At 41.0% G+C, this 57,671-nt stretch carries 58 protein-coding genes (1 of these 58 running past the window's edge); 27 read left to right on the top strand and 31 right to left on the bottom strand.

Annotated elements, in window-relative coordinates; all coding sequences use genetic code 11:
* The 5 genes from rho to H0U71_09315 form a co-directional block, all read right to left on the bottom strand.
* Window positions 1-503, bottom strand: partial view of a transcription termination factor Rho gene (gene rho, locus H0U71_09335; GenBank protein MBA2655249.1) — the beginning only. The gene continues 760 nt to the left of window position 1, outside the view; the window shows 503 of its 1,263 coding nt (coding positions 1-503); its start codon is at window positions 501-503; the stop codon falls past the left edge of the window.
* A 169-nt stretch (window positions 504-672) separates the two neighbouring features.
* On the bottom strand, window positions 673-999 hold the full coding sequence (gene trxA, locus H0U71_09330; GenBank protein MBA2655248.1) for a thioredoxin TrxA: 327 nt from the start codon (window positions 997-999) through the stop codon (window positions 673-675).
* Window positions 1,000-1,096: 97 nt separating this feature from the next.
* Complete coding sequence (locus tag H0U71_09325) at window positions 1,097-1,654, bottom strand: YggT family protein (protein ID MBA2655247.1); 558 nt, start codon at window positions 1,652-1,654, stop codon at window positions 1,097-1,099.
* A gap of 41 nt (window positions 1,655-1,695) precedes the next feature.
* On the bottom strand, window positions 1,696-2,520 hold the full coding sequence (locus tag H0U71_09320) for a pyrroline-5-carboxylate reductase (GenBank protein MBA2655246.1): 825 nt from the start codon (window positions 2,518-2,520) through the stop codon (window positions 1,696-1,698).
* Window positions 2,520-4,076: a phosphoenolpyruvate carboxykinase gene (locus H0U71_09315; protein MBA2655245.1), complete on the bottom strand. Its 1,557-nt coding sequence runs from the start codon at window positions 4,074-4,076 to the stop codon at window positions 2,520-2,522. The genes H0U71_09320 and H0U71_09315 overlap by 1 nt, the downstream gene beginning before the upstream one ends.
* A 158-nt stretch (window positions 4,077-4,234) precedes the next feature.
* Between H0U71_09315 and H0U71_09310 the strand changes: the two genes are divergently transcribed.
* From H0U71_09310 to H0U71_09295, 4 genes are read left to right on the top strand one after another with little or no spacing between them, the layout of a single operon-like run.
* Window positions 4,235-4,795 (top strand): YqgE/AlgH family protein, encoded by a 561-nt coding sequence (locus tag H0U71_09310; GenBank protein MBA2655244.1) that lies wholly within the window; start codon window positions 4,235-4,237, stop codon window positions 4,793-4,795.
* Window positions 4,795-5,238, top strand: coding sequence for a Holliday junction resolvase RuvX (gene ruvX / locus H0U71_09305; GenBank protein ID MBA2655243.1), 444 nt, complete (start codon window positions 4,795-4,797; stop codon window positions 5,236-5,238). The genes H0U71_09310 and ruvX overlap by 1 nt, the downstream gene beginning before the upstream one ends.
* A gap of 2 nt (window positions 5,239-5,240) precedes the next feature.
* Window positions 5,241-6,164: an aspartate carbamoyltransferase catalytic subunit gene (locus H0U71_09300; GenBank protein MBA2655242.1), complete on the top strand. Its 924-nt coding sequence runs from the start codon at window positions 5,241-5,243 to the stop codon at window positions 6,162-6,164.
* Complete coding sequence (locus H0U71_09295; protein ID MBA2655241.1) at window positions 6,161-7,432, top strand: amidohydrolase family protein; 1,272 nt, start codon at window positions 6,161-6,163, stop codon at window positions 7,430-7,432. Before H0U71_09300 ends, H0U71_09295 begins: the two co-directional genes overlap by 4 nt.
* Before the next feature lie 27 nt (window positions 7,433-7,459).
* Here H0U71_09295 and htpX read toward each other — a convergent pair whose 3' ends face one another.
* The 4 genes from htpX to H0U71_09275 all read right to left on the bottom strand — a co-directional run bounded on the left by htpX (window position 7,460) and on the right by H0U71_09275 (window position 11,067).
* Window positions 7,460-8,503 (bottom strand): zinc metalloprotease HtpX, encoded by a 1,044-nt coding sequence (gene htpX / locus H0U71_09290; protein MBA2655240.1) that lies wholly within the window; start codon window positions 8,501-8,503, stop codon window positions 7,460-7,462.
* 12 nt (window positions 8,504-8,515) lie between these two features.
* Window positions 8,516-9,097 carry a LemA family protein gene (locus H0U71_09285; protein ID MBA2655239.1) on the bottom strand — a complete coding sequence of 194 codons (582 nt, stop codon included), beginning with the start codon at window positions 9,095-9,097 and terminating at the stop codon, window positions 8,516-8,518.
* Between the two features lie 98 nt (window positions 9,098-9,195).
* Window positions 9,196-10,707, bottom strand: a complete 1,512-nt coding sequence (locus tag H0U71_09280) for a YifB family Mg chelatase-like AAA ATPase (GenBank protein ID MBA2655238.1) — start codon at window positions 10,705-10,707, stop codon at window positions 9,196-9,198.
* Between the two features lie 93 nt (window positions 10,708-10,800).
* A complete protein-coding gene (locus tag H0U71_09275; GenBank protein ID MBA2655237.1) occupies window positions 10,801-11,067 on the bottom strand; it encodes an accessory factor UbiK family protein in 267 nt (88 codons plus the stop codon).
* A 221-nt stretch (window positions 11,068-11,288) separates the two neighbouring features.
* On the opposite strand from H0U71_09275, the gene H0U71_09270 reads away from it, so the two are divergent.
* From H0U71_09270 to H0U71_09240, 7 genes are all read left to right on the top strand, one after another.
* Window positions 11,289-12,473: a methionine adenosyltransferase gene (locus H0U71_09270; GenBank protein ID MBA2655236.1), complete on the top strand. Its 1,185-nt coding sequence runs from the start codon at window positions 11,289-11,291 to the stop codon at window positions 12,471-12,473.
* A 1-nt stretch (window position 12,474) separates the two neighbouring features.
* Window positions 12,475-13,773, top strand: a complete 1,299-nt coding sequence (locus H0U71_09265; GenBank protein MBA2655235.1) for an adenosylhomocysteinase — start codon at window positions 12,475-12,477, stop codon at window positions 13,771-13,773.
* 74 nt (window positions 13,774-13,847) lie between these two features.
* Window positions 13,848-14,435 carry a ubiquinol-cytochrome c reductase iron-sulfur subunit gene (gene petA / locus H0U71_09260; protein MBA2655234.1) on the top strand — a complete coding sequence of 196 codons (588 nt, stop codon included), beginning with the start codon at window positions 13,848-13,850 and terminating at the stop codon, window positions 14,433-14,435.
* A gap of 7 nt (window positions 14,436-14,442) precedes the next feature.
* A complete protein-coding gene (locus H0U71_09255) occupies window positions 14,443-15,687 on the top strand; it encodes a cytochrome b N-terminal domain-containing protein (GenBank protein MBA2655233.1) in 1,245 nt (414 codons plus the stop codon).
* Between the two features lie 38 nt (window positions 15,688-15,725).
* The gene (locus H0U71_09250; protein ID MBA2655232.1) at window positions 15,726-16,430 is read left to right on the top strand and encodes a cytochrome c1; all 705 of its coding nucleotides are present in this window, start codon (window positions 15,726-15,728) and stop codon (window positions 16,428-16,430) included.
* A 271-nt stretch (window positions 16,431-16,701) separates the two neighbouring features.
* Window positions 16,702-17,193, top strand: coding sequence for a hypothetical protein (locus tag H0U71_09245; protein MBA2655231.1), 492 nt, complete (start codon window positions 16,702-16,704; stop codon window positions 17,191-17,193).
* A gap of 178 nt (window positions 17,194-17,371) precedes the next feature.
* Window positions 17,372-17,986 carry a hypothetical protein gene (locus tag H0U71_09240; protein MBA2655230.1) on the top strand — a complete coding sequence of 205 codons (615 nt, stop codon included), beginning with the start codon at window positions 17,372-17,374 and terminating at the stop codon, window positions 17,984-17,986.
* Window positions 17,987-18,205: 219 nt separating this feature from the next.
* Here the strand turns inward: H0U71_09240 and H0U71_09235 are convergent, their stop codons facing one another.
* The 9 genes from H0U71_09235 to H0U71_09195 form a co-directional block, all read right to left on the bottom strand.
* Window positions 18,206-18,598: a DUF1398 family protein gene (locus tag H0U71_09235; GenBank protein MBA2655229.1), complete on the bottom strand. Its 393-nt coding sequence runs from the start codon at window positions 18,596-18,598 to the stop codon at window positions 18,206-18,208.
* Window positions 18,599-18,610: 12 nt separating this feature from the next.
* The gene (locus H0U71_09230; GenBank protein MBA2655228.1) at window positions 18,611-19,024 is read right to left on the bottom strand and encodes a MarR family transcriptional regulator; all 414 of its coding nucleotides are present in this window, start codon (window positions 19,022-19,024) and stop codon (window positions 18,611-18,613) included.
* 322 nt (window positions 19,025-19,346) lie between these two features.
* Entirely contained in the window at window positions 19,347-20,948 is a 1,602-nt protein-coding gene (locus H0U71_09225) for an ankyrin repeat domain-containing protein (protein MBA2655227.1), read from the bottom strand.
* Between the two features lie 444 nt (window positions 20,949-21,392).
* Entirely contained in the window at window positions 21,393-23,189 is a 1,797-nt protein-coding gene (locus H0U71_09220) for an ankyrin repeat domain-containing protein (GenBank protein ID MBA2655226.1), read from the bottom strand.
* A gap of 176 nt (window positions 23,190-23,365) precedes the next feature.
* Window positions 23,366-24,259: a cytochrome c oxidase subunit 3 gene (locus H0U71_09215; GenBank protein ID MBA2655225.1), complete on the bottom strand. Its 894-nt coding sequence runs from the start codon at window positions 24,257-24,259 to the stop codon at window positions 23,366-23,368.
* Window positions 24,260-24,278: 19 nt separating this feature from the next.
* Window positions 24,279-24,845: a cytochrome c oxidase assembly protein gene (locus H0U71_09210; GenBank protein MBA2655224.1), complete on the bottom strand. Its 567-nt coding sequence runs from the start codon at window positions 24,843-24,845 to the stop codon at window positions 24,279-24,281.
* A gap of 5 nt (window positions 24,846-24,850) precedes the next feature.
* Window positions 24,851-26,446, bottom strand: coding sequence for a cytochrome c oxidase subunit I (gene ctaD, locus H0U71_09205; GenBank protein MBA2655223.1), 1,596 nt, complete (start codon window positions 26,444-26,446; stop codon window positions 24,851-24,853).
* Between the two features lie 71 nt (window positions 26,447-26,517).
* Entirely contained in the window at window positions 26,518-27,687 is a 1,170-nt protein-coding gene (coxB, locus tag H0U71_09200) for a cytochrome c oxidase subunit II (GenBank protein MBA2655222.1), read from the bottom strand.
* Between the two features lie 63 nt (window positions 27,688-27,750).
* Window positions 27,751-29,265 carry a c-type cytochrome gene (locus tag H0U71_09195; protein MBA2655221.1) on the bottom strand — a complete coding sequence of 505 codons (1,515 nt, stop codon included), beginning with the start codon at window positions 29,263-29,265 and terminating at the stop codon, window positions 27,751-27,753.
* Window positions 29,266-29,454: 189 nt separating this feature from the next.
* Here H0U71_09195 and H0U71_09190 point away from each other — a divergent pair, with 189 nt between their 5' ends.
* A complete protein-coding gene (locus tag H0U71_09190) occupies window positions 29,455-29,910 on the top strand; it encodes a dihydrofolate reductase (GenBank protein MBA2655220.1) in 456 nt (151 codons plus the stop codon).
* Window positions 29,911-30,080: 170 nt separating this feature from the next.
* Here H0U71_09190 and H0U71_09185 read toward each other — a convergent pair whose 3' ends face one another.
* From H0U71_09185 to H0U71_09155, 7 genes are all read right to left on the bottom strand, one after another.
* Window positions 30,081-30,890 (bottom strand): symmetrical bis(5'-nucleosyl)-tetraphosphatase, encoded by an 810-nt coding sequence (locus H0U71_09185; GenBank protein MBA2655219.1) that lies wholly within the window; start codon window positions 30,888-30,890, stop codon window positions 30,081-30,083.
* Window positions 30,891-30,920: 30 nt separating this feature from the next.
* On the bottom strand, window positions 30,921-31,298 hold the full coding sequence (gene apaG, locus H0U71_09180) for a Co2+/Mg2+ efflux protein ApaG (GenBank protein MBA2655218.1): 378 nt from the start codon (window positions 31,296-31,298) through the stop codon (window positions 30,921-30,923).
* Between the two features lie 39 nt (window positions 31,299-31,337).
* Window positions 31,338-32,114 carry a hypothetical protein gene (locus tag H0U71_09175; GenBank protein ID MBA2655217.1) on the bottom strand — a complete coding sequence of 259 codons (777 nt, stop codon included), beginning with the start codon at window positions 32,112-32,114 and terminating at the stop codon, window positions 31,338-31,340.
* Window positions 32,115-32,176: 62 nt separating this feature from the next.
* Window positions 32,177-32,617 (bottom strand): universal stress protein, encoded by a 441-nt coding sequence (locus H0U71_09170; GenBank protein MBA2655216.1) that lies wholly within the window; start codon window positions 32,615-32,617, stop codon window positions 32,177-32,179.
* 18 nt (window positions 32,618-32,635) lie between these two features.
* Entirely contained in the window at window positions 32,636-33,409 is a 774-nt protein-coding gene (rsmA, locus tag H0U71_09165) for a 16S rRNA (adenine(1518)-N(6)/adenine(1519)-N(6))-dimethyltransferase RsmA (GenBank protein ID MBA2655215.1), read from the bottom strand.
* Window positions 33,410-33,412: 3 nt separating this feature from the next.
* Complete coding sequence (locus tag H0U71_09160) at window positions 33,413-34,372, bottom strand: SurA N-terminal domain-containing protein (GenBank protein MBA2655214.1); 960 nt, start codon at window positions 34,370-34,372, stop codon at window positions 33,413-33,415.
* Between the two features lie 2 nt (window positions 34,373-34,374).
* A complete protein-coding gene (locus tag H0U71_09155) occupies window positions 34,375-36,852 on the bottom strand; it encodes an LPS-assembly protein LptD (GenBank protein ID MBA2655213.1) in 2,478 nt (825 codons plus the stop codon).
* Window positions 36,853-36,970: 118 nt separating this feature from the next.
* Between H0U71_09155 and H0U71_09150 the strand changes: the two genes are divergently transcribed.
* Both H0U71_09150 and H0U71_09145 read left to right on the top strand, forming a co-directional pair.
* Window positions 36,971-37,945, top strand: coding sequence for a phosphotransferase (locus tag H0U71_09150; protein ID MBA2655212.1), 975 nt, complete (start codon window positions 36,971-36,973; stop codon window positions 37,943-37,945).
* A gap of 5 nt (window positions 37,946-37,950) precedes the next feature.
* Complete coding sequence (locus tag H0U71_09145) at window positions 37,951-38,607, top strand: nucleotidyltransferase family protein (GenBank protein MBA2655211.1); 657 nt, start codon at window positions 37,951-37,953, stop codon at window positions 38,605-38,607.
* 6 nt (window positions 38,608-38,613) lie between these two features.
* On the opposite strand, the gene H0U71_09140 is transcribed toward H0U71_09145, so the two are convergent.
* The gene (locus H0U71_09140; protein MBA2655210.1) at window positions 38,614-39,282 is read right to left on the bottom strand and encodes a carboxylesterase; all 669 of its coding nucleotides are present in this window, start codon (window positions 39,280-39,282) and stop codon (window positions 38,614-38,616) included.
* A gap of 107 nt (window positions 39,283-39,389) precedes the next feature.
* Between H0U71_09140 and H0U71_09135 the strand changes: the two genes are divergently transcribed.
* From H0U71_09135 to folB, 9 genes are all read left to right on the top strand, one after another.
* Entirely contained in the window at window positions 39,390-40,352 is a 963-nt protein-coding gene (locus H0U71_09135) for a hypothetical protein (protein ID MBA2655209.1), read from the top strand.
* Window positions 40,349-40,444, top strand: a complete 96-nt coding sequence (locus tag H0U71_09130) for a lipoprotein (protein MBA2655208.1) — start codon at window positions 40,349-40,351, stop codon at window positions 40,442-40,444. The genes H0U71_09135 and H0U71_09130 overlap by 4 nt, the downstream gene beginning before the upstream one ends.
* A gap of 51 nt (window positions 40,445-40,495) precedes the next feature.
* Entirely contained in the window at window positions 40,496-41,758 is a 1,263-nt protein-coding gene (gene lysA, locus H0U71_09125; protein ID MBA2655207.1) for a diaminopimelate decarboxylase, read from the top strand.
* Window positions 41,749-42,576 (top strand): diaminopimelate epimerase, encoded by an 828-nt coding sequence (dapF, locus tag H0U71_09120; GenBank protein ID MBA2655206.1) that lies wholly within the window; start codon window positions 41,749-41,751, stop codon window positions 42,574-42,576. The genes lysA and dapF overlap by 10 nt, the downstream gene beginning before the upstream one ends.
* Window positions 42,577-42,786: 210 nt before the next feature.
* Complete coding sequence (dksA, locus tag H0U71_09115; GenBank protein ID MBA2655205.1) at window positions 42,787-43,230, top strand: RNA polymerase-binding protein DksA; 444 nt, start codon at window positions 42,787-42,789, stop codon at window positions 43,228-43,230.
* Between the two features lie 58 nt (window positions 43,231-43,288).
* The gene (locus H0U71_09110; GenBank protein MBA2655204.1) at window positions 43,289-43,537 is read left to right on the top strand and encodes a hypothetical protein; all 249 of its coding nucleotides are present in this window, start codon (window positions 43,289-43,291) and stop codon (window positions 43,535-43,537) included.
* Between the two features lie 44 nt (window positions 43,538-43,581).
* Window positions 43,582-44,505 (top strand): ABC transporter ATP-binding protein, encoded by a 924-nt coding sequence (locus H0U71_09105; protein MBA2655203.1) that lies wholly within the window; start codon window positions 43,582-43,584, stop codon window positions 44,503-44,505.
* Window positions 44,495-45,268 (top strand): ABC transporter permease, encoded by a 774-nt coding sequence (locus H0U71_09100; GenBank protein MBA2655202.1) that lies wholly within the window; start codon window positions 44,495-44,497, stop codon window positions 45,266-45,268. Before H0U71_09105 ends, H0U71_09100 begins: the two co-directional genes overlap by 11 nt.
* A gap of 7 nt (window positions 45,269-45,275) precedes the next feature.
* Complete coding sequence (gene folB, locus H0U71_09095) at window positions 45,276-45,623, top strand: dihydroneopterin aldolase (protein ID MBA2655201.1); 348 nt, start codon at window positions 45,276-45,278, stop codon at window positions 45,621-45,623.
* On the opposite strand, the gene H0U71_09090 is transcribed toward folB, so the two are convergent.
* Together H0U71_09090 and H0U71_09085 are read right to left on the bottom strand one after the other, a co-directional pair.
* Complete coding sequence (locus H0U71_09090) at window positions 45,620-48,439, bottom strand: hypothetical protein (GenBank protein MBA2655200.1); 2,820 nt, start codon at window positions 48,437-48,439, stop codon at window positions 45,620-45,622. The genes folB and H0U71_09090 overlap by 4 nt on opposite strands.
* A gap of 270 nt (window positions 48,440-48,709) precedes the next feature.
* The gene (locus H0U71_09085; protein MBA2655199.1) at window positions 48,710-49,444 is read right to left on the bottom strand and encodes a pteridine reductase; all 735 of its coding nucleotides are present in this window, start codon (window positions 49,442-49,444) and stop codon (window positions 48,710-48,712) included.
* A gap of 60 nt (window positions 49,445-49,504) precedes the next feature.
* Here H0U71_09085 and H0U71_09080 point away from each other — a divergent pair, with 60 nt between their 5' ends.
* A complete protein-coding gene (locus tag H0U71_09080; protein MBA2655198.1) occupies window positions 49,505-50,665 on the top strand; it encodes an SAM-dependent methyltransferase in 1,161 nt (386 codons plus the stop codon).
* Between the two features lie 8 nt (window positions 50,666-50,673).
* Complete coding sequence (locus H0U71_09075) at window positions 50,674-51,165, top strand: 6-carboxytetrahydropterin synthase (GenBank protein ID MBA2655197.1); 492 nt, start codon at window positions 50,674-50,676, stop codon at window positions 51,163-51,165.
* Here the strand turns inward: H0U71_09075 and H0U71_09070 are convergent.
* Both H0U71_09070 and H0U71_09065 read right to left on the bottom strand, forming a co-directional pair.
* Window positions 51,114-52,238, bottom strand: a complete 1,125-nt coding sequence (locus tag H0U71_09070; protein ID MBA2655196.1) for an AFG1 family ATPase — start codon at window positions 52,236-52,238, stop codon at window positions 51,114-51,116. The genes H0U71_09075 and H0U71_09070 overlap by 52 nt on opposite strands.
* 67 nt (window positions 52,239-52,305) lie before the next feature.
* The gene (locus H0U71_09065; GenBank protein MBA2655195.1) at window positions 52,306-52,875 is read right to left on the bottom strand and encodes a hypothetical protein; all 570 of its coding nucleotides are present in this window, start codon (window positions 52,873-52,875) and stop codon (window positions 52,306-52,308) included.
* 372 nt (window positions 52,876-53,247) lie between these two features.
* Between H0U71_09065 and H0U71_09060 the strand changes: the two genes are divergently transcribed.
* Window positions 53,248-53,751 (top strand): helix-turn-helix domain containing protein, encoded by a 504-nt coding sequence (locus H0U71_09060; protein ID MBA2655194.1) that lies wholly within the window; start codon window positions 53,248-53,250, stop codon window positions 53,749-53,751.
* Window positions 53,752-54,182: 431 nt separating this feature from the next.
* On the opposite strand, the gene H0U71_09055 is transcribed toward H0U71_09060, so the two are convergent.
* Complete coding sequence (locus tag H0U71_09055; GenBank protein ID MBA2655193.1) at window positions 54,183-55,592, bottom strand: ankyrin repeat domain-containing protein; 1,410 nt, start codon at window positions 55,590-55,592, stop codon at window positions 54,183-54,185.
* A gap of 568 nt (window positions 55,593-56,160) precedes the next feature.
* Here H0U71_09055 and H0U71_09050 point away from each other — a divergent pair.
* A complete protein-coding gene (locus tag H0U71_09050; GenBank protein ID MBA2655192.1) occupies window positions 56,161-57,243 on the top strand; it encodes a group II intron reverse transcriptase/maturase in 1,083 nt (360 codons plus the stop codon).
* Window positions 57,244-57,671 lie beyond the last annotated feature (428 nt).

Below are 57,671 nucleotides of genomic sequence, written 5' to 3'. Positions count from 1 at the left end.
ATGGGAGAAACTAAATCAATAACTCTAGCGGTAATATCTTCGGTACTGCCATTGCCGCGCTGCATAACAATACGGTCGTTGGGGAATAATGGCGTTAAGTTTTCGAAGAGAATCTTATCTTTAGCCTTGTCTGGTGTATCAAAATTAATGTCTTTAACTTGTAGCAATGCAAAATAACGCTCGCCTTCTTTCGGGGGCCGTATTTTTCCTGACACCATATCGCCGGTACGTAAGCCAAACTTTCGAATTTGGCTAGGAGAGACATAAATGTCATCTTGAGCAGGCATAAAAGAGCTTTCGGGTGAACGCAAAAATCCATAACCATCTGAAAGAATTTCAAGGACACCATCGCCATGCACTTCGACATTGCGTTTAGCGTATTCGCTCATTAATGCGACGATCATGGCAGAATTTGTTGCCCGTCCCATATCTAAGATGCTCATTTCCTTTGTCATCGTCAGAAGTTCAGCAGCAGACTTTTTCTTTAGTTCATTTATATGCATAGTTATTTACTTTTGGTTGGATTATTAAAATACATGACCTTACTCAGAGGGGGGGTGCCCAGAAAAACCATTAAAAGGGAACTCACTGGAAGGTGGTAAATTGAAGACTCAGCAATTCTAGACACATTATAAATCTTTTGCAACCTATGTTACAAAGCCCTGCGGCTAATTATAAATGTTCGTCTAAGAAAGCATTTAGCTGTGATTTGGTGAGCGCACCTACTTTTGTTGCCTCAACCTTGCCGCTTTTAAAAAGAATAAGGGTTGGAATGCCCAAAACACCGTATTTAACAGGCGCTTCAGCATTTTCATCAATATTGATTTTAGCTACGATCAAATGTCCCTTTCTTTCTTTCGCTATTTCTTCAAGGATCGGGCCGATCATCTTGCAAGGTCCGCACCACTCTGCCCAAAAATCAACGAGTACAGGAACATCTGATTTTAAAATGTCCTTCTCAAAACTTTGATCGGTCACTGCGTGAGTGTTTTCTGACATAAAGGTTCCTCAGTTGTTAGCGAGAACATAAGAATATGTGCCGCAAATAAAAATTTCAAGCGATGATGCCATTTTTGTGAGCAGATTTTTCATTTAGTCACAATATGATGGCGGGAGCATTTAGGAGCATTAATGTATACGTTACAAGCATAGTCAAAATTTTCAACCCAATAATAACGATTATAGGGGTCCAGTCAAAGCCTTTAATTGTAGGAAGTCGCCGCCTAATAGGTTTAAGAAGAGGCTCAGTAAATAAGAATAATAATTGGGTGGCTGGATGATTAGAATAAATTGGGATCACCCAACTGATGAGTAAACGAAATAAAACCGCAAAGAAATAAAAATTAATAAAAGTATTGATGAGCAGAAATATGCTCCACAGAAACAATAAAGCTAGATTTGGAAATTGCCAGGTTAATAACAGTAGTAATAGCAGCTTAATATTTTCTAACAAAAATAATAAGAATAGTAATCCAAGATCTATATTTCGATAGTTAGGGAAAATTTTATGAAGAGGATCCAGCAAGGGCCGAGTATATCGAAGAATAAGTTGCCTCACCGGATGGTGGTAATGTGTTCCCATTAACTCTAGTAGAAAATGAAAAATTATGACAAAAATTATCAAATCAAATGAAATGGTAACCAAGAAATCCATGAGTGTTCTAATAAAATTGAGCAGCTGCGATTCCAAATTATTTATTCCAGTAATTGAGACATTTCAGAGGCTTTATTTTTTGCGGCAATTAAGGCTCGAGCAAACAAATCCCTAATACCACCGGACTCGAGCACACCAATGGCTTGTTCAGTTGTTCCTCCGGGGGAGGTGACTTGTTCTCGTAAAACATGCACAGCTTTACCGCTTTCTAATGCCATACGTGCCGCACCAATTGCAGTATTAACAGTCAAGAGTTGAGCCTGTTCAGGGTCGAGTCCCAAGGCAGTTGCGGTCTCTATCATCGCCTCCATTACTAAAAAAAAGTAGGCGGGCCCCGAGCCGGAGAGGGCCGTGACGACATCTAGATCTTGTTCGTCATCAAACCAAACGGTCACGCCCACTGAGCGTAAAATAGATTCCGCAGTAGTTTGTTCTTCCTCAGAAACGTAAGCGTTAGGGCACAATCCAGTGGTGCCACAACGTAGTAAGGCCGGAGTATTAGGCATACATCGAACGATACTCAGCGTATTACATTCTGCCCATTTCATGATGGTCTCGGAACGGATTCCCGTAACAATTGAAATAATTAAAGGTTTTCGTTCACGAAGAATGTCGCTTATTTCTAAAATAACCGATTTGAGCAGTGACGGTTTCACTGCCAAAACCAATATATCGCAAGCATTGGCTGCCTCTCTATTATCCGGTGTCACATGAATTTCAAAACATTCCTGCAACTGACTTAACTCATCTTGCTTAGGATTAGAGGCCCAGATTTTATTTGCTGGATATCGATCCGCAATTAAGCCACCTATGAGGCTGCTGGCCATATTGCCTGCGCCAATGAAAGCAATGCTAGGATGTTTCATCATTTTAAATCCGGGCCAGCGTTCAGTATTTCATCGCTTACTTTGAACTTCTTAAAATTATTCACAAACTTTTCTATTAAGTTTTGTTTTTCCGTTTCGAAGTTTTCGGAGTCAGCCCAGGTATTTTTTGGATTTAGAATTTGGGGGTCTATATCCTCGACGCGGGTAGGTATTCGAAGATCAAAACCAGATAATACTTCAGTCGGTGTATCTCTAAGTTCTCCAGATAAAATGGCACGGATAATGCTACGCGTGGTCGGGATGGAGAATCGCTTACCGCCTTTGCCGAAAGCTCCTCCGGTCCAGCCTGTATTTACTAAGTAAACTTGACTGCCTGTTTCTTCAACTCTTTTCATTAACAAATTTGCATAGACTTGAGCTGGACGTGGAAAAAAGGGTGCGCCAAAACAAGTACTAAAAGTGGGGGCAACTCCTGAGGCGCTGCCTACTTCGGTGCTACCGACATGGGCTGTGTAACCGCTTAAAAAATGATAGGCCGCTTGTTCCTTAGTTAGCAAAGAAACGGGAGGGAGGACGCCATATAAATCACAGGTCAAAAAGATAACCGCCTTGGGTTTGCCGGCCCGGTTTTCAGGGACACGTAAAGGGATGAACTCGCGCGGATAAGCCGCTCTCGTATTTTGGGTTAAGCTATCATCTGCATAGAGCGGTTCGCCTGTTTCTGGATGGAGGGTGACATTCTCCATGATGGTGCCATAACGAATTGCATTCCAGATTACGGGCTCATTTTCCTGCGACAAGTTGATACATTTGGCGTAACAACCCCCTTCAAAATTGAAAACGCCTTCCTTGCTCCATCCGTGCTCATCATCCCCAATTAAATAACGCTCAGGATCTGCAGATAAGGTGGTTTTGCCTGTGCCTGATAGCCCAAAAAATAAGGCCACATCATCTTGTTGTTGCCCTTTATTAGCTGCGCAGTGCATGGGCAGCACATCATAGGCGGGCAGGATGTAATTTAAAACGGAGAACATGGCCTTCTTCATCTCACCCGCGTACAGCGTCCCGCAAATAAGAATTCGTTTTTGAGTCATGTCTAAGATGACCGCTGCCTCGCTATTAGTATGATCGCGTTGAGGTTCAGCATTAAAACTGGGGACATTTAAAACGGTCCAGTTTTTTCCTTCTGACCATTCCCCCATCGCTTCACGAATGAACAAATTTTGAGCAAATAAATTATGCCAAGCCAGTTCTGTTATGACCGTGACTGGCAAGGCATAAGTAGGCTCAGCGCCCACCCACAAATGTGAAACGAAGTGTTCTTTGTCTTCTAAAAAGTCAGAAGCGCTGGCCCAAAGACGATCAAAATTTGCCCTTTCAAAGGGTTGATTGATATTGTTCCAGTCCACGCTGTTTGTGGTTTCAGCATCTTTAACGATGAAACGATCTCGAGGTGAGCGTCCTGTTCTAGCGCCGGTATTAACTGTAAGTGCTTCATTGGCACTGAGGACGCCTTCTTCACGGAGTATTGCTTTATCAACTAATTCAGCGGCAGGAAGATCGACGTTACGGCCTAAGGTAGTGACATCATTCATCAAAATTCTCCTCGAGTGCGTGGGATTAAAGTTGATGAATTATTACAGAAATTGACACTTCATGGTATAGACTATATAAACATTTGATGTAACTGTTATGGGTAATCATCATCATCATAATGGTTTACGAAGATAAAGCTAAATTGAGAAGATTTAAGATGGCCACAGAAACATTTAAAAATCGCTTCCTAATCGCAATGCCAACGCTAAACGACCCTTATTTTCATCAAACTGTCATTTTATTGTTTGAACATTCCGATAAGGGTGCAATGGGTTTGATCGTCAATAAACCCCTCGATATCTCCTTAGGGGAGATACTACAACATTTAAATATCCCTTTGACCAACTCAGAGCTGGATGAAAACAAAGTGATGTTGGGAGGCCCGGTGGCTTCCGAACAAGGTTTTATCATTCATACCCATCCCGAGCTTTGCCCAGGAGATGTTATAGATGAAGAGAAGAAGATTACTGTTTCCGCTTCTAAAGAAGTACTCCAAAATATAGTTGAATCGAAGCCCGATAATATTCTGGTTTGCCTAGGCTACTCTGCCTGGAAAGAGGGCCAAATCGAGCAAGAAATTACTGATAACGCTTGGATGGTTTCTGATGTGAATCCTGAAATTTTGTTTCAGCTTCCATACAAGGAAAGATGGAAAGCCTCCGCTATGCAATTGGGAGTGGATTTTGACCGGCTGTCTTCCGATGTTGGACATGGTTAGTGGCAGAGGAGAGAAGTCTCACCTTCATTGCTTTTGATTTCGGAACTAAAAAAATGGGGGTTGCAGTGGGCCAAACCATTACTATGACAGCGAATCCAATAAATTGTTTATCTGTGAATAAAGGCTTGCCCGATTGGAGTCGGATATCAGCTTTGATTGACGAATGGCACCCCGCTGGTTTTATCGTGGGCATTCCTTTAAACATGGACTCCAGTTCCCAATCAGTTACCTTTAAAGCAAAAAGATTCGCCAAAGAATTAAACAATCAGTTTAACCTTCCCGTCCACGAAATAGATGAAAGACTAACGACGCTAGAGGCGCGGCAGCAATTGTTTGAACTTGGAGGCTATAAAGCATTAAAGCAGATATCGGTCGATAGCTTTGCTGCGAAGTTGATGTTAGAAGCCTGGATGAGATCAAATATTAAAGATCGCAAGGAATAGGTATGAAGCATCTTCTTGATTTGGAGTCGCTTACACAAGATCAAATCGAACTAATATTAAAATATTCCGCACATTTTTTTGAGTTACCCAATGCTCCAGCAAATAAAAACATCCTTGCGGGTAAAACAGTAGTCAATTTATTTTATGAAAACAGTACGCGCACGCGCAGTAGTTTTGAAATTGCGGCCAATCACTTAGGTGCAAATGTCATTAATTTTAATGCTGAAACCTCATCGGCTAAAAAAGGTGAAAGTCTTTTAGATACTATTGATAATTTAAGTGCGATGGATGCAAATTTATTTATCATTCGCCATCAAAGCAGTGGCGCTGCAGAATTTTTAGCAAATAATCTTAAAACAAAGGCCTCAATTCTTAATGCAGGAGATGGGTGTCATGAACATCCTTCTCAGGGCTTATTAGATATATTTGCCATTCAACAGTATAAGAAACATTTTGCGGGACTTAAGGTAGCAATCGTAGGCGATATTTTGCATTCTCGAGTGGCGAGGTCACTCATCCACGGACTAAATACCTTGGGCACAGCAGAGGTATGTCTAGTAGGTCCGAAAACATTGATGCCCAAAGAAATTGAAAATCTTGGAGTGAATGTATTTTATAAGTTAGATGACGGAATTAAAAATGCAGATGTTATTGTGGTGTTGCGATTACAAAAAGAACGGATGACGAGTGTCTATCTTCCAAGTGAAACCGAGTATCGTTATTTATATGGAATTGATGAGTCTACAATAAAATTAGCCAAGCCAGATGTAATTGTCATGCACCCCGGACCCATCAATCGCGAGGTTGAAATTAGTTCTACTGTTGCAGATGGTCCCCATTCCATAATCCTGAAACAAGTTTCATTCGGTGTGGCTGTGCGAATGGCTGCAATGACTGTGTTATTGAACCCGAAGGTAACACTATGAAAATAGCGATTTTAAACGCGCGAGTTATTGACCCTAAGAATCAAGTAGATGAAAACACCAATGTTTATATTCAAGACGGGCGCATTATAGCCCGAGCAGCTAACTTGGACGGGTTTAAACCAGATCATGTTATTGATGCAAAAAATTATATTGTCTGCCCAGGATTGGTGGACTTAAATGCAAATGTCACCAAGGGCGCGCGGTGGGAAAACACTTTTACCCAGAATCTTAGGCTCGCCCTAGAAGCTGGAATCACTCATTTTGCAACTAATGCCTTCATTAAGGAGCGTAGTTTCTCGCCCCAAGAGATTAAATATTTAAACCAGTTATCGGGCAGTAAGCTAGCGAAGCCTTATTTTATTGGCAGTTTGACTCAGGATCAACAAGGTCAACGACTCAGTGAATTGAGTTTACTTAAGGACGCCGGCTGTATTGGTTTTACGCCCGGCACTCTCAATTCAAGCAATACATTAGTCAGTCGGCGTTGTTATGATTATGCTGCAATGCTCGATTTAAAGATCTTCATTACTCCCAATGACTATTATTTGAGTCAACAAGGGTTTATGCACGAGGGAGCGGTTAGTGCACGTATTGGTGTTGCTGGTATTCCTGTCCTTGCTGAAACAATTGCCTTAGCGAAGGAGTTGTTATTAATCGAAGCAACAGAAATCAAGGCGCACTTTGGTCGCATTTCCGCAGCGAAGTCCGTGGAATTACTTATTGCTGCGAATAAAAAACTGCCTATTACAAGTGATGTGGCTATTCATCAATTATATCTAACTGAAAATGAAGTGCGATTAGAGAATGGTCTTTGCCACGTACAACCTCCTTTCCGTAGCACATCAGATTTAAATAGTTTGCGCAAAGCAATCAAAGAGGGTCACATAGAAGCGATAACGTCAGACCAGATTAATTTGAGCAAGCAAGTTAAGCAGGTCCCTTTCCAAGATTCAGAACCAGGCATTGCATCTTGGCCATTACTATTACCGCTGGCCTTACGCTTAGCACGAGAAGAAAGTATCTCATTATTGAATGTGATAGAGTTCATCACTTCAGCTCCTGCGGCCATTTTAGGAATAGATGCAGGACATTTAACGGTGGATACTTCTGCCAATATTACGATTTTTGATCCTAACCAAACGTGGGTATTATCGGAGCAGGAATTACAAAGGTACGGTACAAATAATCCCTTTGCTGCAGGTGAATTGCAAGGAAAAATCAAATACACAATTGTGGATGGACGCATCGTTTATCAAGCGAGCGCATAATTCTTCTATTACATTATTCGCCTAGTACTATTTTTTTTTAAACCCTAAAGCCGCTAAGCGCTTATTAATACTTGGATGGGTTGAGAATAAGTCTGAAATAGATTGCATGTTGGATATGCCAGCTTGTTTAGGATCATAAATATAGGCTTCACGGCGTATTGATTCATGAGGTGTATTTTTATAATCCGCGGCATAACGCTCTTTATTATCAACATGATCATTATGAATTTTTAATAATGCATTGGCCAGGGGCTGATTATCGCGCATTAATTCCACACAGCCGGCATCGGCCATGTATTCTCGAGTACGACTTAAATAGAAGATTAATAGCAGGGTGACAATCGGTAATAAAATTCGCAGTATCATGATTATAAAAAATAATCGGCCATTATTGTTTTTCCCATCACGATTACGACTGGCGTCGCCATATAAAGCTCCGCGAAATAAAATATCAATAACGATAAGCGTAATGTTGGCCAGAATGGCTGCCATCAAGGTAAGCTTTATGTCGAGGTGACGAATGTGACTAAGTTCATGCGCCATTACTGCCTGTAATTCCGCACGATTTAATTTAGTAAGCAAGCCTCGCGTAATAGTAACCATGGCAGATTTTTCACTGTATCCCGTAGCAAAGGCATTCATATAATCGGCATCAATAACATAGACTTTAGGCATAAATTTTAGCCCAGCAGAGATTTTCATTTCCTCTACCACATTATACAGTTGTAATTCTTGAGTAGAACGTGCCGATTCAGGCGTAATTTCATGATAATCGGTGCCAAGAAGCATCAGGGTGTCATGCCATGCAAATGTAATCCAAACCGCGATGACAGCAAGTGCGCCGAGTACAACTGTTGCCGTGGGGAAAATGTCAAAATGAATCAAGGCATTTAAAAGCTGTGAGAGGTTCACATTTGGATATTTATTACCAGCCAGGTAGAGGTCGACGAAAAAGCCTAACCCTAAGTAGATTACGACGAAAGAAAATATAACAAAATAGGTGCGTCGTGTATTTAATCGTATAATCTTACGCCAGTCAGCGGTCGTAGGGTTTAAGCTTTTTTGATCCATTCTAATCTCGACTTAGAGCTGCACGGTGTATGCTTCTCTTTGTTTGACTGTGCTTTCATCCAGCTGCCAATAAGGAAAGTCAAAATCTAATTTATTCTTAAACAAGCTAACCACTACAAGGGCAAAAAATGATTTCTTTTTCGCATTGTATTGTTCAATGCTGTCATTTAATGCCTGCTTTGCATAAGCCAATTTATTTTCTGTGTTGACGATTTCCTCTTGGAGTTGTAGTGCATTTTGATTAGCTTTAAGGTCTGGATATTGCTCAAATACTAAATTTATGCCACCCGCAATTTGTGAAATTTTGTTTTCAGCTTCAATACGTGTTTTTTCATCACCTTGCATATGCGCCGTTTGTGCTTGTGCACGTAATGCGACGACATCTTTTAAAGTGGTTTTTTCATAATCCATATATTTTCGAATCACATTGATAAGCGATTCAAACACTTTGTAACGTCGATCTAATTGAATGTCGATTTGTTTTTGGTTATTACGAATGGCTTCAATCATGGCAATAAGACGGTTATAAGTCGCAATGATATAAACTAAGATGAGGGCAATGATAAACAATATGATCGCAACAGCACGTGACATAGCGGTCTCCATAGGTGATTTACTTTGTATCTAAAAACTTATAGTAATGTAAGGTGGCTCCTTTGTAAAAAAGGCGCGCCCTTTAGCCGCATGCCTTATTAAATTTTTTGGTAATTCTTTAATACTCTATAAGAAAAAGCTTCTTTTAGATGCTCACCCTTAATCAAGGGGGAGGGTTCTAGATCTGCAATGGTACGTGCTATTTTTAGAATTTTGTAATAAGCCCTTGCTGAAATTTTTTGTTGTTGCATATAGCGTTCAATAAATACTTCATCTTGCTGTGATAATCCACAGAAATTCTCAATTTCTTTATTACGCAATAAAGCATTTGGTTTACCCGTCCGCTGGGTTTGAATTTCTCTCGCACATCGAACTCGTTCAGCTACAATTTGACTCGACGTCGTTTCGTTAACATGGTTTATGAATAATGATGAAGGCAGTAATTGTAATTCGGCTTGAATATCTATCCGGTCCATAAGAGGGCCTGAAATGCGAGCTTGATATTTTTTGATCGACTCGGGCAAACAAACACAGTCTGCATTGTGGTTGCCGTATTGACCGCAAGGGCAAGGATTCATCGCAGCAATAAGCTGAAATTTGGCGGGATATTGTACCTGAAAATTAGCCCTAGAGATGGATATTGATCCTGCTTCAAGGGGTTCGCGTAACGCCTCGAGAGCTTGACGTTTAAATTCAGGTAATTCATCTAGAAAAAGCACGCCGTGATGAGCTAACGATATTTCGCCGGGTTTGGCAGGATTGCCGCCACCGATTAAGGCATAACAAGACGCGCTATGATGGGGTGCTCTGAAGGGCCGCTTAGCCCAGTTTGTTGAGTTTATGCTCATGCCAGATATAGACTGAATGGCGGCCAGTTCAATCGCTTCTTCCTCTGACATTGGAGGAAGAAGCCCAGGTAAACAATTACTCAACATTGTTTTGCCGACGCCGGGGGGGCCCACTAACAAGAGGCTGTGTTGACCCGCAGCCGCAATTTCTAATGCTCTTTTTGCATGATGTTGTCCGCGCACCTCTTTTAAGTCGTGGTAGCTAATTTGCGGAGCGCTGTACGGAAGGGCGGGATGTGGCGTCAGAATAGTCCTCTCTAAGAAATGGCTGCAAACATCTAAAAGATGTCTGGCTGGGAACAATTTTATTCCTTTAATTAAATGGGCCTCTGCAGCATTTTCAAATGGAAGAATTAAGCTTCGGCCGGCGTTTTTCGTGCCGATCGCGAGGGGCAATATGCCTTTGATAGGGCGCAGCTCTCCAGAAAGAGCCAATTCACCAGCAAATTCATAATCACAGAGTTTGTCGGGAGGGATTTGTCTTGAGGCTGCCAAAATTCCCAGGGCAATAGATAAGTCATATCTACCCCCTTGTTTGGGCAAGTCGGCCGGTGCTAAATTTATCGTAATTCTTCGAGAAGGAAACTCAAAATGTGACGTAATAATTGCACTTCTGACTCTCTCCTTACTTTCCTTTACGGCAGTTTCGGGCAGCCCCACTATATGAAAACCTGGCAATCCCTTAGAGATATGTGTCTCAACGGTGACCATGGGGGCGTGAATGCCGATGGAGGCGCGGCTTTGTGTGACAGCAACAGTCATAACGATATTAATATAGAGTGAATAAGAAATTAAATTTAGACCTTACTCATTCACGATTCAATACCGCTAAAATTACCAGCGTTTAGTCATCCTTTATTTCTCAGAGGAATTGTCGAGTGACTTATCTTTCTCATACGCTTTGATTTTGTCTTCGAGCGCGATAATTCGTTCTCGGGCTCTTTCTAATAGCCTTGCCTGAACATCAAACTCTTCTCGTGTCACTAAATCTAGCTTGGAAAAAATAGCTTGCAGGGTGTTTTTTAAGTTACTTTCTATTTCCGATCGCAATGCGTGAACTTGTGTCGGTATTTTGCTGGAGAGTTGTTTGGCAAGGTTATCAAAAAATTTAGGATCTAACATAATAATGTCCTACTAGGTGAAACGAATTGAACTAACTTAGGAGATTAGACGGGCATAGTCAATCCTGCAAGCGTCGCCATAGAATTAGGGTCTCTGGGCTAAGAGCTCTCTATCTTTGGCTCTCATACCACCTAGATTTGGCGAAAGTTTTTCGCGACAAAATCTTCAAATCTCGTTAAACTTTCCGCCAATCATCTTATGGACTAGAGCACAGAGGTAACATGACTAGTAATTATTTATTTACATCAGAATCAGTATCCGAGGGACATCCAGATAAAGTAGCTGATCAAATATCTGATGGGGTATTAGACGCAATTTTAAAACAAGATAAATTCTGTCGCGTTGCCTGCGAAACCATGGTTAAAACGGGCATGGTATTAGTGGCTGGCGAAATTACCACCAAGGCGTGGGTAGATATCGAGCAGCTCACGCGAAAAATCATCAATGAAATAGGTTATAACAAAGCCGAGTTAGGTTTTGACGGTAACTCTTGCTCTGTATTAACAGCAATAGGTAAGCAGTCTACGGATATCGCAATGGGTGTTGATCGTGATGATTCCCAATTAGGAGCAGGCGATCAAGGCATTATGTTTGGTTATGCGACGAATGAAACCGATGTTTATATGCCGGCCGCTATTTATTTTGCGCATCGGTTAATGGAAAGACAGGCAGAAATGCGTAAAAAGGGCACCTTGCCTTGGTTAAGACCCGATGCAAAAAGTCAGGTCACTTTTCAATATGTTGATCATCGTCCGGTCGGGGTTGATGCTATTGTTCTCTCGACACAACATGACCCTGATATTGATCAGAAAATGTTAGAAGAAGGGGTAATTGAAGAAATTATTAAACCCGTATTTCCTGCCAATTTTCTTACTAAAAATACCAGATACTATATCAATCCAACAGGTCGTTTCGTAATCGGTGGTCCCTTAGGTGATTGCGGCTTAACCGGTCGTAAAATCATGGTGGATACTTATGGCGGAATGGCGCATCACGGCGGCGGTTGTTTTTCGGGTAAAGACCCCTCCAAGGTGGATCGCTCAGCTGCATATGCTTGCCGTTATATTGCTAAAAATCTTGTGGCAGCGGGATTAGCTGACCGATGTGAAATTCAAATTTCTTATGCAATTGGCATTCCAGACCCTGTTTCTATTTATGTGAATACTTTTGGTACTGGAAAAATAGCAAATGCAGAAATTATCCGTTTAATCAGAGAGCATTTTGACCTTCGTCCAACAGGTATAATACAAATGCTAAATTTATTACAGCCAATCTATCAAGCCACGGCCAGTTATGGTCACTTTGGACGTAATGATGAGCGTTTCACCTGGGAAAAAACCGATAAAGTAGATTTGCTTAAAAACGCCTCTTCTAAATTAGATTTGGTTTGTGAAAAGGAAGACTAATATGACAATTGCTGCAGTAGAAAATGATTATAAAGTTGCGGACATACATTTAGCAGATTGGGGGCGTCGTGAAATCGCCATTGCTGAAACAGAAATGCCTGGCTTAATGGCTATCCGTAAAGAATACGCAGGAAAAAAACCTCTTTCGGGTGCTAGGATTGCAGGCTGTCTGCATATGACTATTCAAACGGCTGTCCTTATTGAAACATTACAACTGCTAGGCGCAGAAGTGCGTTGGTCTTCTTGCAATATTTTTTCCACCCAAGATCATGCTGCGGCAGCGATTGCAGCGACGGGTACTCCGGTCTTTGCCTGGAAGGGGGAGACAGAAGAGGAGTACTGGTGGTGCGTTGAGCAAACGATTATTGCTCCGGATGAATGGCGCCCTAATTTATTACTGGATGATGGTGGGGATTTGACTCAGCTTATGCATGAGCGCTATCCAGAATTATTGACCCAGGTGAAAGGCGTTTCCGAAGAAACGACAACGGGTGTTCGAATTCTTTATGAAATGGCCAAGAAAAGCATTTTAAAAATTCCTGCAATCAATGTGAATGACTCCGTAACTAAATCAAAATTCGATAATTTATACGGTTGTAGAGAATCTCTGGTAGATGGGATTAAACGCGCAACTTCAGTGATGATCGCGGGTAAAAAAGCGGTAGTCCTGGGTTATGGGGAAGTTGGTAAAGGTTGTGCTCAAGCCTTAAAAGGTTTGGGAGCGCAAGTTTGGATTACCGAAGTGGATCCTATCTGCGCACTGCAGGCTGCGATGGAAGGTTATGCTGTTGTGACAATGGATGATGCCGCTAACATGGCTGATATTTTTGTAACTGCGACAGGCAACGTCAATGTAATTACTCACGAACATATGCTAACCATGAAGAATGAAGCCATTGTTTGTAACATTGGTCACTTTGATTCCGAAATAGATATTGCCTCATTACGCCAATATCGTTGGGAGAATATTAAGCCACAAGTCGATCATGTCATTTTTCCAGATGGAAAACGTATTATTATATTGGCCGAAGGCAGATTAGTTAATCTAGGCTGTGCGGCGGGTCACCCCAGTTTTGTAATGTCTACCTCCTTCAGCAACCAGGTGTTAGCGCAGATCGAATTGTGGCTGAATGAATACCCAGTGGGAGTTTATATACTACCGAAACATCTTGATGAAAAAGTCGCTGAATTGCACCTGGCTAAACTAAACGCCAAACTTACAAAATTGACCTCTCAGCAGGCAGACTATATTGGGGTGTCTGTGAATGGACCCTTCAAATCAGATCATTACCGTTATTAGACACTTAGTAGTTTAGGGCAGAGCTGCCAGAGGGATGTTCTGGCAAGAATAAAGATTCAGACCAAGAGGGAACTATGGTTGATGAAGTAGATGAAAAACGCCGTGATTTTTTGATTAAAGCAACCACTGCCATGGGAGCGGTTGGCGTTTTAGCCGCCGCCGTTCCCTTCGTAGCTTCAATGTTACCCAGCGAAGATGTTTCCGAAGCCGGTGCCCCCATCAAAGTGGATATCAGCAAGTTAAAACCGGGTGAGCAACTTACCGTTATGTGGCGCGGACGTCCCATCTGGATTATTCACCGCACGCCAGAAGCTTTAGAAAGTCTGCAAGACGATGAAGATCTTCTAAGAGATCCCTCCTCTGAAGTTGAGCAACAGCCTACTTATGCTCGGAACCGTTTTCGTTCCATTAAACCTGAAATCTTAGTGCTCGTTGGCATTTGCACCCATCTTGGATGTATTCCTACCTATCGCCCCGATCCAAAATCTCTAGAACCGCAATGGCCAGGCGGCTTTTTTTGTAGCTGTCATGGGTCAAAGTTCGATATGGCAGGACGTGTCTTTAAAGGTGTCCCTGCGCCAATTAACCTCGAAGTTCCATCCTACAGCTATGTTGATGACAAGACGTTGTTAGTGGGTGTGGATCATGAAAAAAACAAGTAGATAACTTATGACAAAGCTATTAAAACAAGGTTTTAATTGGATTGATTCTAGATTTCCACTCTCCTCATTTTGGAGAAAAAATTTTGCTGAATATTACGCTCCCAAAAATTTGAATTTTTGGTACTACTTCGGAGCGTTTTCCCTCCTGGTGCTCGCCAATCAAATTATCACTGGAATTTGGATGAGCATGTTTTATATCCCTACCGGTAACGAAGCTTTTAGTTCAGTAGAGAATACAATGCGCTATGTTAATCTAGGGTGGTTGATACGCTACATGCATTCCACTGGCGCTTCAGCGTTCTTCGTGGTTATTTATCTGCATATTTATCGTTGTATTATGTATGGCTCTTATCGTAAGCCAAGAGAACTCCTGTGGTTGATTGGAGTCGTTTTATATATCTTATTAATGGCCGAGGCTTATACAGGTTATGTACTTCCTTGGGGGCAAATGTCATTTTGGGCGAGTCGAGTAATCAGTGCAATAATAATGGCCATTCCGTTTATCGGGGGACCATTAGCGGTCTGGTTTATTGGAGACTACTCGGTATCTTCGGTAACCTTGCATCGCTTTTTTTCCTATCATGCAACCGGCATTCCGCTCATTATTTTGTTGGTAGTTTTATTTCATCTAATGGCGCTTAGAAAAGTGGGATCAAATAATCCTGATGGAATAGAGATCAAAGATAAATTAGATGCATCAGGTAAGCCCCTTGATGGTATTCCCTTTCATCCCTACTTTGTTGTAAAAGATTTAGTGGGTATCGTGGTCTTTATTTTTATTTGTGCGCTCATCATTTTTTATTTTCCAACCTTTGGTGGTTTATTTATTGAGCCTGAAAATTATGTCCCTTCAAATCCATTAAAAACACCGCTGCATATTGCTCCAGCGTGGTATCTAGCGCCGTTTTATGCCATTTTACGTGCAATACCTAATAAGCTTTTTGGGATAATCGCATTAGCTTCGTCCATCGCTGTATTATTTGTTTTGCCCTGGTTAGATAAAAGCCCGGTGAAATCAATCCGATATAAGGGGACTTTATCCAAAATTGCATTAACTCTCTTTGTCATCAGCTTTATCGGATTAGGTTATTTTGGTACCCAGCCAGTGGATGATACAGGCGTATGGATAAGTCGCATATTTACCGTAATTTATTTTCTATTTTTCCTTTTAATGCCATTTTACACCCGCAGAGAAAAAACGAAGTTGCCTCCAGAAAGAGTGACGCAGAAAAAATTATTTAATTGGGATTAATGTAGGATGATGAAAACTCAAAAGGGATTTTGTACTCGATGAAATTAATAAAACGAATATTAATTCCATGTCTGTTATTGATAAATTTGAATGTGATCGCCGAAGAGTATCCGATCAAGCTAGAAAAACCTGTCATTAATACGCATGATGTAAAAAGTATTCAGCGAGGAGCAAAAACATTTGCGTCAACATGCTTAGTCTGCCATTCCATGGATTATTTAGCGCATGATCGTATTGCCAAAGCCGCTGGAATTACACCCAATAAAATGCCTGATAAAAATCAAAAATGGTGGTTTGGTGCAGCTCCTCCTGATTTAACGCTAGTCGCGAAAGTGCGAGGCGCTCGGTGGCTATATACTTATCTACATGTTTTTTATAAAGACCCCAAACAGACTACCGGCTTTAATAATTTGCTATTAGATAATAGTAATATGCCAAATCCATTCGTAGGTATGCAAGGTGAGCAGCAACTCATAGCAAAGAAAACAGATTTATTTTCTGACGCGTCAGTATTCACACGAAAACTTCCTTATTATTCGGTGTTAACGCTCAGCAAAGCAGGCAGCATGCCTCCCGATGAGTTTGACGCAATGATCAAAGATCTGGTTAATTTCTTGGTATATGCCAGCGAACCAAAAAAATATACTCGTGAAAGACTGGGTGTTTGGGTCTTACTCTTTTTAGGCGTTTTATTCATATTAGTATATTTATTAAAACGATCTTACTGGAAGCAACTAAAGTAACAATTGTCCAGTGCAAAGGTACCATGGCAACCGCATCAAACTGAATAAGGCCTTGATTACACTTCGTTTCCTCCAGGTTAAAACACCCTCAAAGTAGCCTGGATGTAGTGTAGCGAAATCCAGGGAAACTCAAGCCTCAAATGTTTGTCAAGGGGGTTTTTGATGCGGTTGCCATGCAAAGGTACTGGTTACTGATTTAGGCTAAGAAAAACTTAATATTCTAAAGTTACAATGAAATAGTTAATAACTTACATTTCTGTGGAGTAAAAATATGAGCCTATACGCAGTGACAACTGAAGCAATTCAAACAACTAAATCAGCTTTCTTGGGTTTGAAGGATGCTAAAGCAATTGAATATTCGCATCACCAAATCCTCCAATTCCTGGTGGCAAAAAAGACTATGTTGGTATTTGAGTCATTAGAGGACGCTAAGAAATACTCGCGTGCTAAAAGAGACTATACCGCGATGAATACTGCTATCGAAGCAAATTGGGCTTTCAAACAGCCTTTTATCTATGAAGTTGAGCTTCAAGAGAGCATTAATCTGAGTGATATCAAAGTTGAGATCGAAATTGAAGAGTGTTATGAAAATTCCGAGCTAGAGGAACTTGGTCTAACTAAAGTCGAAAGTGGATATCAATACCCAAATTATAAAATAGTCCCAACGAAAGCGATTGAAAGTGTCATCTCCGCCATTGACGGTACCGATAATACACATGACATGATTAACCCCCCTGCTGAAAAAAACTGCGCCATAATGTAAATGAACTCCACGGACGTAAGTCCGTGGTATCTGTCAGCTTGAATGCCAATTCTACGCTTGCACTTAATGTTGTATGTGTTTCTGTAATTTTAAATTAGCTGCTTAAAATTTTTTGCGGAACATGACTTACACAAGTGTTAAATTTTATAAATCAAACATACCAATATTGGAGATTAAAATGCAAAAAGAATCATTAGATCAAATAAGAAATGCTTATAAGGTAAAAACAATTTCTGATCTTGAAGGAATCATACAAGATTTGGAAAAAAAAATAGCTATCAACAGCAAGAAATTAAATGAAATCGCACAAAGTGCAGAAAAAAATCTCGGGTATGCTTCTATTGAAGCTGCTCATAAAGGTCTTTTGGAATTTTGGGGGAATAAAAAATCTGGGGAATCAAGAATAAATGAATTGAATACTGCAATAGCCTCTTTAACAAAAATGTTTAAAGGTGATTCAAACAATAATAACCAACCCGAGCAAGATTCAACTCCCATGGATAAACAATCTGCCGAATTATCTGCCCAATTGATGGATTCATGTTATAAAATGGGGGCACTGTATAAGCAATGTAAAGTAACAAATGACAATCTAAAGCACATGGTTCTCTTTGTAAATGGAATGATTGCTGAAAAGCATATTGAGACTAATCCGCTTATAATCACGAATCTTGAAACATTATTGAACCAGAGTGAAATCCAACCGAAAGTCGATCCGGACAAAAAGTCGGGGCCTAAAGGACATGAAACTGGGGCAGAATTCGAGGGAATTAAGAAAGGATTTTTCAAATAAACTAGAAAAATGCGGGTCAAACATGACCCGCATTTTGATGTCTATGAATCACACAGATAAGGCACATGACTTGTCTAACCCTCCTGCTGAAAAAACTGCGCCATAATGTAAATTGTAAAAATCTGGACTTGATCCGACAGTTTTTAAAATTAGTTTCGATCAGTCCAGACGCCCAGGCATTATCAAGCTAATGGTACTGACGACTATAAATGATCATCCTCATTTGTTTTTGGGGAAGTGCTCGACGTGAAAATCTCCTTCTCGCCCGAAATAGCTTACACGTTTTCCAGTGAGATATGTGATGTAATACACTGTCCCAGCTTCCATTATTTGATCCAGAAATTGCTTATAGTTTATCTTTCCTGCTTGTATACTTTTTATCGCGGTTTTAACTAACACGCTTGAAAATTTCTCCGCAGCTTTTGGATGTTTAAAGGGTACAGTTTCCACATGTGTCTCGCCAGATGGCATGTAATAACGATTCTCTGAACGAACTAAATCGACATGATAAGATTCCATCCCTTCACTGAGAAGCTTACCTACCACTTGCGGGAAGGTCATTGAGCCTTCGAGAGAGCCTTTGATAACTTCATTTATTAAATCAACATTCATTTGTATTTACCTCTAATCAATCGGAGCTTTAGTTAATTGTTGATGTGTTGCTACCTTTTTTAAGATTGCAATCAGCTGATTTTTCTCTACCTTCGTAAGAATAGAGAAAAACTCTTCATCATTCTGATCTGCAAGTGCTGCTAGCTTAGGCACAAGAATGATAGCGTCGTTTGTAAGCTGAATATCCTGAAAACGACGATCACCAATCGCCTCAACACGGGTGACAAGACTTTTCTGCAAAAGACGCTCAATAAGCTTAGAAACAGCTCCCCTTGTAAGACCTGTGAGATCTGCAATTTGGCCAGGTGAAGTGACAGCCTCTTTGCTGTGCATCTCACGCAAGATCACCCACTCAGCTACAGTGACACCACTTGATTCAAGCCTGCGAGCAAAGGCATGAGAAACATTGTTAGAAACCAGTCTCATCCAAAATCCAATATGCGCCTTCAAGCGACTTGCCTTAATGCTTGATTTTTTTCCCGACATCTATTTCTCCTTTCTTATTTCCCTATATTAGTTTACTAGGAAACAGTTATCAAGGATAATGTTGAAGATATCGTTTAGACAGGGGGCAAAAATGAGTCTGGTAATGTCAGATTAAATCGCTAGAATCTAGATTTGTCATTCGAAGCACAGACTTTTACATGTAAATTAATGGTCGCTCTCAGAGACTGACTTTCTTATGGTCTACAATTTCGCGGCTAGATTTTTTTACAATTTAACTTGCTTCAGTTAAACGCTAAATGTTTTAATGAGTAAAACTGCTCAGCGATTTCTGTGAATCTAATTCAAGCCGATTATCAGTATCCTCAAAAATATTTTTCAAAATAAAGTCATATTTCTCCTGAGGGATGATGGTTCTTTTGCTCTTGATTAGAGCGATTAGATTTTCTTTGCTAACGTCATTTTGATTAACGCTTTTTTCATTTAGCTCACGAATTAACAAAGTTAAGGGGGCATTGGAAAAAAACCATGTTTTAGCTTTTTTTATAGCCGCTAAAGCAATGTTGTCCAATGTAATATTTTCTTCTAATATAGAAATTATTTTTCTCGGAATATTCTTGTGAGGTAACTGTGATGCATTCCACATGGCAAGAAACTCAAAAACTTTTTGTTGCATCTCAGCCTTTGCTATGGTGAGGGGTGTGTCGCCATAATCATCAGTTATATCTTTATCTGCACCCGCTTTAATTAGGGCTTGAACCACTTCAAGGTGGCCATTTTGAGCGGCGACAAAAAGCGGTGTCTCACCACAATCATCCGCTGTATTTTTATTCGCACCCGCTTTAATTAAGGCTTGAACCACTCCAACATGACCATTTTGAGCGGCGACAAAAAGTGGGGTTTCTTTATGGCGAGTAGCTTTGTTTTTATTGGCGCCGGCATCAATTAAGATTTGCACCACGTCAACCTTGCCATTTAGAGCCGCGACAAACATCGGTGTTACACCATGATTAGTTGCTGCCTCTTTATTAGCGCCGGCATCAATTAAGATTTGCACCACGTCAACCTCGCCATTTTGAGCAGCGACAAACATCGGTGTTACACCATGATTAATTGCTGCCTCTTTATTAGCGCCGGCATCAATTAAGGTTTGAACTACTTCAACGTGGCCATTTTCAGCAGCGACAAACATCGGTGTTGCACCATGATCATTCGCTGCCTCTTTATTAGCGCCGGCATCAATTAAGATTTGAACCACTTCAAGGTGGCCATTTTCAGCAGCGACAAAAAGCGGTGTTGCACCATTATCCTTGGCTTTATTAATAATGACCGAATCACTATTTGAGGTAATATAAGACACCATCTTACAAGCAGATGCCCAATAAAATTTAGTTCTACCATTACTATCTTTTATTGCATTGGAAAAAACCTTTGTGCATATTTGGTCATAGAAAAAATGTAAAATCTCATTTCTGCCATATAAGCTAGCTACATAAACTGGGGTGCGATTTTGGTGATTCAAAGCATCTAAATTGTCAAGTAGAGAGCTTTCTAATCGCGCAATAGTCGTTAGGTCATTAGCTTTTATACATCGAAATAGCTCTCGTTGGTCCTTCGTCAATTTAGCATTTTGTTCCTTAAATTTATCGGCATTTTCTTGATACAGCGTTCTATAACTCAGTGAGGGGTTGTATTTCGTACCATCATTTATTGGTAATAGGCGTTCGCGTAGACAAAGTTGAAACCAATATGAATTATGTCCATTATTACTATTTGCATTGATCTTGAACTTCATGGTGGTGCTTAATCGAGCAAAACGAAGGAAATAACGTGAATCGCCACTTAAGAAAAGTATAAAAAATAATAGTTCGCTAGGTAAATTTTCCAGCAATAATTTTTCTTGCACAAGAGCGTCTCCATTGTTCCAATTTATTTGAATATGGCAGTGTAACCTCTAAAATTAACTGAAAATTAAAGGTTATTAGCGTTGCCAAAAGGAAAATGTTCCCGTTTAGGTATCTTCTCATTATTAAATTAACTCAATATTAATTGAAAAAATTAAGTAACTATTCAGGGCAAAACTGAACGTTCGAGCAAAATTCAAAAATTAGTGCTGAATGGTTACAAAATTAACTAATATTATTCTTGTTGGACCTGTGGGCGAGAAGCAGCGGGTGTGGCCAAGGACGACGGGAATTGTCGTTGCGCCCATAAAACTTGCGAATGCACAAACTATCATGCGACGAATCTAGCGCCACACTAGGGTGTCACAGTGTTTTTGCCGCGTCCCGCGACATTACAAGAAGATCCGACGTTTGCATTTAGTTTTAAGCCGACCGATACAAATTAGCTAAATTTTAAATGTGGCGGGCTCAAAATCATAATTGGGGTGATAGGTTTTTCTGGCAATACCATAAGCATGTGTAGACTGAATTATTTCATTCTTTTTTCCCGAAAAAAATAACGACTTCTCAATTAAATGCTTAGGTGTATCAAAAGCGGTCAGATTAAGGTCATTTAATTTTTCGATAAAGGTATTGAGATTCATGCCTGCAAATTCTTTGTGCTCATTATAAGCTCTCAAAAGCTTAAGTATGCCTTTGCAGAATGTATCTATAAGCGCATCAGATAATGCCTCTATTCCTAATTTTTTACCATCGCGCATGATTACAGAGGCTAATCTACTTGGGTCGGAAAACTTAATTTTTTTACGACTTGACGCATCTCTAACCGATGCCCACAAAGGAACATTAGCTGTATCTTTAAATTCCACAAGCCCTTTGGCAATATCTTTAAATGTAAGGTAATGGATTTTTCCCTCACTAGTGTATTCAAGCGTAATTTTTCCATCATTGATAGCATAAAATAATATGCCTCGTTGTATCATGTGAGCCATTTTATTGTGAAATACTCCCGGACCTAAAGTACATTCAGTAATAAAATCTCCCTCTGCTATCATTTTGTTTGCAATGGTGTTTGGGATAAAACCAATCCATTTAAAAGCATTGTCACCCAAGCCAAATTTTTTACATAATAGAATTAAAAACTCTTGAAGCGCATGGCGCTGTTGTATTCCTATAAATTTTTCATTAGGAATAGGAAAATATGTTCCATCAATGATTTCATAATCATAAGAATCGTTTGCTAGTGAATCAAAATCTGTATTATGTTTATCTTTGAAGTATCTTAAAAATTCATCATTGAGAAATTTTAGATATTTAATGCAATTTAATGGTGATTCAAGTAAGGAATAGCATTGGGAAATAGCTTTTTTAATGGCTTCATCTTTTGAGCTTATTTTATTTAGGTTAACTGAATTACCAAAAAGTCGGTTGCAAGCAACTTCTATAGAAACTTGTTCATACTCGGGTTCAAAATCTATAGTATTTTTCTGGGGTGGGAGTTTTTTTAGTATGGAGCAAGCGCTGTCGAAGTCATGACTTTTTTCTGGATAAGCAAAATATCCCATTCGAGTGCGATGTAGTGAGTTTTTGTCTTTAATGTTTTTTGCATCATCTATAGTTAAAGCTTTAATAAAGCTTGTGTTGCCTATTTCACAGCTATAGATGTAGATTTCTGTATAAATTAAATTCGCAGTCTCTGTATCCCCGCGAGATACAGCATAATTATGTGCTACTAAACCTTGGTTATCTGTTAATGAAAGTAATTCCATCAATTTTTTTTGACTTTTAGCATGAGTCAGTAAAAGTTTGCAGACAGTTTCAGAATTGACTTTCATCAAAGCACTAACACCGGCAGAACTTGTATGTAATAGATTGGCATTGTTGTTAAGAAGTATTTTAATGATTTCAATATACCCCCATTCACAAGCGATCATCAGGGGGGATTGCTTATCATAATAAATATCCTGAGGACACGTCGTGCCTTCATCAATAGGGTGACCATATTCGATTAATTTTCCAACCATGTCTGTGTAGTTTTTGGAGGTGGCAAAGAATAACAAACTCCCACCAAATATAACTTTATTTGCTAGCATGTCGATGTGCAGTAAGTGATCTCGAAATAGGTTACTATGAGACAAAACTATTTTATCTAATGCTTGTAATGCAGATTCCTCTGAGTTATTCAACAATTCATTAAATAGTTTGTTTAGTTTGCTCTGAAATTCTTCTTCGCTAAGTTGCATGAGGTTTCCCAAAATGGTTGATTTCAGATGTAATTATAAATTAACAGAAGATTACTTATACAGGGAGTTCATATTTACTGAGCTGCTTATGAATGCTATGCACAAGTCGCGGGGACGGTTGAATAGATGATTATATCTACCTCGTGAGACTGTTGGGAAGCTGCTTCCCAACACAGTTATAACCAATAAACAAAAATAAAGAGACCTAGCCACACCACATCAACAAAATGCCAATACCATGCTGCTGCTTCAAAGGCAAAGTGATGCTCGGAATTAAAATGTCCTGCGAGTAATCGACCAAAAATGGTTATTAACATGATTGTCCCGACTGTCACATGCAAGGCATGGAATCCTGTGAGCATGAAAAATGTGGTGCCATAAATTCCAGAGGCAAGTTTTAGGCCTTTCTCTGTATAGGCAATTGTGTACTCGTGCACCTGCATCAATAGAAAGGTGATTCCTAATAAAATTGTTAGGCCTTGAAAGAGAATGGTTTGTACTCGTCTATCTTTTATAATTCCCCAATGTGCTATCGTGATGGTTACACCACTCGTCAATAATATTAACGTGTTTAAGGCAGGAATTCCCCAGGTTTCCATAACGGATTGAGGTCCAATAAATTGTGCGGGATTAGGATTTTTAAGTAGCGGCCAACTAGGTTGAAAGTCGGGCCATAATAATAAATGCGTTAATACTCCAGAGCCTTCTCCCCCTAACCAGGGCACGGAGTACATGCGTGCATAGAACAGGGCGCCAAAAAAAGCGCCGAAGAACATTACTTCCGAAAAAATAAACCAACACATACCCCAGCGAAAAGATCTTTCCATTTGTTTGGAGCTTAGTAATCCTGCTTGATTTTCTTTAATTACTTTTCTAAACCAACCCGCCATCATATAAACAATGATGAACGCTCCCACCACAAATAAATAGGGGCCAATCACTTTATTATGTAGCCAATGAGCTGCGCCAAACATGAGACAAAATAAACCGATAGAGCCAATAATTGGCCATCCGCTGGGTTCCGGAAGATAATATTTTTCAGGGTGATCAGGCTGATGGTCTTGTGTCATGTTGTCCTCTTCTATTTGATTATCCCGGAATCCTGCCGGGTGTTTGACTGGTTTTTATATTTTTTGCCGTTTGTGTAATATCAAATAAGGTATACGAAAGAGTCACCGTCTTAATATGTTTAGGGAGGTCAGTGTCCAAGTGAAATAATAAGGGCCAGGCCATGCCTTGTTTACCTTTCATCATTTGCTTAGTAAAACAAAAGCACTCCGTTTTTTTTAAATGACTGGCAGCAAGTCCCGGAGTCACGCTGGGTATTGCTTGCACGATCATATCGCTGTCCGTTTCATTTTGAGCATAAAATGAAACTTTTTTATTTTCACCTGGGTGTACCTTTACGGTGGTTTCCATCGGTTGAAATTTCCACGGGAGATAATTGTTACGGGTTGCTAAAAACTGCACAGTAATGGTTCGCGAGTAGTCAATTGTGGTATCACCTGCTTGTGCAATATTACTGGGCTTGCCATTAATGCCCAATGATTTACACATCACGTTATAAATAGGCACGAGGGCATAACCAAAGCCAAACATACCTATTGCTGCGAAGGTTAGAAGCAGAGCTAATTTACGATTACTCGTCTTCACAATAATGTCTACTCCACATGCGGAGGTATTGTGAAACTATGATAAGGAGGGGGAGAAGGTAAGGTCCACTCCAAGCCTCGCGCTCCTTCCCACACTCTGGCGGATGCCTTAGCACCATGTCGAACGGTTTTGATCACATTTATTAAGAATAACAGTTGTGAAAAACCAAAAATGAATGCCCCAACGGTGGCGATGGCATTAAAATCGGCAAACTGCAAAGCATAATCAGGAATTCTTCGGGGCATTCCTGCTAATCCCAGAAAATGCATCGGGAAGAATGTGATATTCAGCGAAATAACGGTTAGCCAGAAATGCCATTTTCCTAAACGCTCATCATACATATGGCCAGTCCATTTAGGCAGCCAATAATAAACACCCGCTAAAATTGCAAAAATGGCGCCAGGCACTAACACATAATGGAAGTGGGCAACAACGAAATAAGTGTCCTGATATTGAAAATCAGCAGGCACAATAGAAAGCATCAACCCAGAAAACCCACCGATGGTAAAAAGGAATACAAATGCAATAGCAAATAACATGGGGGTTTCAAATGAGATTGCGCCCCTATACATCGTTCCCACCCAATTGAACACTTTCACTCCTGTAGGAACGGCAATAAGCATCGTCGCATACATAAAAAAGAGTTCCGAAGCAATTGGCATGCCGGTCGTGAACATGTGGTGGGCCCACACTATATAAGATAAGAAAGCGATTGAAATTAAGGCGTACACCATAAAACGGTAGCCAAAAAGCTTCTTATGACTAAAGGTAGGGATAATTTCAGACATAATACCGAACGCCGGCAGAATCAAAACATAGACTTCCGGATGTCCAAAAAACCAGAATAAATGTTGGAACAGGGTGGGGTCACCGCCTCCAGCGGCATTGAAAAAGCTCGTGCCAAAATGTCTATCGGTTAGCATCATTGTGACGGTGCCTGCTAGTACAGGCATGATCCCTATCAATAAGAATGCAGTAATTAACCAGCTCCATACGAACAGGGGCATCTTGAAAAAAGTCATCCCTGGAGCACGTAAATTAAGAATTGTAGCGATGATATTAATGGCTCCAAGAATAGAGGAAAGCCCCATCAGATGGATTGAAAAAATCATATAGTCAGTGCTAGGAGGCCCATACGTAGTAGAAAGCGGCGCATAAAATGTCCAGCCAAAATTCGGGGCAGATCCCTCCATAAAAAGGGTCGACATGAGGATGCTGAAGGCGAAAGGCAGTATCCAAAAACTCCAGTTATTCAGTCTAGGGAAGGCCATATCAGGCGCACCAATCATCAAGGGTATTTGCCAATTCGCTAAACCCACAAATGCGGGCATCACCACACCAAAAATCATGATGAGACCATGCATGGTGGTTAAGGTATTGAAAAAATCAGGAGTAACAAGTTGTAAACCGGGCTTAAATAATTCTGTCCGTATTAAAAGGGCCATAACGCCGCCGATAAAGAACATGAGGCAACTTAACCAGAGGTAAAGGGTACCAATATCTTTATGATTAGTTGTAAATACCCAACGTTTTACAAAGCCAAGAATCCCAGGTTCATGAGGAGCGTGATGATCGTGTTCATGCGTTAATACTTCTTCACTCATAACTTTTCCTGTTAATTTTTATTAAAATACCCCTTCCACCCGTAGGTGAAAAGATCACATGACGATAGTGCTTATTTACCATTCAGTTGTTTTCTAGCCGTAGCAATGTCCGAAGGTTGAATTAAACCACCGGCCTCTTTTCCATACTTGCTCGCTGAGTCATTGCCCCAGGCATTTCGCTCATAGGTAATAACAGAAGCAAGATCTTTATCATTGAGTTGAAGTTCGAAGGCCTGCATGGCGGTTCCTGGCTTACCTTTCAACACGATATGGATATGTTCAGATACTTTGCCAACCGTGATGGGACTACCTATAAGAGCAGGAAATGCAGGTGGCATGCCCTTGCCAGTCGGTTGGTGACAGACGGCGCAGAGGCGGGTATACACTTGTTCGCCATTGCTCATTAATTCTGGTTTAGTCATTGGCGCTGAAGGAGATTGGACAGTGCCAGGGGGTTGTGAAGCCGCTAACTTTTGAGCCTTAACCCACTCTAGATAATCCGCCTCTGGTCGAGCGTCGACCACTATGGGCATAAATCCATGATTTAAGCCGCAGAGTTCGGCACATTGACCTCGATAAATTCCGGGTCTATCGATTTTCGCCCACGCTTCATGAATAAAGCCTGGTATTGCATCCCGCTTAATACCAATATGTGGCACCCACCAAGAATGCACCACATCGTTAGAAGTCACAAGAAAGCGAATTTTTTTATGTACAGGAACAACTAAAGGTTTATCCACTTCTAGTAGATACCATTCGTCCTTAGGCGCTTTATTTTGTATTTGGTCAAGAGGGGTGGCTAAATTGCTGAAAAAATTCAAGCCTTCATCGAGATACTCATAACGCCATTTCCATTGAAAGCCTGTAACCTTGATATTGATGTCTGCATCAGAGTCATCTTCCATATTTAATAATACTTTTGTCGCTGGGAATGCCATTACCACTAATATTATCAGGGGAATAATTGCCCAGAAAATTTCTAGTTTTAAATTTTCATGAAAAGTAGCAGGCTTCACTCCACGAGATTTGCGATGACGTATGAGCGAGTAGAACATGATACTAAACACAATGACGCCAATAACGACACAGATCCAAAAAATTGTCATATGTAGAAAATACATTTCCCGGCTGATGGGGGTCACGCCTGGCGCCATATTCATTTGAGGGAGTGCGTAAAGATTTGGTGATGCTAAAAGCACTGCTGCACTTAATAATATTTTAAGGCCAGACAGAAAGCGCATAGATGAAATCCCCATTTTTTTATAATTAGTTTTTTTATTCATATTTGTATGAGCAATTTCGCTCTACCATAGGTTGTAATTTCCGCCAGTTTGGCTTTGATTCACCATATAAATGACAGCTGCAATTAAATCGGTATCAGAGCAAGCATTACAAGCTCCCCTTGCAGGCATGTTTTTATAACCTTTGATGGTATGCTCTACAAGAACATCCATATTCTTTTTAACTAGTGCTGTCCACACGACTTTATCGCCAGTAATGGGAGCGCCCATTTTTCCTGTGGCGTGACAGTCTGCGCACACTTTTTCGTAAACATTTTTCCCTAGTTCAACAGAGGGATGAGGCACTACCGGAGTGGGTTTTGTCGAGGCCCCCTCAGCAGATTTACTATTCTTAACGATGTAATCAACGGCTGCTTTAATTTCATCATCACTGCAGGTACCACAAGTGCCTCGAGGTGGCATATTGCCAATACCTTGAATGGCATTTTGATAAAGAATAGGGAAACCCTGTTTGATCTTAGGCGCCCATTCTGTTGGATCGCCCATCTTAGGTGCTCCGCCCGCACCAATTCCGTGGCAACCTACACAATACTTGTCATATATTTTTTGACCAGTAGTGCTGGTTATCTTAGTACTGGTGGTAGGGGGCAAAGTACTTTTTACGGTTTTAAGATAAACAGCGATAGATTGAAGATCACTGGGGGTCAAATATTCTAAACTATCATGCACAACTTCTGCCATGGGACCCACTAATTTTCCGCCGGTCATTAATTGGTTATTCGCGAATACATTTACTATTTCAGAAACTGAAACATTCACAAAGCGAGAGAAAGAAATATTCGGAGCATAGCTGCCGGAACCAAAGCCGCCCGTGAGCGCATAACGTTCCTTCGGAGCGCCAAGTGGATTCAATGGAGTATGGCACATGCCGCAATGCCCTAATCCCTGCACCAAGTATGCTCCCCTATTCCATTCCGGACTTTGATGAGGATCTGGCTTAAAAGGACGCTTTTGGAAATCAAAAAACATGAGCTTCCAGAAAAATTGCAAAAATCGCCACTTAAATGGAATAGGCAATTCTACTGGCTTGTTTTTGAGCGGTATTGGGGGAGTCGCATCAAAATAGGCTTTTAAAGCAGCGAGGTCACTATCCGTCAACTTATTAAAATAAGGATAGGGAAAGACGGGAAAATAATTAGAGCCGTCGGGAGCCACACCTTCGCGCATGGCTTTAGAAAATTGAGCTAAGGTCCAATTGCCAATGCCATAACGTTTGTCAGAAGTAATATTTGGCGAATAAAGTATACCAAAGGGCGTGACAATCGGTAGTCCGCCGGCATAAGGAAGCCCGCCAGGCTTGGTGTGACAAGCAATGCAATCTCCAGCCTTTGCTAAATATTCACCTTTTTTTATGAGTTCTGCTTGCGCTCCGGTACCATACACAATTCCTGGATAATTAGGATATTTACCAATATGTGTGAGTAAATGTTCTTTTGAAGGTTGTGCAAGAACGAGTCCCGGGGTCAAAAGCCCAATTAAAATGTAAGAAAGGATATTTTTTATTCGATTTTTTTTCATTTTTTTTACAGAATTAATCCTTGTTAAAGCTAAACTTTTCATTACGAGTCCTTGCGCAAAACATTGGCGCAAATAATAAAGGTAATCTACGATTATTATCAAGGCCATCATTAAAAATGATCATACTTCTCTGAGGTTAAAGTGCAACTATCAATTATTACAGCTATCGATAAAAACAGAGTGATTGGAATGCGCAATCGTTTGCCCTGGTCAATGCCGGCGGATCTTCTGCGCTTTAAGCGTATCACCTGGGGAAAACCGATCGTCATGGGCAGAAATACCTATGAATCGATCAATCGGCCCTTGCCCGGCCGAAAAAATATTATTTTATCTCGAAATCAAACCAGTTATCCAGGCTGTTTTGTCTACCCCAGTTTGCAGGAAGCTCTCGATAATAATAAATTAGAAAAAGAAATTTTTATCATTGGCGGTGAAAATCTCTATCGACAAACGATTTCCATCGCAGATCGTCTGTATTTAACCATCATTCATCATCAATTTGAAGGCGATACTTTTTTCCCCGAATGGAACTACAGTGATTGGGAAGTGTTAGAACAGGAGGAATTTGTACCAGACAGTCAAAACCCCTATAGCCACACATTCCAAATCCTCAAACGCAAACTGTTGAAACCTAAAAAGGATTAATTGAAGCGCATCCCCAAATTGTAACCTTGATGCAACAAAACGAATCAAGAAAACCCAAAAGGATTAACTGAAGCGCATCCTACAAACTGTAGCCTTGATGCAACAAAGTGAAATCAAGGAAACCCAAAAAGATTTAATTGAGAAGTATTACCCGCCGGCTGACTAACAATCTAATCACTAGGAGAACAAGCAACATTAAACACCCTATTATCTTCCAACCGTAACGCCGTGAGTGCATTACCCCACACGCAGCCAGTATCAAGAGGGAATACATGGGATTCCTCCACCTTTCCTTCCAGCGCAGCCCAATGGCCGAATAAAATTTTGGTCTGATTCAGATCTTGAATAGCAAATTTGTACCAGGGCATTAAATGCGCTGGCGCGGACTGAGGTGGCCCTTTATAGTCTAATTCGAGAGAGCCATCTAAATTGCAATAGCGAATTCGAGTAAGCGCATTGATGATGAATCGATAACGTTCCCAGCCGACTAAATCCTCATTCCAATAATTAGGAGCGTTGCCAAACATATTTGCCAGTAACGGTTCAAACTGCGCACTACGTAAGCAAGCCTCCACTTCTTTGGCATATTTTTGAGCTAAGCTAAGAGTCCACTGAGGAGTAATGCCTGCGTGTACCAATACATAGTTGGCCATTTCATCATGATAAAAAAGGGGTCTATGGCGTAGCCAATTGATTAAGTCAGCTCTATCGGGGGCCTTGAGGATGTCGTGCATCGTATGTGGAATGTCTATATCGGTGTGGGCAAGCGCCAACAAGGTGAAATCATGATTTCCCAGCACCGAAACAACATGAGGTAATTTACTGACAAACCGTAAGACTTCTAACGATTGCGGCCCCCTATTTACCAAATCGCCCGCAAACCAAAGGGTGTCATGGCTAGGGCTGAATTCAATTTTGTCGAGCAAGGCCCGTAAAGCCTCATAACATCCTTGAACATCGCCGATTGCATACGTTGGCATGGTCTTCCTTCTCGACGGTGCGTGACAAAATTAATGAATTAACATCGGATTAGCGAGAAGAAAAGTAGGGATTTCGGCATCAAACAATTGCCCGGCATCATTAATCATTTGATAGCTGCCCATCATGCTGCCAATTGGCGTATTGATGATCGCATAGCTTGTATATTTAAAGTTTTCTCCGGGATGCAGTTTGGGTTGCTCCCCTACAACGCCTTCCGCACGAATCTCTTGGGTATTGAGATCTCCGTCGGTGATCACCCAATGTCTTCCTATCAGTCTTGCTCCTACGGTGCCTTCATTAACAATAGTTATTGTATAAACAAAAACGTGTTTATGATTTGGAATGTCCGATTCCTCGGGCAAATATTCTGTTTCAACCGATATGGCTATTTTGTGAGCATCACTCATTCTTAATACCTTATATAATACTGTAGGACTATAGGATTATTATTTTTGCAGAGGGTAATTTGCAATAGCTTTTTGCAAATCTTCACCGGCCTGAGCAAGTTCTGGGTAAAGTTGGCGAATATGTTCAATTTCATGATGAATGCAATCAATAAGCTCTTGATTGTATTCCGCTGCCCATTCTTCGCACGTGTGAATGGCGTCACAAAGATGCATCACTAAAAAAATGACAAGCCCCTTGGGCATGGTTTCAGCGCTACCAATTTGTTGTCTAATTTCTTCGCAGGTACATTTGAGATCGTTGGCAAGATTGATTTCCTTGGGCAGCCTTTTTTTCGGCTTCATTTTAAGGGCCGTCTTCTTGCTGCGGCTAACTTCCTCAAGCGAGGTGGATTTCTCAAGTAAGCTGAGCTTTTTTTCAATAAATGACTGTAAGGTAAGAATTAAGTAGGTAGTGCTATTTAAAGTATAGCCATCTACTGCGCAGTTAATAGCTATATGATATGCATCAATATTTGTTCTAAGGTCATTTAGCTCGGCCATTAACCCCTTAAAAAAATTCCGAATCTCTTCTCCCTTCGCACCTAGGCTTCGGTATTGGTTACAATTGTGATGATATTCAATGAGCAGCCCCATGATGGAGGGTATCTGATTGCCCTGGTCGGAGGAGTTAAGTTTCATCAATTGATGAAAAAAACGTTTAGTTTCAAAGGGGAAAGCTTTTGTGAGTGTCAGTGCTAAGGGGCTTTCGTGAATTTTTTGGTTGATCTCCGAGGCGAGAGTGGAGTCATGCGTAAACTTATGCGTTTGTTTCACCATCGGCCACCCCACCCCTCACGTTATTTTATAATTATAGTAAAGGAGTTGCTAAAATTGTATATTTAGCCCTTAACTCTTACGGCTAAAACATCGCATTTAGCTGCATGCAGAACGGCATTAGCCGTGGATCCAAGCAGGATTGCTAGGCCGCTGTGACCATGGCTGCCTAATATAATCAGGTCTGCTTTTATTTTCTCTGCTAGGTCGACTATTTCGCGCTTCACCGAGCCATGGGAGATAAATTGATTTTCGACGGGAATTTTGAATCTGTTAGCTATATTAGCGAGGGCTTTGCGTGCATTCTCTCCAAGATGTTCTTCTAGGTTCATATCCAATGGAATTGAAAATTCACCCCCTCCATATACTACGGGTGTATGCTCCAGAACATGCACAATGCTCAAATCTGCCTTAGAGTGATTTATGATATTTATAGCGGCGGCGGCAATGGTGTCGGTTTCTTCTGACAGATCAGTGGCGAGGAGGATATGTTTGTAACCTAACATATAAAATCCCTTAACGTTTTAAAATATATTACTGATTTTAACGAAATTATCTACCGTTAATTCTTCGGCCCTTTTATTGGGGTCAATATCCAGGCTGATTAATTGCTCTCGGGAGATTATTTTTTTTAAAGCGTTGTGAAGCGTTTTTCTGCGCTGAGAAAAAGCAGTTTTTACCACCTCATCTAACTTTACAATATTGTGAGCGAGCAATGAGGGTTGAATAGGCTGCAATCGAATAAAGAGTGAATCGACTTTCGGAGCAGGGGTAAATGCATGAGGGGGTACTTCTAAAAGGGCTTCGATTTGACAATGATATTGCGCCATAACGGAAAGCCGGCCGTATTGTTTGCTTCCTGGATGGGCGCTTAACCGAAGTCCTACTTCCTTTTGCAGCATGAAATGCATATCCATAATCCATTGTTTTTGCTCGAATAGATGAAATAACAAGGGTGTGGAAATGTTGTACGGTAGGTTCCCCACAATTCGGAGGGAGGCTGCTTTAGACGTAAACTGCTGTAGCTCCAGTTTTAAGGCATCTTGCTGATGTATTTCTATATTGCCAAGGGTCATGGTCTTACTTGAAAGCAGTGGAATGATATCTCGGTCTAATTCGATGGCATCCAGCTTGGCCACGCAAGGCAATAAAGGTAAGGTAATTGCCCCCAATCCCGGGCCAATCTCAATGAGATGATCTTGAGGGCCCGGATGGATGACATTGATAATTTGGTGGATGATAATTTCGTTAGATAAAAAATTTTGCCCAAATCGTTTTTTCGGCAGATGTCTGCTCATCGATTAGTTCATTATCTTCACGTAGGAGTCATCTCGCAATTTTTGAACCCATTCTTTAACCGCTTCTGAAACTTTTTGTTGAAATGCCAAGTTTTTCAGGTCTTTTTCGCTAGGCTTAAGATTTTCACCCTTGGCTTCCACTAATTTTAAGACATGGAAACCATTGGGTGCTTGTAGTGGAGCACTAGTGGTATTAACTCTCATTGCAGCAATGCGGGATTGAAATAGAGACGGAAATTCAGGTAAAGCACCCCAGCCAAGATCATTTTTTTCAGCCAAAGGATGTTCTTTAATTACTTCATCGATATCTTTACCGTTTTTTAATTGATTGGAAATTTCCGTGGCTTGCTTCCTAAGTGCTTCTACTTGGTTAGTAGATGTATCAGGGGTAGGAAGCGCAATATCAATCACATGATAGGCATTATACTGATTAAATTTATCTTTGTTTTTGCGGACAAACTCTGTGACATCTTCTGGCTTCATAGTAACTGTCTTGACCACTGCTTCTTGCTGTAATTTCTGCAGTAACAATTGATCATGTATTTGTGCTTTATATTGATCAAAGTTGACACCACTTTGCTCTAGCGCTGTCTTGAGCTGTTCTACCGAAATTTTGTTAGCCTTGGCAACGCTTTGTACGGCTTGATCTAAATCTTCATTGCTCACTTTTATACCCTTGCTATGTATGAGTTGCATTTGAAGATTTTTAGCAATTAAGTTATCTAATACTAATTTTTTAAATTCGGGTGGCGAAGGAATCGGTTGATTAGCGTGTTCCATATGTTTCTTGGCTTCTTCCATTTCCTTGGTCAGTTCTGATTGTGTGATAGCTTCACGATTAACAATCGCCACAATTTTATCTAAATGGGTAAAGCTGGATTTGGTGTTTGTCGTTTCTTCTGCATAGCAGGTTACAGAAAGTGTGAGTCCTAGAGCGGCAAACGCATAACATATTCTTTTCATTGCTAACCTCTAAATGTATCTTGATAGCCAAAAATACTACTCATTAATAAGTTACCAGGGTCGCTGTTGCCAACATTTCCCAGGCCTTTTAATTGTAGCTGTACATAAAAGTTTGTTTGATAGGTAACGAGATTGTTTATATTCTCTGCTGTAACAATTCGACTTGCAACAACTCGCATCGCCCAACAACAACTATCATATTGAAAACCATAAAAATAAGCTTGTGGGTGCCCGTGACTTAAATTGTAATTCATATTAGCTAATGCTTGCCAATGATCATTAAGTTGCCAGGCCAACGCTACATTTATGCGATTTAAATTGTTTTGGCTGCTGTTTAATTGGTAAGTGGTGAGTGTATCGCCTTTTCGAACAAAGTCATATCCTATATTAAAAATATGGCCAGGGTCTGGACGGTAATGAAACTGTAAGGATGCATTGTTGAGTCCCTGGTCTTCGGGGTCCACAGCGACACTTCCGACCGCATTCCAATCATGATTAAAGTAGTAATTCACTTCTCCTACTAAGGGCGAAATGCTCTTGTGGACATAAAAATCATTGTTACAATCCGGCGTGAGGCAGACATTCGCCTGTTTAAAGTAGACTGTTTGTCCGATGCTTACACGTACCTTTTGCTCCCCCGTATCGCTATTTAGAAATCGCGAGGTTAACGCCAAGGAAAGTTGATTTGCATCACCCAGTCGGTCGTAGCCCACAAAACGATTTGTTCGAAAAAGCTGTGCGAAAGAAAATGGGGGGAGGGTGGTGTCAAAAACTGGAATGTTATTTTGATTAGCTTCAGGCACAAACAAATAAAATAAACGCGGCTCAAGTGTTTGCTTAAAACACCCGAGGTCTTTTTCGAAATAAACACCCGTGTCGATATTGAAAATAGGCAGAACGCGTGATTGTTGGGTAGGCTGATTCATCGTATTTTGTAAATTATAAAACGTACCATCGAGCTGCAGTTTTGGGATGAAAAATGTGGCAGGTGTTATTATCGGATAAACAAGACTGGGTTGCAGATGGAGTCTCTGGCCCGTCATCTTGGGGTCGCCGGTGATGAAATCGCGAGGGCGCTCAAAGTTTACAAATTCGCTGTTAATTTGGAAGGCTAAATGATTGGGCCACTCCGGATAATCGCTGGCAAGATAAAGTTGCGGCAGACGCGAATATTGATCAAATATGGGTTGTTGATTAATAGGATGTAGCGATTGAAAGGTTTGCAGCCGACCTAGAAATCGCCAGTTATCGGACGCATAATGAATTTCTGCTTGATTTAATAATTGATCTCGACTGCTATTAAAAGGATTGTAGGCAAAATCCTGAAGATAGTAATCGTCGGTCACATAATTTATGTCAAGATTACCCCACCAATGCTGATTAAAGCGCGTGCAATCGGTGAAAGAGAGCATCCCTCGACCATCACTCGCTCGTTCGAGCCGATCTATAAAGGGAATGGTTTGGGGGGTGACTTCCCAATCGGTCATAGCCAGGCGACGAAAATGCGCAAAATTACTATCATAGGGAATGTATTCAATATTCAAATTGCCCGCGCTATTGCAGGTGATGTAACGAAAATGTGTTTCAAGCTCCACGCCACGGCGGTAAATATACGCCGGGACAATTGTTGCATCATAGTTAGGGGCTAAATTGAGGTAATAAGGCAATCCAATGTTAAATCCATTGGTATTTGAATATCCCGCAGTGGGAAATAGAAACCCTGTCTTCCGCCGATTATCGATGGGGAAGGAAAAATAAGGGACCCAGATAAGTGGGCGATCATGGATATAGAGAAAAGAATTTATCGCTTCGCCCCAGCCGTGCTCTCGATCCAAATGTAACTTACTAGCAATAATATTCCAGGTCTGATTAATGGGGGAGCAGGTAGTATAGCTGGCGTTTTTTAGCGTAATATCCGTGTCAGACTTGCGGATGACGCACTCCGCCTGGCCCCAAGCATTCAATACTCCGCGTGGCGAGGGCTTTGCTAATCGATACAGAGCTTTGTTGATTTTTACATATTTCTGCTGTAGATCAACGAAGACAGTTTGGGCGACGAAATGTTTTCCAGGTTCATAATAATGAACATTCCCAAGCAGTGAGATTTGACTGATTTCATGCGATGTTGCATCGCGATAGAGAAGTGCTTTGTCCGCGCTTATTTTACGACCCGGTTGGGTCACATTAATATTTCCGGCTAATTCGGAAGTGCCTGTGGCCGAAAATGAAACGGTATGTTCGGCGGTGATAGTGGTTGTTGCAGCATCAATATCGCCAGGACTTGAACATGAGAGGATGATGGCAGGTTCTTTGTAATAGCCACCACAAATATTTGTGCCACAGGGCATCCATCCTAGAAGATTAGCTATTTCTCGGGGGGGGAGGAAGGTGGGGTAAAAACACGGAAAAGCGAACGCATTGTCAAAGCTAAGGACGCAAATCCACGTTAGTAACGCTATTGTTAGATTTATTTTTTTCACGTTGCTAGGAGAACCCTTGCCAAGCTCTAAATGAGCGCTTAATAATTACGGTTTTTTATATCTTGATTTCAGCAAGGCTACATATTAATTTCCTTTTATGCAATTACTAGAGGTCGTAATGATGACTCCGGCAGAAGCACTCTCAACTTGGGTGAAACAACATAAAAACTATACGCAGATTACGCCCATCCCTGGAGACGCTAGCTCGCGGCATTATTTCAGAGTTACTGAAAAAGACGCTACGTATATTGCGGTTTATGCCCCCCCTGCATCGGAAAACAACGAAGCGTTTGTAGAGGTTGCAAAACGTTTTTTAAAGCAGGGATTGAATGTTCCAGAGGTTTTACAGGTGAATTATAGGGAAGGTTTTTTGCTGCTCTCAGATTTAGGAGACACCCAGCTATTAAAAGTTCTTAATCATACTAACGTCAAAGATCATTATTCTAAAGCCTTGGAAGATTTAATTAAATTGCAAGGTTGCCGCAATTTTTCCACTTGGCAGCTGCCTCATTTTGATTCTCGATTACTATCTGAGGAGCTTTCTCGATTTGACGAATGGTATTTAGATAAGCATCTAGCAATTACGCTCAGCGAATCAGAGCACGCTATGCTCAAAAGGGTTTATGATTTACTGATTGAGCAAGCAGAAGGCCAGCCCCAGGTGTGTGTTCATCGAGACTATCACTCGCGCAATCTAATGCTATTACCGAATAATGAAATCGGTATTCTTGATTTTCAAGATGCTGTTCTAGGGCCCATTACCTATGATCTAGTTTCCCTTTTGCGCGATTGCTATATTAAATGGCCGCCCGAGCAAGTGTATGAGTGGGTTGAAGAATTTTGGCAAGTGCTCCATGCTAAACAAATGATTTCTGTCTCGCTGTCTCAATTCATCACCTGGTTTGATTGGATGGGTTTGCAGCGCCATTTAAAAGTATTGGGTATCTTTGCTCGCCTTTATCGTCGCGACAATAAAACCATTTACCTCTGCGACATGCCACTCGTATTAGAGTATGTGCTGTTCGTTTGTGACAAATATTCAGAATTCACTGCGCTAAAAGAATTTTTATTAAAGAGAGTGAAACCAACTTGAAGGCAATGATTTTAGCGGCAGGTCGTGGCAATAGGCTTCGCCCGCTCACAGACACAATTCCTAAGCCTTTGCTAAAAGTGGGCGAATTATCCATTATTGAGCATTTACTTTTTAAGCTCAAAAGTCATGGCTTTAACGAGATTGTTATCAACCTGGCCCACCTCGGTGAAAAAATTGAAGACCAACTCCAAGCGGGGCAACGTTATGGGGTTGATATAATTTATTCTTACGAATTTGTCACCGGCGGTTTAGAAACCGGAGGCGGTATTGTCAATGCCTTGCCCTTGCTGGGTAGCGATCCCTTTGTGGTGGTCAGTGGTGATATCTGGACGGATTATAATTTCTCAACTCTAAAAACCCAGCCGTTAGAGGGATTAGCCCATTTAGTACTGGTGGATAATCCGCCTGAACATATTCAAGGCGATTTTAATCTCCTAGGCGCTCGTCTAACCGAGGGTCAAGGAAGACGTTTAAGTTATGGCAACATTGGTGTTTATCATCCCGATCTTTTTAAAGGACATAAACCCGGGTTTTTTCGTTTAGGCCCTATATTGCATAAAGCCGTTGCAGAAGGACAAGTGACCGGAGAACACTTTGAGGGAACCTGGGTAAATGTAGGAACGCTTGAAAATTTAGCCGCGCTTCGTCAACGCGTTTGCTGATGAGATCTATAACAATACTTTCTGAATCCATTTGCCAAGATCCTGGGCTTCTTCTTTATTCACAGTGTGAGCTATTTCATAGTCATGCCAGCTCACTGAATAGCCCAAAGAGGCTAATTTGTCGTAAGCACTCTGGCCAATAGTGTAAGGCACGAGAGTATCTTGTTTTCCATGGGCTAAAAAAATAGGGGTCGCTGCATTGATAGTTTGTCTTTCGCCCATCATCTGGTCAGTGAGGGGCAAATACGTAGACAGACCTATCACACCCGCTAGCTTTTTGGGGTAGCGAAGTCCCAGATGGAGCGCAATAGCCCCGCCTTGAGAGAATCCACCCACAATAATACGCTCGCTGGGCACCCCTTTTTCTATGATGCTATCAATCAAATCTCCCACTAACTCTAACGATTTGCGGATTCCAGGTTCATCTTGTCTAGCTGTTTCGTGCAGGCCAAAGATGTCAAACCAGGCGCGCATGGGGTACCCCCCGTTGACGCTAACGGGTTGAATCGGAGCGTGCGGAAAAATAAAGCGCACTCCTAGGTTTTGAGGCAATTCTAGCTCAGGAACGATGCCTTCGAAATCATGCCCGTCCGCCCCTAGACCATGGAGCCAAATCACGCTAGAATCCGGGCTTTGGTTTGTATTTACTTCGACATAATCATCAATTGAATGCATGGATGCTTCCCGATTATAAAGGATTGATATAAGAGGGCTTGTTAAGGTTAATTTAACAATATGTTGGTAATATAACAACATACCTACTAATTCTTTCGAGGGTTTTCATGAACGAGCGCAAAAACCAGCAGTCTACTACAGTACGCGATTATAGCGGCGTCATCGACACGCTTGAGAGGCGAGGCTATATTCCAGCTCAAGGCCTGGCTACTAATGTCGATATTGATTCAGTTATTGAGAAATTTGTTCCCAAGTCTTTCCAATATGAAAAAACTAATATAGGCAATGAAAACACGCTGAGGGAGGTGTTGACCAAAAACCCTACCACAAACTTAATAATTCCCTTGCTTGTGGGCAGTAACCATTGGGTGTTGTTGACACGCCAAATCCAAGGCAATAAAGTCACAATTGAATGCTGGGATCCCGTAGAAAAACCTGAAACTCAAAACCCCAGCCCAAACGCCATCCAAAAGTGTTTGAAGGAGGTTGTTAGACAAGTTTATTCAGCCGCTACAACGAGCAAACAAGAAATATTAGTTTCTTATACATATGGGGGTGAACAGAAATTAGGGGACGCTTACTCATGTGGGGCTCGAGTTGCTCGTAAAGCATTAGAAGTGGTTGGTGCTGGACACGGATTTAGGAAGGTTTCAATTGATGATCCTCGGGCCCTAAACGTAGCCTTTGTGAATTGCATCATTGAGAATTCAGTCACATCGTTCGACAAAAACCAGATTGATATCTTTGCAAAAGATACCTTTCCTATTTTTTATCGAGAGGATTCTGAAAACAGTAAAACCATATCTCAAATAAAAAGTGACGAGTCTCTGGCTATTTATTTGCAAGAAGCCTACATAAAAAACCCTGATTCTTCCTGGGAGGCCCTACAAACAGATGCATTGACCAATCTTGCTAAAGCAACTGAGGCAGTCATAGCAGAGAAGGGTCGAGATATGTCGGGCTGGACGTTTGCCAACTTTTTTTCAAAGCTACCAACACAAGCATCAGTCGACAAAGCAGATAAAAATGCTGAAAACGACGTACATACTTTGTCAATTCCGAGAACATGATCAGGTTAATCTTCCTAGGCTTTTTTTTTCTAACAGGCTGCGGGCAAACAGGGGGTCTCTACTTGCCACCCCCTTGCCCGCATGTACAATAAGCGAAGGCTAGATTCCACTAGTGATTTAATCAGTTTGTTAAGGCCTCTGAAATGGATCATTTCAATTTTCATAATGACCAATTATTCGCTGAAGAGGTGCCGGTTGCCACCATTGTGCAGCAATATGGAACCCCCTGTTATATCTATTCACGGGCTACGTTAGAGCGTCACTGGAAAGTCTTCAACGAAGCTTTTGGTGCCCACCCTCATCGCATTTGTTATGCAGTTAAAGCCAATTCCAATATTGCCATCTTAAATCTTCTGGCCAAACTCGGTTGTGGTTTTGATATCGTTTCTCAGGGCGAACTTGAGCGCGTCTTAGTTGCCGGGGGCAATCCTAAAAACATCCTGTTTTCTGGGGTGGGTAAGCTAGTTCCTGAAATCAAGCGGGGTCTTGAAGTAGGCATTGCTTGTTTTAATGTGGAGTCAACAGCAGAGTTATTGCGGCTCAATGACATCGCCGGTCAACAGGGCAAAAAGGCGCCGATTTCATTGCGGGTTAACCCAGACATTGACGCCAATACCCATCCTTATATTTCGACTGGATTAAAAGAAAACAAATTTGGTGTCGATATTGATGAGGCAATTTCACTCTATGAATTAGCTCGTTCCCTGCCGCATCTTGAGATACGCGGAGTAGGCTACCATATAGGATCTCAGTTAACGGAGTTGAAGCCCTTTCTTGAAGCCTTTGATCGAGTTTATGATTTAGTAAAAAAACTGCGCCAGCATGGAGTGACTGTTCACCATCTTGATATCGGGGGCGGTTTAGGCGTTAGATATTCCAATGAGGTGCCGCCTTCACCTGCAGAATATATAACAGAGATTATTTCCCGGCTCGGTAACGATAGCTTAGAAATAATCGTGGAGCCGGGACGTGCGATTGCAGCCAATGCCGGCATACTGGTCACACGCATTGAATACCTTAAGATGACACCTCACAAAAATTTTGCGATTGTGGATGCTGCGATGAATGATCTTTTGCGTCCCGCTCTATACAATGCCTATCAAGAAATCATAGCTGTTGAAAATCAAGATAGAGAGACGATAAAGGTCGATGTGGTGGGACCAGTTTGTGAAACGGGCGATTTTTTAGGCAAAGATCGTATGCTGGCCGTTAAAGATCAAGATTTATTAGCCATTCGCACAGCAGGAGCCTATGGATTTACCATGAGTTCTAACTACAATTCCCGACCACGAATTCCTGAGATTATGGTCGACGGTGATAAAATCTATCTAATAAGAGCGAGAGAAACAATTCAGGATTTGTTTATGCATGAAAAATTACTGCCAGAGGAAGCCACATGTCTCTGAAGTTTATTAAAATGCAGGGCCTGGGTAATGATTTTGTAGTGATTGATTGTGTCAAGGAAAAGGTAGAGTTGAATACCATAGCTATTCGACATATCGCAGATCGCCACCTTGGAGTTGGTTGTGATCAAGTACTAGTCATCGAGCCCGCCGACGCAGCTGATCATGACTATCGATATCGGATTTTCAACGCAGATGGCAACGAAGTCGCCCAATGTGGCAATGGTGCTAGATGCGTGGCGCATTACCTCTTTACTGAAAATCTCATCCGAAAAAACGTCCTCCTACTCGCGACAGTTTCCGGAAAAATCGAATTGATGCGAGAAGAAAATGGCGAGATTACTGCCAATATGGGTAAGCCGCAATTTGCTCCTGACGACATTCCGTTGCAGATGGATCAAGCACAAAATGAGTACCAGTTATTATTAGAAGACAAGGTTATACGATTTGGTGCAGTTTCAATGGGCAATCCGCATGCTGTCATTAGGGTGGGGGATGTTTTGGAAGCCCCGGTGCAGTCCATAGGACAATTGTTGCAACAGCACGCAGCGTTTCCTAAACAAGTAAATGTCGGCTTTATGGAAATAATTTCTCCCGAACATATTCGCTTGCGGGTATACGAGAGAGGAGTAGGCGAAACCTTGGCCTGTGGTAGTGGCGCGTGTGCGGCAGTCGCTGTTGGCAGGCATCTATATGATTTATCTCCACGTGTAAGAGTAGATTTGCCGGGGGGAACTCTGAAGATAAAATGGCACTCACCGCAGGACGATCTTTTCATGACCGGCCCTGCAAAGACAGTTTTCAAAGGGGAGCTTATCTAAGCGCCCGATAATAAAAATTAATTGCCTCTTATATTTGTTTTTGGTATAGATGCCTAATAGCTTGGATACGACATTTTTTATCACTTGATCGTCACGGCAAATCCATTTTAATTTTGTCGTGTGCAGATGCCTTAAAGCTGCAAAATGCTACAAGGCATTTATTATCCGCTATAATTAAAGATTATTAAGCTGCCTGAGCTGGAGGAGAGAATGGCAACCCAAAAGAAAGCGACTATGTTAGGCCCCATAGGTTTCACACCCTATACGGTGGAAAAGAGTGAAAAATACATGAATGATACGCAACTCGATCATTTTCGTAATATTCTGCGCTTATTGAAACAGCAATTGATGGAAGAAGTGGATCATACCGTCCATCACATGCGTGAAGATGCGGCCATTTATTCTGATCCTATTGATCGCGCGGCCCTTGAGGAAGAGTTTACGTTAGAACTCCGAAACAGGAACCGAGAAGGTAAGCTCATCAAAAAAATCGAATATAGTCTTGAGCGTATCGATCGTGGCGATTATGGCTATTGTGAAAGTTGCGGTGCTGAAATTGGAATTCGTCGCTTAGAGGCTCGGCCAACCGCCGAACTTTGTATTGATTGCAAAACCTTTGACGAAATCCGTGAAAAACAAACTAGTGGTTCCTAATTTCTTTATGTTAAAGTGTCTCCTTTTGTAATAGGAAATTACCAAGGAGAGCTTTTGCATGAGCGGAAAACTTTTTGCACTTTTGTTCATCATCATTGCGCTATTGCTTGCAGGTTTTGCTTCAATATTGCCTCAAGATAGACTAGCTTCTATTATTTATATCACACGATTCTTTGACATCATGTTGCCTGTATTGGCGGTGGGTGCCTTAATTAAATATTTATTTAGCTGTCATCATCATTGGCACCGTCCTGTGAATGATCCAGTTACACGAAATGATACTGTTACTCGAATAGAAACACGGTAATTTTGGGCGGACTTCGGTCCGCCTCTCTTTCTAACGTTGATATAATGAACGCACTCTCCATCCAAAATTTAAAAAAAATCTATAAAAATGGATTTACCGCCCTTAAAGGAATTGATCTTACTGTTCCCGCTGGAGATTTTTTTGCCTTGCTGGGTCCTAATGGGGCAGGTAAAACGACTCTCATAGGTATTATCAGTCATTTAATTACCAAATCCGCCGGTCGTGTTGCGGTGTTTGATTATGACCTTGATAAACAACTAGCCCAGGCAAAAGCTAATATTGGATTAGTGCCGCAAGAATTTAACTTTTCCATATTCGAGACGGTCGAACAGATTGTTATTAACCAAGCAGGTTATTATGGAATCCCGCGTGATATTGCCAAGATGCGAGCGAAAAAATATCTCACCCAACTGGATTTGTGGAGCAAACGACACTCACAAGCGAGACTCTTGTCAGGAGGAATGAAGCGAAGATTGATGATTGCGCGCGCGTTAATGCACGAACCCCGCTTGTTGATCTTAGACGAACCAACTGCCGGAGTGGATATTGAAGTTAGGCGTTCTATGTGGCGATTTTTGAAAGAAATCAATCAGAATGGAACGACTATCATTCTTACCACACATTACTTAGAGGAAGCAGAAACTCTTTGTAAGAATATTGCGATTATCAATCAAGGGACCATCATAGAAAATACCAGCATGTCTAACCTTTTAACAAAGCTGAATATTGAAACCTTCGTACTGTTTCTGAAAGAAGCAATTCAAGACGCTCCCCAGCTATCAGGCTATTCTTTACGTAAAGTTGACTCCAAAACACTTGAGGCAGATGTTAATGCCGGGCAAGGGGTTAACGACTTATTCTGTTTGTTAAGAGACCAAGGTATCGAAGTGCTGAGCATGAAAAACAAGGCAAACCGATTAGAAGAAATGTTTATTTCTATTGTAGGCGAAGATATACGTGAATCTTAAACAAAACTGGGTGGCCTTCCAAACCCTTATCACAAAAGAAGTTACTCGGTTTTTACGCGTTTGGACGCAAACTATTTTGCCTTCTGCAATTACGATGGCGCTCTACTTTATAATTTTCGGACATTTAATGGGTTCTCGTATCGGAACATTAAACGGTATTCCTTATATTCAATATATTGCTCCGGGTTTGATTATGATGTCGGTGATCACCAACGCTTACTCAAATGTAACCTCTTCCTTTTTTCTGGCAAAATTCCAACGCAGTATCGAGGAATTGCTGGTTTCGCCCACGCCGAACTATCTCATCTTAGGAGGTTTCGTTATGGGGGCGGTTTTGCGCGGCCTTATAGTTGGAATTGTCGTGACTTTAATTTCGGCGTTATTTACTGATTTAACCGTCCATCACTTCTTAATAATGGCCTTGGTCGTATTTCTGGCTGCCTTATTGTTTTCACTAGCAGGCTTTATAAACGGCATTTTTGCCAAAAAATTTGACGATATCGCCATCATTCCTACCTTCATACTCACGCCCCTAACTTATTTGGGCGGAGTATTTTATTCTGTTAGTATGCTGCCGCCCATATGGCGAACATTGTCTTATTTTAATCCCATTCTCTACATGGTAAACGCCTTTCGTTATGGTGTCCTGGGCGTCAGTGATGTCAATATCGGTCTTGCCCTAGCTATTATTACGGGAATGATAATTGTCTTATTAGTATTAGCGCTTTATTTATTAGATAAAGGCGTCGGAATTAGAACATAGGTGATCAATGCTAGATAAAATTTTCATCAAAGGTTTGTTATTAGAGGCGATTATAGGGGTTTATCCGCATGAAAAAACGGTGAAACAGCCGATCTCAATAGATATAGAGATGGAGGTTGATGTGACCCTCGCTGTTAAAACGGACCTCATAAAAGATACTGTCGATTACGATTTAGTGATGGATAGAGTCACTGAGATAGTCGAAAAAAGTCATTATGATCTTCTCGAGTCTCTCATCGAGAAGATCGCAACAACAATATTAAGTGAATTCAAGGTCTCTAAAGTGCGTTGTACCCTTTGTAAGCCAAGAGCTATAACGAATGCCCAGTCGGTGGGCATTTCTATCGAACGTTAGAGACCATTAGCATTTCTATTTTCATTTTCATTTTCATTTTCATTTTCATTTTCATTTTCATTTTTATTTGGAAGCTCCGCTATATGGAGTCCGTTTTGACTGCTTGGGTTGCCTCCCAGCCTATTGGCCATCCATTCTAGAGAATTGTTGTTCCTGGCGGGAAGGTCAGCAGATGGCTGCAACGGAAGATTCTTTTTCAAGCGCAATTCTGTCGCCATTGGCACAAGGGCAGCACTCTGAACAATCCCAGACTCTCTGTCATAAGCCTCAAGTTGACCATTGCGATAGATCTGAATTTCGCCTCGGTAGTTAGGGTCAATAGCGAAAATAGCATTGATAGTTTCATTGACTATGTCATTGTTGGTAGATTTGATAACAAAAATTCTATTAAAATTTCCATCAGGTGAATTAAGTGCGGTACTAACCATATCCATGATATGGAGCATTCTTTTATTTCCTTGACCTAAGGGCTTCCCTTTTAATTGATAAATGTTGCAAGCTTGAAGGGAAGATGTTGCTACTTTACTCCAGAGATATTTGCTCTTTGTCTCATAGATCAGTGGAATTTCGAGCGCTTTTCCGTTCCATTTGGGATGGGTAAAAGCCTTGGAGTTACTTGGAAGCTTTGTGGAGTTTGATCCGAAAAGCCGCTGCCATAACGGTTTACTGTTTGAATTTCCTGATGCTCGAGTAGATGAACTCTGTGGAACGTTGTTATTTCTTTGAGGGTTATCTCGGATCTCTAAACTGAGATGTACATCAGGACCACCATTATCCAATCTTGAATTTGAGAGGTGACCGCCGTTAAGGTTATGATTAATCCTTCCAAAAGTCGATTGAAGAGGTCGGTCAGGTTGTTGATTAGATGCAGGGTTTGAGTCTGAACGATTCAAGAACTTGTTTAGCCATGCTCCTAGTTTGAAAGGCGATTTTGGAGCTCCGCCAATAGGAGGGTTGTTAGCGGGAGGAATATTAATAACCTCTTGCGGATGCCTCTGTTCGCCAAGAGGGGCAACCTCTGCTCTTGGATTAGGCTTTTTGCGAGAAAGCCTTTGTTTTAACTGATTAAAAGTTGTTGTAAAGGTAGATCTACTGGGGGCTGGATTTTCATTTTGCTGATCTGGCTGATTGGCAACGTGCCCTGGATCATTGACAGGCTTTGGCTTTGAGGGAAAAAGCTTATTCCAGCGACTTTGAATAGATGATATGAAGCCAGAGGTAGCAACAACAGGAGGCTGATTATCAAGGTTTGCTGCTCTAACTGGTCGGATCTCTTCGCCCGGGTCTTGTTGATTTTGCTCTAGAGCTCCTTCCCCTTCCTGAGGATTGCCGGGGACTGGAATCTTTGGCGGAAAAAATTTTCTCCATTGATTTTGGAGAGTTGTTGTTAAGCTAAATTTGCCTTGTTGCTTGTTATCCTCTGCGCCGACTGGGAGCTCTCCCAGAATCTTAGACTCATCGCGCTCTACTCTTTCCATGAGACCTTCCCCTTCCTTTTCCCTGTTAAATTTTGCAATAAACCATCGTCCTGCTTTTTTGAAAGGATTTGTAGAGTTAAAATCACCGGGGGCTGGATTCTCATTTTCCTGAACCTGATCGGCCGCCTGCCTTAGAGCAGATTTTGTGCCAAAAAGCTTATTATAGCCATTTTGAATAAATGATATGACGCCAGCGGTAGGAGCAACAGGAGGTTCATCTACGGCGGGTCGTATCTCTAGCGGCAGATTATTATCCATCCCGGGTTGGCCGTCATGGGGTATGTTTAGATCAGAAGAATTTTTGCGAGCAAATGCTTTGGCCCATAAGCTCTGGATACGAGTTTTTAGGGAATTAAATGCAGGGGAACCTGCATTGTTCTGAGGTTCGTCTGGCTGGTCTTGTTGTTGTTGTGGAATGTCCTCATTCCGTGGTGGAAGCATATAATCAGGATCAGGTGGTGGAAGCCCCCCGCCCTGTGGAATCCCACCCTCTCTTAGTAGCGGCTGTGGAATCTCACCTTCTCCGAGTGGCGGCTGCGGAATCTCACCCTCTTCTCGTAGTAGCTGCAGATTTGCATTTTCCACAAGTTCTTGACCTCCGTTATCTTCATGGTTGTCTATTAGCCGATGGCTACCTGGCCTGTGATTCGTATTTGATTTTTGACCGAGGGTTGGTATTATTTTTTTGAAGCGACCAAGCAGGCCCATGCGTGTCTGTTTAGGAGGGTTTGAATTTTCATCTAGATTCTCACTCTCAGGATGATTAAGCTCTTCCTGCGGGTTTTGCTCTCTTGCTTCAGCCTGTTGATTCGCATTAACTTGATCTACCATCTGCTCTTGAGGTTGATCATTGTTGTGTAACGGAGGCTGTGGGATTGGAGTATCTGGATGTTGTTTCTCAATTTGCCATTGGTCGTCTGTCGGAAATGGACTTTCCTTTATATAAGCAAAATTCGATGCTAATTTCTCAAATAACTCAGCCTCCAGCTCTGCGTTATTTTCTGTCGCGAGAAGATGTTTCAAAATAGCTGTACTCGTATATGATAGGTTTATATTATTGTTATCAGCGGAGTTGTTATCAGTTGCCCCTTCGAGGTCTTTGATTTCATTGTCAAGTGAGTGTTCTTGCTGTTCGAGTGATTTGATTTCGTCATCGAGAGTCCGTGCTTTCTTCCAACCCCCCTTTGCCAAAACGCGATTGCTCTCCTTTTGAGCTTCCTTCACGGAAGCTAGGGTCTCATCTTTTTCAGTCAGAAGACGAGTTATGTTATCTCTTATAGCTTTTTTTTGATCGGTAAGCTTCATTACTCTTTTAGCAGCATCTTTTTTACCAGCCATTTCATCACCCAAATTAAGTATTAGATATTAATTATAGCGAACCTAGATTAACCAATTATTAAGAAAACCTATTAAAGTGGGGATTTTCACTTTTTATCGTACAAAGAACCTTGATTCCGCTGCGCTGCATCAAGGCTACCGGGGTATTTCGTAGCCTTGATGAAGCGCAGCGGAATCAAGGTCTTAGCCTTTACCTGCATGTAGCTTGATGCTAACACCTCATCGATGGGAAGAGAGCCTATTCTCTAAGGCCAGTAGGCTGTTGGCTATCTACCGAATACTGCGTCCGCCATCCACCGCTATAATCTGTCCTGTTATATAGCTTTGTTTGATTAAAAACAATACCGTTTCCGCTATATCTTGAGGGTTTCCTTGTCGTTTCAGCAGGGTTTGGTTAATGATGTATTGCTGAGTTTCCGCTGAAACAGAGCTTTGTTCATTTGGCCAAAGAATAGCGCCCGGGGCTACGCCGTTTACCCTTATAGAGGGGCCCAATTCACGCGCTAGCGATTTTGTAAGCATCACTAAGCCTGCCTTGGCTATGCAATAGACAGGGTAATTTTTAAGGGGTTTATCCGCATGGATATCAACTATATTCACGATATTGCCCTTTGACGACACTAAATGCGTTGCTGCAGCTTGGCATAAAAAGAAGGGGCCTTTAAGATTGCTACCAACCAAGTCTTCCCAGTCATTTTCGCTAACCTGTTCTAGAGGAGTTGGATAAAAACTAGAAGCATTATTCACCAGCACATCTAACCGTCCCCACACCTTTTGAGCTTGATCTATTAAATGCTGGCAGGCGTCAATTTCTTTGATATCGGCCTGAAAAACTTTTGCGGAGTTAGGCCGACTATCATTTAGATGTTTGCACAATTCAAATGCTTCTGCTTCCGAATGGTGATAGTGGAGGACGACATTCATCCCTGACTCATGTAATAAACGAGTAATAACAGCGCCAATTCGTTTAGCGGCGCCTGTTATCAAGACAACTTTGTTCATCATTTTCTCCTAATGCATTGCTTAGGTCTTGCAAACACAAAATGGTCGCTATACCCTAGCCCCATGATCGACCCAGAAGCAATCTTACCTCACCCCAGTGTCAATGCTCATAATAATGTTGAGCAATTGATGACAAAAATTAGGCTAGAAATATCCCAGTCTGGGCCCCTGTCTTTTGCGCGCTTTATGGAGCTGGCTCTGTATGCACCCGGCTTGGGATATTACTCAGCGGGTCGGCAAAAATTCGGGCAAGAAGGTGATTTTACCACAGCACCTGAGATGTCGGTTTTATATTCCAGATGTTTAGCGAAGCAATGTCACCAAGTGTTGAGTCACACGCCCGGGGACATTTTAGAGCTCGGTGCGGGAACAGGTAGCATGGCGCTTGAAATATTATTTGAATTAGAAAGGTTAAATTCTTTGCCAGAGCACTATTACATTTTAGAAATAAGTGCCGATCTTAAATCAAGACAGCAAGCGCTGATTAACTCTAAGGCTCCTCATTTAAAGCATAAGGTAATATGGCTGGACACCTTGCCTGAATTTAAATTTGACGGTGTAATTCTGGCCAATGAGGTGATGGATGCGTTTCCAGTGCATCGTTTTAAATACATGCGAGGACATCTCAACGAATTTTATTTAAACCTCGAAGCGGGGGGGCAGCTTATTGGGCACTGGCGCGAGGCCTCTTGTGCACTTAAAAAATATGTTGAGGATCTAGAGATTGAATTTGAGGACGGATACGAAAGTGAAGCTAATCTTTTTATTTGGGGTTGGATCAAAAGCATCAGTGATGTTTTAGGCCAAGGCGTTATTCTATTAATTGATTATGGATTTCCGCGCGCTGAATATTATCATCCTGATCGAAATCAAGGCACGTTAATGTGTCATTATCAGCACCAGGCACATAGTGATCCCTTAATAAATATAGGGCTGCAGGATATTACTGCGCATATTGATTTTACCGCAGTAGCTGAAGCTGCATTTGACTCTGGATTAACAATTATGGGATTTACCAATCAGGCTGGTTTTTTATTATCTTGTGGTATGATCGACGATTTGCAACAGCAGGGCCCAGAGAGCTATTTAGCATTAGCGAATCAAGTGAAGATATTAACTTCTCCAAATGAAATGGGGGAATTATTCAAAGTGATTGCGCTCACTAAAGATATCGATGTACCGCTTTTGGGATTCTCACTTCGAAACATGTGTGAACGATTGTAAGGTTTTTCATGTCAGAGATTACAACTATTGAGCTCTATAAAGAAAATTTTGAATTTGCTGCAGGACATTTTACGATTTTTTCTCCGACGACGAGAGAACGCTTGCATGGTCATAATTTTAGAGTAGCCGCAAAAATTGATTCAGAAATAGTGCCTGATCGTGGCATGGCATTTGACTATGGCGTTTACAAAGAAATATTGCATAGGTTATGCAAACAACTTGACAGCTATTTTCTACTGCCAACGATGTCGCCTTATTTAAGGATCGAAACAGAAGGTGATTATTATTATGCTTATTTCCATGAAGATAAAATCCCATTTTTAAAAAAAGATGTGTTGTTATTGCCGCTTCGAAATATAAGTGTTGAAGAACTCGCGAAATGGTTTTTAGAACAAATTGTAGCAGATGAAAAAACGATCAATCAGCATCGTGTAGTGGGTGTTTATCTTCAAGTTTTTTCTGGGCCTGGGCAGGGAGCGAGTGCGAGCTGGAAATTATGATCACATTTGTTATGCCAAGCCATGGTTTGCATCTCAATTAATCGCGAGCGGGTTCGCGCAAATTCAAATAACATTCTGCCGGAACGGTAAAGTTGCTCTATGGGCTTTTCCGCAGAAATAATTAATTTTTTGTTGGTATCGTAAAGCACGTCCACTAGGCTTATAAATGTGCGTGCAAGATCATTTTGCTCTGGCTGTATGGCTGTAACATTACTCACAATGATAGTGTGATAATTTTTTGCAATGGCTAGATAATCATCCTGAGATCTCGGCACGCCACAAATTTTGAGGAAATCAAACCACGCCACACCCTCAGAGACTTTGCGTGTCATAATATCTCTGTCACAGATGCGCAACAGTTTTTTAACTTCGGCGGGTTGTTTGCTGAGCAGGGAAAATTGTGTTTGTAATTTTTGCTCGGCATCATTATCGAGGGGGGTGTAATAAAATGTATTGTCTGCGTAATTTTGTAATCGGTAATCGCTTTGTGTGGTGATATGTATTACTTCTGAATTTTTCTTTAAGAGTTCAATGGCAGGTAAAAAATTACCTCGTTGCAAGCCTTTAAGATAGAGATTATCAGGTGAACTATTGCTCGTAAAAATAAGGCAAATTCTTTCCTTGTAAAGTGCGTCAAATAAACCGGCTAATAACATTGCATCTGCTATATCATTTACGGCTAATTCATCGAAACAAATCACCTTGGTTTCCCCTGCCAATTGTGTGGCAATTTTTTTAAGTGGATTGGTCGTGCCTTGTAATTGAGTGAGTTGTTCATGAATCATGTGCATGAATTTGATGAAGTGTATGCGTAATTTATTTTTAAAGGGTAAACAATAAAAAAAACAATCCATTAAAAATGTTTTGCCAATTCCTACATCACCCCATAGATATAAACCTTTGGTCAAATCTGTTTTGGTAAGACTTAGCTTTTTTAGTAAGGTAAATTTAGAGGTGGCGTGCATTAAATGATCGTGTATAACTTGGAATTGTTTGACAACCATCGCTTGTTGGTCATCTTCTAAAATCTGATCGCTTTCTATCAATCGCTGATAGTATTCTATGGGCGTCACTTCAACCTCAAATCTGCTTTTGGTTATCTTATAGTATAAGAGGGGGTGTTGCCATGAAGAAATTGAATCAAGATTGATCTTCGCAAAATGTTAAATAGTCGCAATGATTTTTCACGAAACTTTCTAATGCAGGCGTAAATAAATTTGGGTTTTCATCTTGTCTTTGTTTATTTAGTGCATTTGCGAGCATCGTTCGTTGGTCTTTGGTGCCAAACTTTGCAATAGTTTGAATGCAATCATCTAATTTTGAAACAGTGGTCTCGCTGAGTTGAGAGGGAGTCATAGAAATAATTTGAATTGCCTGAACTAAGGCGCAGCAAACCTTCTGAGTCACATGCACCACGGAGCTGTTCTCAATTCGATAGTGAGTGAGATACGATTTTAGATGTTGATAAAATTCATCAATACCAGAATACTCGGTGGCCGTGCGATTAAGTTTCGCAGTCCAGTATTCAATATCTTTTACAACGCGATGCGCTTTATTATAAAGAATTACATCGTTGTCGAAACGCAAAGACTTGCGTTTTATTCCGAGATTAATGATGGTCTTCTCACGCTCTGTAGTTGACAGATATCGTCTTAACAACCGTTTGTAATCATTTAATAATTTTAAAATGTGTTCAGAGAAGATTGACATTTAAAATGCCCCTATTACGTCAATTGGGAATTATTCAATAGGGGCATTATAAAGAGGTATTCTTAATGAAATATTAAAGGGATGAGGATTTTAATAAACTTCCACGACGATTGCACCAAAAACCTATTGCAAATTCAAAATTCTCGGTAAATAAGCTGCATTCTGAGCTGCTTACCTTTTGTACTGGACAAAAATTTGGTTCCATCACACGTCGTCCCGCGACTTGTTCGCGATCCAGAAAAGGAATTGGATCCCGCGACTTGTGTATAGTCCGGGCACATATTGGACACTATCCGGGCACATACTTGACACTTTAAACTATGCATATTGGATTTTGGAGTATTCAGTGTGCCCTGGAAAGAGAAGTCAATTATGTGTCAAAAAGAAGCATTTATTAGATCGGTACTAAGAGGTGATATTTCGTTTAAGCAATTATGCCACACATTTGGAATAAGTCGCCAAACGGGTTATACATTGCTTAATCGCTATCAGGCTGAAGGTGTTTGTGGATTAGATCAACGCTCTAGAGCCCCTATTAATCAGCCACACAAAATAGCTAAAGAAATTGAGAAACAAATTTTAAAGGTCAGAAAGAAAGCGTCCACTTGGGGGGCCAAAAAAATAAAAAGTTATCTAGAAAGAAGAGGGGTAGAAAACCTACCTGCTCTGAGCACAATAAATGAAATACTAAAGCGTAATGGCTGTGTGTCTCAGGAAGAATCGCTTAACCGGCCTTACATTCGGTTTAATAATAAAGATTATTGGGTGGGTAAACCTTTCATTGGAAAAAACATAGAAGTAAGAAACTGCGAAATGAGAGGCTTACTTGAAATTTATTTTGGGAAGCATAAGATCTACTCTTATAAGCTGGAGTAGGCATTATCTTATGTCAAGTATGTGCCCGGACAGTGTCCAATATGTGCCCGGACTATACACAAGTCGCGGGACGACGGCAGAACAGTATTTTGATGCAATCGCCCTGCAAACGAATGGATGCCCCGCGTCATAATTATTTCCCCTTGATTTAACTTTGTGCATAGACCGGAGACATTCCTGGCAAACGTTTAGTCAGATATGCTCTAGGTGGTTTATGTATTTTGTTGGCTCTATAACAGCTTGTTGAAATTTGCGTTTGAGGTCATTAAATAACGCAATTCAAAAAATTGAGCATCTCCTCTTTACGGTAGCGATAGGTGAAAAATTATTCTCCTGCTGATATCTTTCATTTATTTTTTCATTGTCAAAATCAAATGAACTTTATAGGTACCAGAGTACGTCGGATCTTCAGATCTGGGCAAGAGTGTTGTTTAATGAATAACATAGTTCAGTGATTTCTGTGAATCTAATTCAAGCAGATTATCAGCAACTTCCAAAATATTTTTCAAAATAAAGTCATATTTTTCTAGAGGGATGATGTCTTTTTTGCTCTTGATTAAAGTAATCAGATTTTCTTTATTAACATCATTTTGATTAGCACTTTTATCCTTTAGCTCACGTATAAACGAAGTTAAAGGATCCTCTGAAAAAAACCACGTTTTAGCTTTTTTTATAGCTGTTAAAGCAATGGGTTCCAATGTAATGTGTTTTTCTAATACGGCAATTATTTTGTCAAGTGTATTCTTGTGGGATTCCTGTGATACATTCCACATAGTAAGGAACGCAAAAACTTTTTGTTGATTCCTAGCTTTCGCAATGGAGATAGGTGTGTCGCCATCAATCGCAGCTTGATCTTTATTCGCACCGGCATTAATTAAGGCTGCAACCACTTTTAAGTGGCCATTGTGAGCAGCGATAAAAAGCGGTGTGACGCGCTCATTCATAGCTTGATCTTTATTCGCACCCGCATTAATTAAGGCTGCAACCACTTCAATGTGGCCATTTTGAGCAGCGATGTAAAGCGGTGTGGCGCCACTATTCATAGCTTGATCTTTATTCGCACCCGCATTAATTAAGGCTGCAACCACTTCAATATGGCCATTTTGAGCAGCGATAAAAAGCGGTGTGGCGCCCTCATTCCTAGCTTGATCTTTATTGGCACCCGCATTAATTAAGGCTGCAACCACTTCAATATGGCCATTTTGAGCAGCGATATAAAGCGGGGTTGCACCGTTATTTTGGGCTGCATTAATAATAACCGAGTCACGAGTTGAGCTGATCTCCGACACTATATTACAGGCCGCTGCCCAATAAAATTTCGTTCTACCTTGATCATCTTTTTCTACCTTGGAAAAAATCTTCGAGCATATTTGGTCATAGAAAAAACGTAAAATTTCATTTTGGCCATATAAGCCAGCTAAAGTAACTGGAGTGCGATTTTGATGGTCTAAAACATCTAAATTGCCAGGAAGATCGCTTTCTAATTGCGCAATAGTTTCTAAATCATTAGCGCTTATACATCGAAATAGCTCCCGTTGGTCCTTCGTCAATTTACTATTTTTTTTATTGTATTCGTCAGCATTTTCTTTATATAGCGTTCTATAACTCAATTGAGGGTTGTATTTTGTGTCATCATTTTTTGATAACAGGAATTGGCGTTGATAAAGTTGAAACCAATATAAATTTTGTTTAATAGTCTTATTACTACCCGCATCGATCATGAATTTCATGGTCCGGCTTAATTGAACAAAACGAAAGAAATAGCGTGAATCACCGCTTAAGAAAAGTATGGAAAGTAGTAATTCACGAGGTAAATTTTCTAGCAATGATTTTTCTTGCATATGAGTGCCTCATTTAATCCAATTTATACGAAGGGATAGTGTACGCTATAAAGATTAAGTGAAAATTAAAGGTGAAGGGGTTATAGACGAATGCGGCGATTGCACCGTGCGCCACGAAGCGCATTATTACTAACTGCTGAAAGAGCAATCAAGAAAGCGTAGACCCAACGCATCTTGTACTGAGTCTTGAATACATATTAGCAATAATATGGATTAAGCGTAGACAGGGATATTGTAGGCTGTAAATCGAAAGATTGAAGTGATTGAGTCCCGTTAAAGCCGATTTTAGGATGGTCGATAGATGGTGCGCCTAGAAGACAACAGTATTTATATTGATAAAGGGCAAATATAAATACCATCCTCGGGATCTTAGAGCACAGCATGCAATAAAAGTAAGAATGTCAACGTGGGAGATCCTAAACATTCTTCAAGGAAGAAGTACTAACTGACAAACGTAATAGTAAGGAAGTTAGGAAGATGGTTAGGAAGTCAGATAGGTCATAGTACTGATGAAGTGGGGTAAAGCCCATGGAGGGTTGGGTAAAATCGACCTCTAAGGAGAAACGTCGTGGAGACAGCAGATTATCCGATGACGACGGAAACGAAACTAAAGAGGATAGCTTGGCTATCGAGCAAAGATGAGACGAAGAAATTTGATTACTTAATGCATCATTTTAACGTTGACTCACTGCGCATTTGCTACAGCGAGCTTGCTGGAAATAAAGCAGTTGGAGTAGATGGGATAGACAAAATTTCTTATGGTGCGGACTTAGAAAACAATCGTGAAGTGTTGGTAACTAAATTAAGGCAGATGTCTTACCGTCCTGGTCCAGTACGTCAAGTACTGATATCTAAGGTAGGTAAGGGAGCTGGTAAACGAGAATTAGGCATTAGCAACTTCGAAGATAAGCTAGTTCAAAAGATGATGCATAAAGTGCTTGAGAGCATTTACGAGCCGCTATTTTTAGATTGCTCTTATGGTTTTAGGCCAGGGAGAAGCTGCCATGATGCAATTAGAGCACTGAGGAATCATCTAAATGACCAAGCGGTTGAGATTGTAATCGATATTGATTTAGCAAATTTCTTTGGTTCGTTAGATCAAATTGCATTAGTAGAAATATTGAGTGAGAAGATAGGGGATAAAAGATTTTTGTGCTATATAAGTCGACTTCATAAATCGGGGATGCTCGCAGAAGGAGTACTGAAGAAATATGAGGAAGGTGTAGTGCAAGGAAGTTTATGCAACCCAATTTTATCGAATATTTATGCGCATTATGCAATTGATAAATGGATGGAAGAAACGGTTAAAAATCATTGCAGAGGCAAGGTAGAATTATTTCGTTACTGTGACGATGCAGTGATTTGCTGCGAACATGAAAGCGATGCACATCGAATAAAACAAGCATTGTCAAAGCGACTTGCTAAATACCAGCTAAAGCTCAATGAAGAGAAGACATCGTTGGTGTCGTTTTCTAAGAAGGGCTATCAGCAAGGAAAGAAGCAAGGCGCATTTGATTTTCTTGGTTTTACTTTTTATTTGGAGAAGAGCCGCTCTGGTACAACATTGCTTGCAAAAGTAAAAAGTAGCGGTAAGCGAATGCGATCCAAACTGAAAAAATTTAAACGTTTGGTGCAAAGCAATCAGAAATAGATACAAGCTGCGAGAAATTTGGAAAAAGCTTCGCGTAATGTTGCAAGGATACTATCGTTATTACGGAGTATCTTTTAATTCACTACGATTGAAACAATTCGAATATCGAGCATTGCGTATCTTATTTAAATGGCTAAATCGCAGAAGCCAACGCAAATCATTTTCCTGGGATAAATTTCGGTTATTTATAAACGGAAATCCACTCCCAAGAATTAAAGTCTATCATGCGTTATTTTGAACTAGAACATAGCCGAGTGAAAGATTTTATCTTGAGCCCATTGCCTTAATTGGGCGCGATGTGGTTCTAACGAGGGGCGTGTGGAGTGATTCACGCGTCTACTCTCTAAAAACCCCCTTGACAAACATTTGAGGCTTGAATAGCCCTGGATTTCGCTACGCTACATCCAGGCTACAACACCCTCAAAGTA

Source organism: Gammaproteobacteria bacterium (assembly GCA_013697705.1).
GTDB lineage: Bacteria > Pseudomonadota > Gammaproteobacteria > UBA6002 > UBA6002 > UBA6002.
Note: the sequence above shows the minus strand (reverse complement) of the source record. Positions and strands in the feature narration are given on the sequence as shown.

Excerpts from the sequence above, each read along its gene's own strand:
- apaG (MBA2655218.1), bottom strand. The coding sequence starts at position 31,298 with ATGAGTGATGCTCACAAAATAGCCATATCGGTTGAAACAGAATATTTG.
- H0U71_09140 (MBA2655210.1), bottom strand. The coding sequence starts at position 39,282 with ATGCATTCAATTGATGATTATGTCGAAGTAAATACAAACCAAAGCCCG.
- H0U71_09190 (MBA2655220.1), top strand. The coding sequence starts at position 29,455 with ATGCGCAATCGTTTGCCCTGGTCAATGCCGGCGGATCTTCTGCGCTTT.
- H0U71_09230 (MBA2655228.1), bottom strand. The coding sequence starts at position 19,024 with ATGAGACTGGTTTCTAACAATGTTTCTCATGCCTTTGCTCGCAGGCTT.
- H0U71_09280 (MBA2655238.1), bottom strand. The coding sequence starts at position 10,707 with ATGACTGTTGCTGTCACACAAAGCCGCGCCTCCATCGGCATTCACGCC.
- lysA (MBA2655207.1), top strand. The coding sequence starts at position 40,496 with ATGGATCATTTCAATTTTCATAATGACCAATTATTCGCTGAAGAGGTG.
- H0U71_09295 (MBA2655241.1), top strand. The coding sequence starts at position 6,161 with ATGAAAATAGCGATTTTAAACGCGCGAGTTATTGACCCTAAGAATCAA.
- H0U71_09135 (MBA2655209.1), top strand. The coding sequence starts at position 39,390 with ATGAACGAGCGCAAAAACCAGCAGTCTACTACAGTACGCGATTATAGC.
- H0U71_09060 (MBA2655194.1), top strand. The coding sequence starts at position 53,248 with ATGTGTCAAAAAGAAGCATTTATTAGATCGGTACTAAGAGGTGATATT.
- H0U71_09160 (MBA2655214.1), bottom strand. The coding sequence starts at position 34,372 with ATGAAAAGAATATGTTATGCGTTTGCCGCTCTAGGACTCACACTTTCT.
- H0U71_09220 (MBA2655226.1), bottom strand. The coding sequence starts at position 23,189 with ATGCAACTTAGCGAAGAAGAATTTCAGAGCAAACTAAACAAACTATTT.
- coxB (MBA2655222.1), bottom strand. The coding sequence starts at position 27,687 with ATGCGCTTTCTGTCTGGCCTTAAAATATTATTAAGTGCAGCAGTGCTT.
- H0U71_09300 (MBA2655242.1), top strand. The coding sequence starts at position 5,241 with ATGAAGCATCTTCTTGATTTGGAGTCGCTTACACAAGATCAAATCGAA.
- H0U71_09145 (MBA2655211.1), top strand. The coding sequence starts at position 37,951 with ATGATTTTAGCGGCAGGTCGTGGCAATAGGCTTCGCCCGCTCACAGAC.
- H0U71_09310 (MBA2655244.1), top strand. The coding sequence starts at position 4,235 with ATGGCCACAGAAACATTTAAAAATCGCTTCCTAATCGCAATGCCAACG.
- H0U71_09325 (MBA2655247.1), bottom strand. The coding sequence starts at position 1,654 with ATGGATTTCTTGGTTACCATTTCATTTGATTTGATAATTTTTGTCATA.
- folB (MBA2655201.1), top strand. The coding sequence starts at position 45,276 with ATGCTAGATAAAATTTTCATCAAAGGTTTGTTATTAGAGGCGATTATA.
- H0U71_09085 (MBA2655199.1), bottom strand. The coding sequence starts at position 49,444 with ATGATGAACAAAGTTGTCTTGATAACAGGCGCCGCTAAACGAATTGGC.
- H0U71_09270 (MBA2655236.1), top strand. The coding sequence starts at position 11,289 with ATGACTAGTAATTATTTATTTACATCAGAATCAGTATCCGAGGGACAT.
- H0U71_09195 (MBA2655221.1), bottom strand. The coding sequence starts at position 29,265 with ATGAAAAAAAATCGAATAAAAAATATCCTTTCTTACATTTTAATTGGG.
- H0U71_09255 (MBA2655233.1), top strand. The coding sequence starts at position 14,443 with ATGACAAAGCTATTAAAACAAGGTTTTAATTGGATTGATTCTAGATTT.
- rsmA (MBA2655215.1), bottom strand. The coding sequence starts at position 33,409 with ATGAGCAGACATCTGCCGAAAAAACGATTTGGGCAAAATTTTTTATCT.
- htpX (MBA2655240.1), bottom strand. The coding sequence starts at position 8,503 with ATGGATCAAAAAAGCTTAAACCCTACGACCGCTGACTGGCGTAAGATT.
- H0U71_09130 (MBA2655208.1), top strand. The coding sequence starts at position 40,349 with ATGATCAGGTTAATCTTCCTAGGCTTTTTTTTTCTAACAGGCTGCGGG.
- H0U71_09275 (MBA2655237.1), bottom strand. The coding sequence starts at position 11,067 with ATGTTAGATCCTAAATTTTTTGATAACCTTGCCAAACAACTCTCCAGC.
- H0U71_09245 (MBA2655231.1), top strand. The coding sequence starts at position 16,702 with ATGAGCCTATACGCAGTGACAACTGAAGCAATTCAAACAACTAAATCA.
- trxA (MBA2655248.1), bottom strand. The coding sequence starts at position 999 with ATGTCAGAAAACACTCACGCAGTGACCGATCAAAGTTTTGAGAAGGAC.
- H0U71_09105 (MBA2655203.1), top strand. The coding sequence starts at position 43,582 with ATGAACGCACTCTCCATCCAAAATTTAAAAAAAATCTATAAAAATGGA.
- H0U71_09265 (MBA2655235.1), top strand. The coding sequence starts at position 12,475 with ATGACAATTGCTGCAGTAGAAAATGATTATAAAGTTGCGGACATACAT.
- H0U71_09285 (MBA2655239.1), bottom strand. The coding sequence starts at position 9,097 with ATGTCACGTGCTGTTGCGATCATATTGTTTATCATTGCCCTCATCTTA.
- H0U71_09170 (MBA2655216.1), bottom strand. The coding sequence starts at position 32,617 with ATGTTAGGTTACAAACATATCCTCCTCGCCACTGATCTGTCAGAAGAA.
- H0U71_09175 (MBA2655217.1), bottom strand. The coding sequence starts at position 32,114 with ATGGTGAAACAAACGCATAAGTTTACGCATGACTCCACTCTCGCCTCG.
- dksA (MBA2655205.1), top strand. The coding sequence starts at position 42,787 with ATGGCAACCCAAAAGAAAGCGACTATGTTAGGCCCCATAGGTTTCACA.
- petA (MBA2655234.1), top strand. The coding sequence starts at position 13,848 with ATGGTTGATGAAGTAGATGAAAAACGCCGTGATTTTTTGATTAAAGCA.
- H0U71_09055 (MBA2655193.1), bottom strand. The coding sequence starts at position 55,592 with ATGCAAGAAAAATCATTGCTAGAAAATTTACCTCGTGAATTACTACTT.
- H0U71_09090 (MBA2655200.1), bottom strand. The coding sequence starts at position 48,439 with ATGGCTGGTAAAAAAGATGCTGCTAAAAGAGTAATGAAGCTTACCGAT.
- H0U71_09315 (MBA2655245.1), bottom strand. The coding sequence starts at position 4,076 with ATGAATGATGTCACTACCTTAGGCCGTAACGTCGATCTTCCTGCCGCT.
- H0U71_09075 (MBA2655197.1), top strand. The coding sequence starts at position 50,674 with ATGTCAGAGATTACAACTATTGAGCTCTATAAAGAAAATTTTGAATTT.
- H0U71_09150 (MBA2655212.1), top strand. The coding sequence starts at position 36,971 with ATGATGACTCCGGCAGAAGCACTCTCAACTTGGGTGAAACAACATAAA.
- H0U71_09250 (MBA2655232.1), top strand. The coding sequence starts at position 15,726 with ATGAAATTAATAAAACGAATATTAATTCCATGTCTGTTATTGATAAAT.
- H0U71_09320 (MBA2655246.1), bottom strand. The coding sequence starts at position 2,520 with ATGAAACATCCTAGCATTGCTTTCATTGGCGCAGGCAATATGGCCAGC.
- H0U71_09240 (MBA2655230.1), top strand. The coding sequence starts at position 17,372 with ATGCAAAAAGAATCATTAGATCAAATAAGAAATGCTTATAAGGTAAAA.
- H0U71_09185 (MBA2655219.1), bottom strand. The coding sequence starts at position 30,890 with ATGCCAACGTATGCAATCGGCGATGTTCAAGGATGTTATGAGGCTTTA.
- ctaD (MBA2655223.1), bottom strand. The coding sequence starts at position 26,446 with ATGAGTGAAGAAGTATTAACGCATGAACACGATCATCACGCTCCTCAT.
- H0U71_09110 (MBA2655204.1), top strand. The coding sequence starts at position 43,289 with ATGAGCGGAAAACTTTTTGCACTTTTGTTCATCATCATTGCGCTATTG.
- H0U71_09080 (MBA2655198.1), top strand. The coding sequence starts at position 49,505 with ATGATCGACCCAGAAGCAATCTTACCTCACCCCAGTGTCAATGCTCAT.
- H0U71_09065 (MBA2655195.1), bottom strand. The coding sequence starts at position 52,875 with ATGTCAATCTTCTCTGAACACATTTTAAAATTATTAAATGATTACAAA.
- H0U71_09235 (MBA2655229.1), bottom strand. The coding sequence starts at position 18,598 with ATGAATGTTGATTTAATAAATGAAGTTATCAAAGGCTCTCTCGAAGGC.
- H0U71_09215 (MBA2655225.1), bottom strand. The coding sequence starts at position 24,259 with ATGACACAAGACCATCAGCCTGATCACCCTGAAAAATATTATCTTCCG.
- dapF (MBA2655206.1), top strand. The coding sequence starts at position 41,749 with ATGTCTCTGAAGTTTATTAAAATGCAGGGCCTGGGTAATGATTTTGTA.